This window comes from Photobacterium sp. Hal280, from assembly GCF_037162255.1.
In the GTDB taxonomy this organism is placed as follows: Bacteria; Pseudomonadota; Gammaproteobacteria; order Enterobacterales; family Vibrionaceae; genus Photobacterium.
This window is the reverse complement of sequence record NZ_JARLUO010000005.1, coordinates 575822-633492: the sequence shown is the minus strand read 5'-3', so window position 1 is coordinate 633492 and position 57671 is coordinate 575822. Positions and strand designations below refer to the sequence as shown.

Sequence of the window (57671 nt, the reverse complement as noted above, 5' to 3'; positions counted from 1 at the left end):
GTCGACTTCGGGATTATCTGGCGTTACTTCGGATTTGCGAACCAGACCACGGCTGTCATGATGCTGTGGACAGCGTCCGCTTACCTGCTGCGCCACAACAAGCTGCATTGGGTCACCACAGTACCGGCGATTTTCATGACTACAGTTGTGATCACCTTTATTCTGAACAACAGCACACTGGGCTTCGGTCTGCCTATGATGATCTCGACGGTTATCGGCCTGATTGCAACACTTGGCATCACTGTCTATGTCATTGTGAAATCAAAAGGTAAGGGCGAAATCGACCTGGATGAAGAAGAGAATGAAAGCAAAGGTAAGCTGGAAACGGCTTAATTCCCCGCTCAATCTCTCATAACAACAGCCGCTCACAGAGCGGCTGTTGTGTCCAGTGCCCGACTTCTCTGCTTCAGAAAACCTTTCCGGCTTCAGCTCACTTATAGTGAGCATACATGTCATCCAGAGTTTGAGACAGTCCGTCTTCCTGAACCACCCGCACGTGCCCGCGATTCAGACTGCGGATATTTTTCACCCCGCAAGAATGTGCAATCAGACCAATCCCGTAGTGAATATAGCGGTTGTAATTTGCTACCCGTTGCGTTTTATCGGTAACATCCAGCCCCTGGATTAATTTCGGGTGATGCGTCGTTACACCGGTCGGGCAAGTATTCTTATTACATTGCATCGCCTGAATGCACCCAAGTGCGAACATATGCCCTCGGGCAGAGACAACAAAATCTGCACCAAGCGCTATCGCCCAGGCGACTCTTGATGGCACGATCAATTTGCCCGAGGCTATGATTCGAATTCTCTCCCTGAGACCATGCCTTTCCAGCAGATTCACCAGCTTGGGCAAGCTTTCCTTCAACGGCAGTCCCACCGAATCCATCAAGGGGGAGGCGCTGCCCCTGTGCCCCCATCTGCACCATCAACCGTTATAAAATCAGGTGCGCTCTCTTCTCCGCGTTGATGTATCTCACCGACCAGTTCCTCCAGCCAGTCTGTTTCACCAATCACGGCTTTAAACCCAGTCGGTTTTCCCGTCACCGCTCTGATATGATTCACCATCTCCAGTAAATCTGCCGCTGATTTGATTTCCGGATGGCGATTCGGACTTATAGAGTCAAGTCCCTCGGGGATCCCGCGGATGCCGGCTATCTCAGCGGTGACCTTACATCCGGGTAAAATACCGCCTTTCCCGGGTTTGGCACCCTGGGATAATTTGATTTCAAACATTTTGACCTGATCGTGGGATGCCACTGCCAGCAGCTTTTCATCGCAAAGCCGCCCTTGTTCATCACGGACACCATATTTTGCCGTGCCGATCTGAAAAACAATGTCTGCACCGCCTTCAAGGTGATAAGGGCTCAGCCCGCCTTCACCGGTATTAATCCAGCAGCCGGCAAGCTTCGCTCCCCGGGAAAGCGCCTGAACCGCCCGCTGGGACAGAGAGCCGTAACTCATCCCGGAAATATGAAAGACTGCTTTCGCGGAATAAGGATACCGGCTGTATTGACCAATCAAGATGGGCTCAGGTTCAAGGGCATCCTCGTCCAGTGTCGGAAAGGCACAGTTCATGAATAGAATCGTTCCCGTCGGATCCAGACTCTGTGTCGAACCAAACGCAGCGGTGCGATCCTGATTCTTCGCAGCCTGATACACCCAGCTCCGCTCCGCGCGGTTGAATGGCATTTCCTCTCGATCCATCGCAAAAAAGTATTGACGGAAAAACTTGCCCTGCCGTTCGAAGAAATAGCGAAACCGGCCTATCACCGGGTAATTACGACGTATGGCGTGTTGATGCTGATGAATATCTGCGAAATACAAATAAATAACCACCAAGCCTATGCAGCCAATGGCCAGCAAAAGCAAACTGCTGAGAAAATCGATGGCATGAAAAATAAACTCACTCATCAAAGCCTCCACCTTACCTGAAACGGCCGAAATCGGGCATCTTCTAAAGAATAGACCGGAGACAGAAAAGGCAATGACTTTAAGAACTTTAAGGATGAAGACGCCGCAAACAGCATCTGAAAGCTCAGCGCAGTGGTTCTCTCCCCCTCAGAGAAAGTGTGACCATAAAATGACTTTCAATGCGTATCAACATGACATAAAAAAAGGCCCGCCAAATTGGCGGGCCTCTCAATACGCGTCTTTCGTGTCGCGTTCTTATTTTCTGGTCAGCTTCTCTTTGATACGAGCCGCTTTACCTGAACGCTCACGCAGGTAGTACAACTTGGCACGACGTACTGCACCGCGACGCTTAACAGTAATGCTGTCTACGATTGGAGAGTGAGCCTGGAATGCACGCTCAACACCTTCACCGTTAGAAATCTTACGAACAGTGAAAGCTGAGTGCAGACCACGGTTACGCTTGGCGATAACAACACCTTCGAACGCCTGCAGACGCTCACGGTCACCCTCTTTTACCTTAACCTGAACAACAACAGTGTCACCTGGTGCGAATTCAGGCAGGTCATTTTTCATTTGCTCTTGCTCAAGAGCTTTGATGATATTACTCATTGGTATATACCCTAGAATAAACTGATACTAAATTAACTCATGGCTTGCCGATGTTCACGGATAAACTCCGCTAGCAAGCTCTCCTGATCGTCAGTCAGAGCTAGGTTTTCCAGGAGCTCTGGTCTTCTCAGCCAGGTACGGCCCAGCGATTGTTTCAATCGCCAGCGGCGAATGTCCTTATGGTTACCCGACAAGAGTACCGGAGGTACGGCTTGTCCATCTAACACTTCAGGACGCGTGTAATGCGGGCAATCCAGCAAGCCATTGGCAAAAGAATCTTCTTCTGCTGACGCAAAGTCGCCCAGTACGCCCGGTACAAACCGCACGACTGCATCGACTAAGGTCATGGCCGGCAGCTCACCACCCGTCAGCACAAAATCCCCGATAGACCATTCTTCGTCTACCTCTTGTTGGATAATGCGCTCATCGACCCCTTCATACCGGCCACAGATCAGAATCAGATTCTCGTTCTGCGCCAGTTCCTCAACACCCGTCTGATCGAGCTTACGGCCCTGAGGAGAGAGGTAAATCACTTTCGCCTGGCCCTCGGCAGACGCTTTGGCAGCATGAATGGCATCGCGCAAAGGCTGCACCATCATCAACATACCGGGTCCGCCACCATAAGGTCGGTCATCGACCGTACGGTGCTTATCGTGAGTAAAGTCGCGGGGATTCCACGTCTCTACAGTCACTAGGCCTTTTTTTACCGCCTGACCTGTTACCCCAAACTCAGTAATAGCCCGGAACATTTCAGGGAATAGGCTAATTATTCCTACCCGCATGGTTCTTTACGCTCTTACTGATGGGTTAAAATCCAGGATCCCAGTCAACTTCGATCCGTTGAGCAGTGCGATCAATCGACTTGATGACCTGCTCATCGAGGAACGGAATTAAGCGTTCCTTCTGTCCAAAAGCATCTTTCAGGTTGGCTTTAACCACTAAGACGTCATTAGAACCGGTTTCCAGGATGTCCGTTACTTTACCCAGGTCGTAACCTTGGGTTGTCACAACAGCCATGCCCATCAGTTCGCGCCAGTAGAATTCTTCATCTGACAGCGCCGGTAATTGTTCAGCAGGTACGTTGATCTCCGCGTTGGTCATGACCTGAGCATCCTCTCGGATATCCAGACCCTGCAACTTGGCAACTAACCCCTGACCATGACGTTTCCATGCTTCCACATGGAAGGTCTGCCATTCACCTTTCATCTTAATCAGCCATGGCTGATAAGCGAAAATGCTCTCGGCTTGTTCTGTGTAGGAAAAAACTTTGAGCCACCCCTTGATACCGTAAGTGGCACCGATTTTACCGACAACAACTTGGTCTTGGTTGTGTGAACTCATCGCTTCTCTGCTACCCATTAACCAATCTTAAGCAGCTGCTTTAGCAGCGTCTTTGATCAGTTTAGCTGCGCGGTCAGATACAGTTGCACCTTGACCAACCCAGTGATTTACACGGTCCAGGTCCAGACGCAGACGCTCTTCCTGACCAGTAGCTAGTGGGTTAAAGAAACCTACACGCTCGATGTTACGACCGTCGCGCGCAGCGCGGCTGTCAGCAACAACGATGTGATAAAATGGACGCTTTTTCGCGCCGTGACGTGCCAAACGAATGGTTACCATATCGTCCTCTTTGCATTACTGTAAATAAAAGTGGCCCCGCCATAAAAAACGGGGCCCGTGCCAAATAAAGCCTCGGAATTTTACTCTTTCAACCCGCGAATGCAACTGCTTTAGCTACTTTTTCACCAGTAAAATCACCAGCCGAGACCAAAAAACAAGCAATTGAAGCAATTAGCGCCCAGGGAACATGCCGCCACCCGGCATCATGCCTTTCATATTGCGCATCATGTTCTTCATACCGCCCTTCTGCATTTTCTTCATCATCTTCTGCATTTGGGTAAATTGCTTGAGCAAACGGTTGACGTCCTGAACCTGAGTCCCGGAACCGGCAGCAATACGTTTCTTGCGCGAGCCTTTAATCAACTCCGGGCGCTCACGCTCTTTCGAGGTCATGGAGTTAATAATCGCTTCCATCTGGACAAAGATTTTATCATCGACCTGGTCTTTGATATTGCCGGGCAGCTGGGACATGCCGGGCAGCTTATCCATCATGCCCATCATACCGCCCATGTTCTTCATCTGCTGAAGCTGTCCACGGAAGTCTTCTAAATCAAAGCCTTTCTTCTCTTTGAATTTCTTCGCGAGCTGCTCGGCTTTTTCCTTATCAACGTTACGTTCCAGATCTTCAATCAGCGACAGGACATCGCCCATCCCCAGAATACGGGACGCCACACGATCAGGGTGGAAAGGCTCCAGCGCATCAGTCTTCTCACCGACACCCAGGAACTTGATAGGCTTACCAGTAATATGACGCACCGACAGCGCAGCACCACCACGGGCATCACCGTCGACCTTGGTCAGAATCACACCGGTCAGCGGTAACGCCTCGTTAAAGGCTTTGGCGGTATTGGCCGCATCCTGGCCCGTCATGGCATCGACCACAAACAGGGTTTCTACCGGATTCGCGATTTTATGAACGGCCTTGATTTCGTCCATCATGGCTTCATCGACGTGCAGACGGCCTGCGGTATCGACAATCACTACATCATAAAATTTGCGCTTGCCGTGCTCGATAGCCGCCTGGGCAATCGCCACCGGTTTTTGATCCGGGCTGGACGGAAAGAAATCAATCCCGATATCAGAAGCCAGAGTCTCCAGCTGCTTAATCGCCGCAGGACGGTATACGTCGGCGGAAACAACCAGTACCTTCTTTTTATTACGCTCTTTGAGCAGTTTACCCAGCTTACCCACACTGGTGGTTTTACCGGCACCCTGCAAACCCGCCATCAGGATGACTGCAGGTGGCTGACTGGCTAAGTCCAACGCTTCGTTGGTGTCGCCCATGACGGCTTCTAATTCCGCCTGAACGATTTTGATAAATTCCTGGCCTGGCGTCAGGCTCTTAGAGACTTCAGTTCCGACAGCGCGTTCTTTCACCCGCTTGACGAAATCACGGACAACCGGCAGCGCGACATCCGCCTCAAGCAATGCCATGCGCACTTCACGCAGGGTATCTTTAATATTGTCTTCAGTCAGACGGCCACGGCCGCTGATATTTTTCAGCGTTGACGACAAACGCTCGGTTAAATTGTCAAACATGTGTGACTCGCTCGTTACGCACTCATTTCGTGCCAGTATACCGCAATCAGTGACCCGGTTTCATGCCATACGTGCAGCCTGTGACAGAATTCTTGTCATTTCTGCCGCGCAACGCCAACAGAGATTCCTGCTGAAATCGCTGAAACAGACCGCAAAGTGCGCTCTGTCCCACACGATTGTGCCCTTTGTATCATTGTCGTGCTATCCGTTCACAAGGTATACTCACCAGTTCGAGTTCACGATCTTTACAGGTGTTATGGACATATTGATTGCCTTTACTGCTGCTGGTTTCTATCTGCTTGCGCTGGCATTTATCGTGCCTGGGCTCAGCCATAATAATGGTATAAAAGCCCGGCCAGTGCTGATCAGTGCCACAGTGGCGATCATCTTGCATGTGGTGTTTCTGAAAGATCTGATTCTGGGGGGTCGGCCAGAACCTGAGTATCTTAAATGTCGCCTCGCTCATCAGTCTGATTATCGCCGTCATCACCACCCTGGCCATGGTCAAAATGCGGATATGGTTTCTGCTGCCTGTCATATATAGCTTTGCCGCAATTAATCTTGCCGCGGCGGCTGTGCTCCCCGGTGGTTTTATTACGCACCTGGAGGCGCATCCTCAAATCCTGTTACATATTTCTCTGGCGCTATTTGCCTACTCGACCCTGATGATCGCTACACTGTACGCGATTCAGCTCGCGTGGCTGGACTATAAGCTCAAACACAAAAAGCTGGCTTTTAATCCGAATCTGCCGCCCTTAATGCTGGTTGAGCGACAGTTGTTTAAAATCATTCTGGTCGGTCACATACTGCTGACGGTCACGCTCATCACTGGCTTTATTTTTCTGCAGGATATGTTTGCTCAGGGCAAAACACACAAAGCGGTACTCTCTATTCTGGCCTGGGGGTCTACAGTGTGCTGCTCTGGGGCCATTACCGGATGGGCTGGCGGGGTAAAAAAGTCGTCTGGTTCAGCCTGATTGGCGCGTTTCTGCTGACCCTGGCCTACTTCGGCAGCCGTTTTGTCAAAGAAATCATCATTGGCAGCTAATGACAATTGAATAAACACTATCCATGCTTAAGCATGATTCATCCTGACCGGGCCGTCAGCGTCTTCACGACCCAGTCTTGACACCTTTACTCATATTCAGTACAGAGTACACATCCACAGCGATACAAGGAACTGACTTTTTGGACGATATATCCACGGGAGCTTTATTCTCCCTTCTGGTATTACTACTCCTGATCTCCGGATACTTCTCCGGCTCTGAAACCGGCATGATGTCGATAAACCGCTACAAACTGCGCCACCTGGCCAGCCAGGGCCACCGTGGGGCTAAGCGGGTTGAAAAACTACTCGACCGGCCTGATCGCCTGATCGGCCTGATTCTGATCGGCAACAACCTGGTGAACATCCTTGCTTCTGCCATCGCAACGATTTTAGGTATGCGCCTGTATGGCGATCTGGGTGTGGCTATCGCCACCGGCGCGCTGACTATGGCCGTCCTGGTGTTTGCTGAAGTCACGCCGAAAACCCTGGCCGCGCTGTACCCTGAAAAAGTGGCCTATTCCAGCAGCATCCTGTTACGGATACTGATGAAACTCCTGTATCCGCTGGTCTGGTTTGTCAACGGCATCACCAACAGTTTCCTGCGGTTGCTCGGCATGCGTATTGATAACATGAACGATGCCACCCTGAGTTCGGAAGAATTGCGTACTGTGGTCAATGAAGCGGGCAGCCTGATCCCGCGTCGCCACCAGGACATGCTGTTATCGATTCTGGATCTGGAAAACGTCACCGTGGAAGATTTGATGGTGCCGCGTAATGAAATTGTCGGCATCAATATCAATGACGACTGGAAGTCCATTGTCCGCCAGCTCAGCCATGCCGCTCACGGCCGTATCGTCCTGTACCGGGACAACATCGATGAAGTCGTTGGTATGCTGCGCGTCAGAGAAGCTTACCGCCTGATGATGGATAAAAACGATTTCAGCAAAGAAAATCTGCTGCGTGCCGCCGACAAAGTGTATTTCATCCCGGAAGGCACGCCGCTGAATATCCAGCTGTTGAAGTTCCAGCGCCGCAAAGAACGCATCGGCCTGATTGTTGATGAGTACGGCGATATTCAGGGTCTGATCACCCTGGAAGACATTCTGGAAGAGATTGTCGGTGAGTTCACCACCTCCATCTCTCCGACCTTAGCCGAAGAGATCACCCCGCAAAGTGACGGCAGTTTGCTGATAGAAGGCACCGCCAATATCCGGGAGCTGAACAAGAGCCTGAACTGGGATTTGCCGACAGACGGTCCGCGAACCCTGAATGGTTTGATTCTGGAGCATCTGGAAGACATTCCGGACAGTATCCTCAGTGTCTCGGTGGCCGGCTATCAGATGGAGATCGTTGAAATCTCCGATAACATGATCAAGCTGGTTAAAATCCTGCCGGCCCAGCTGCAAAAAACCGGTTAACCCTGGGTCCTAAATCAGCTCCGCCACTGGCGGTGATTTAGAGATGACAAAAAACCACCGCTACAAGCGGTGGTTTTTTTCTCTCGATGCAACGTCAGTCAAGCCTTACTTTACTTTCAATTCCTGCAACATACTGTCTGGCAGCGCCAGCTCATCGTTTTTATTCACATCAATGCCGCGATCCAAAATATCCTGCGCGATCTGTTTGGCTTCGTCGAGTGAATGCATGCTGTAAGTCCCACACTGGTATTCGTTCAGTTCAGGAATTTGCGCCTGAGAAGCCACTTTGAGCACATCTTCCATCGCGGCACGCCAGCTGTCTGCCACTTGCTGCTCGCTCGGTTCACCAATCAGACTCATGTAAAAACCGGTACGACACCCCATAGGGGACAGGTCGATGATTTCCACATCTCCTGAATTCAGGTGGGATCGCATGAAACCGGCAAACAAATGCTCCAGGGTGTGAATACCGCGCTCGGAGAGGATTTCCTGATTGGGGCGACAAAAACGCAGATCGAACACGGTAATCGTATCGCCCTTGGGGGTCTGCATCGTTTTGGCAACACGCACAGCCGGTGCATGCATCTTGGTGTGGTCGACGGTAAAACTATCTAATAATGGCATGGTGTCCTTCTCCTTTGCCTGTCGTGTCGTAGCCTGGCAGTCCCTTCCGCTCAGAACGGCCACCAGCTGCGGTTATCTTCCAATTCCTGCCGGCATTGCTTCAATTGCCAGCCATAAGATTTCGCCTGCTGATCCACTTTACGGGACACTTGCAGCAGAGTTGGCTTCTGACGATAAGTTCCGCGGCGATAGCCACCTCGCCCTTCATGATAGGCCAAATACTGGTTGTAAGCATCCCACTTGGATATGCCCAGCTGTCGCTGTGTTTCATCGGTATACCAGCCGATAAACATCAGCGCATCGTCAAAGCTGGTCCGTGAACTCCAGCTGCCAGTCGCACGCTGGTAATCTTCCCAGGCAGGATCTTGTGCCTGCGCATAGCCATAGGCGCTGCTGCTGCGAAACCAGGGGATAAAGCCCCACACATAGGGGCGGGGAGGACGGGCATCGTGACGGAAAGCACTTTCCTGGCGCACAAAGGCCATCGCGACCTGAATCGGGGTTCCCCAGCGCTTTTCCATGTCGACTGCATCCTGATACCAGTCGGGGTTTTCACGGAAAATGTCGCATACGTTTGATTGATTTTTCGGCGGAGGTGTTGCGCAACCGGTTGTTATTGAAGCCAACAATATCAGTGCCAACCTTTTCGTTGTTGCCAAAAGCATTTTTCACTCCCTGAATTGGAACCAAAGTGAAAACGGCAGGTCTGATATTATGACTGGCAGTGCAAACTGTCGTCATCCCTGCGAAATTGTAATTTTATTGGGCAGCAAGGTCGCTGCCCGTTTTTTTGCTGTTCTGTTACGCTGTCTTAAACGGATTTTGTTGCAGATCCGCAAAGTAATCAGCCAGAAACGCTTCAAAAGAAACCTCATCAGCCTGCTCGATTTGCTGCTGCTTCATCACAGAGGCTGCCGCTTCCGACTCAAAATCAGACTGAGAATACCGGCTGTAATTTTGCTTGTTCAACCACTCGGCATGTTTCGCCGCTAATTCCAGACCAAACTTACCAATGCCTTCGTTGGCTTCAATCTGGCGCAAGACTTGTGCGGACAAGGTCAGTTCAGGATCCTTGACCCACCCGGTCAGAGTTGCCAGCGTTTGCTGGTACTGGTTGCCGCCGTTTGCCTGATCCATGGCCACAGCGACCTGTTCCAGTTCAGAAAAAACACGTAAAGCCCAGTCACGCAGTGGCAGGCGCTCGCCACGGCAACCGATTTGCAGTTGCAGCTCAGGATCCCGCCCCTGCAGCACCACTTTCTTCCAGTTATCACGCCAGCAAGCCAGTTCGGCATCATCCATATCATCAGACGGTGACAAGACCGCCCAGGTCAGGAAGAGATCCAAAAAGCGGACCTGTTCAGAGGTAATGCCTATCGGGCTGAACGGGTTAACATCCAATGAGCGCACTTCAATGTATTCCACCCCGCCCCGCTCCAGGGCTTCAGACGGTTTCTCGCCGCTCTTGGTCACTCGCTTGGGACGAATCGGCGCATAAAGCTCATTTTCAATCTGCAGTACATTGGTATTGAGCTGGCGCAATTGACCATCGACTTTAACCCCGATATCCGCAAACTCTTCAGACGGCGTATGAATCGCTTTCTGTAAACCATCGAGATACTGAGCCAGATGATTGAAACCAATCTTTAGTGCACTCTGGGCATGATTGGTATACCCCAAATCGCTCAGGCGCAGGGCGGTAGACTTCGGCAGGAAATAGGTGCCTTTGCCTGTCTTTTGAAAATCGAGCTTAGCGCCGTCTTTTTTCAGGAATGAGCCACACAGCGCCGGAGAAGCACCGAACAGATAAGGGATCAGCCAGCCAAACCGGTAGTAGTTTCGGATCAAGGCAAAATACGACTCAGACACTGAAGCCTGACGCTCGTCTTCGTCCTGATCACCAAACAACTCTTGCCAGAAACTGTCCGGAAAAGAAAAATTGAAATGCACACCTGAGATGATCTGCATGATGCTGCCGTAGCGGCGCTTCAACCCTTCACGATAGAGGGTTTTCATCCGGCCAATGTTAGAGCTGCCATATTGCGCCAGTTCGATATCCGACTCATCACCGACATAGCACGGCATCGACATAGGCCAGAGCATTTCGCTGCCCAGCTGACTGTAGCTGAATTTATGGATATCGGATAATTGAGATAGCAGCTCATCGACATCTCTTGATACCGGGGTAATAAATTCCAGCAGAGACTCAGCAAAGTCCGTGGTGACCCACTGATTGGTCAGGGCCGAACCCAGGCCGACAGGGTGCGGTTGAGTGGATAACTTCCCTTGCGGGGTTATTCGTAACGCTTCCCTTTCCAGGCCACGACCGAATTGTGTCAGCGCTTGCGGATTGGCCGACACCCTCTCTAACCTTTGTGAAAAATCCATCAGGCTGTTCTCAATCATCACTATCACAGGGGAGCTAGGGTAATCATAATTCTTGCTGATTACCATGATTATTGTTGATTTAGCAAAGGGTTTCCTGCCAGAGGTAACGGCAGCCATAAAAAAAGCCGATACACTGGGTATCGGCTGAGATCTTAAGCTGAATCCGAGCTTAATCAGCCGGTCATTATGCTGATCTTATTGCACGGGTTTTAAAGGGCGTACAGGCATATTCAGTGTTTTTAATTGCGGCAATAATGACTGCGCATCCCCCACCACAATAATCTGGTAATCCTTGGGATTAAACCATTTTTTCGCCAGCTCATTGAGCCTGTTTTTACTGATAGAAGCCGTGATCGCATTCCGCTGCGACACAAAATCATCATCAAGCTGGTAGGTCATGATCTGTCGCAGTAAATCCGCTTTATCACTCGGCGTTTCATAGCTCAGTGCCTCTTGCTGACCGACTGCCAGACGCATAAAGGCCAGTTCATCATCCGTCAGGCCGTTGCTGCTGTAGTTCGCCAGCTCTTTCACCATTTCCTTGATCGCCGGTAAGGTCACATCCGCGCGCACTTCGGCATAGAACACAGACAGCCCGGCTTCTTTATTGCCGCTCTGATAGCCACCGGCGCCGTAGGTGTAAGCCTTGTCTTCACGCAGATTGAGATTAATCCGGCTGTTAAAATTGCCGGCCAGATTAAAGTTCGCCAACTGGAGCTCGAACTGTTCACCCGTGGCATCATACGGCAGGCCATTCCGCACTAAGCGCACCGTGCTTTGCGGTGCCCCCGGCTTATCGACCAGCCAGATTGCTGGCTTAGACTGAGCGGGCAGCACAGGGGTGACGTAAGTAGGTGCCGGCGCCCCCTGCCAGCTTGACAGAAATGACAGCTGTGATGTCAGCTCTGCAGGCTGTACCTCACCAACGACAGCCAGTTGCGCACCATTGGGGGTATAAAAACGCTGATAAAAAGCTTTGACATCGTCCAGTGTCATCGACTGAACTGACGCCAGCGTGCCGTCCGAAGGGCGGCCAAACACTGTATTGCCGTACAGCACCTCACGGGTGGCCTGACTGACCAGCCAGCTCGGACGCTGATGATCATACACCAGGCCTTCCAGCGCCTGCTGTTTCACCCGGGTAAAATCCTCTTCCTTGAAGGCAGGTTCAAACAAACGCTCCTGCATGATAGCCAGCGTTTCATCGAGGTGCTTCTTCAAGGTCGTGACAGAAACAACAGTCCCGTACATACCCGATGAAAAGGTCACTGTACTGCCCAGCGTATCAAGACGGGACACCAGATCTTCCGATGAATGGCGCTGGCTGTCTTCTGCCAGCATCGCAGCCGTGAGCTCGGCCAGCCCCTCTTTGCCAACAGGCTCATAGCGGCGTCCCGCCGGTAACACCAATTGCAATTCCACGGTCGGGGTTTCATCGTACTGGGTGCCCAGCACTTCAATCCCGTTTGCCAGTTTGAAGCGGTATAACTCAGGCACCTGAGCCGTCACCGGCTCTGAGGGCTGTGGCATGACTGAGCGGTCAAACCCTTCGTGTTGCGGCTCACGCAGGTTCAGCTCATTGTCCTGAACGGATTTGTGCTCGGGAATAAGGCGATCGGCCGGACGGTAGTTGGCTTTGGCTGCAGCCATCTCTGTTCGCCCGTTGGGCACAGTACTGAGCACTACTTTGGGCTGGTTCTCCACATAGCGCCGATAGACCGCCTCTACATCAGCGGGTTTTACATTACGCAAATTGGTCAACTCGGTGCCCAAGCGGTTTGGATCACTGTAAAAGGTCTGGTAAGCCGCCAGTTGCGCCACTTTGCCATGCACACTTTGCAGGCCAAAAATGGCAGAGGCTTCGGCCATGCCTTTCATTTCATCGAGTTCTTGCTGGTTGACGCCGCGCTGAGCCAGGCTGCTAAGCACTGTGCTGACTTGGTCATAAATGCGATCCAGTTGTCCCTGCTCACCACTCTGACCGATGGCATAGACATACAGAGTACAGGCCAGCTCACCACAATCATGATAAGCGCCGGCATCGACCACTTTCCCTGTCTTTACCAAGGCCTGGTACAAGATGCTGTTCTGACCGCCACCGATAACTTTCGCCAGCATATCCAGCGACGCATCATCCGGCGCCCCTTTATAGGAGGTCGGCCATGCCATCATCAGCATCGGCTGCTGGATGTTGTCTTCCAGGGTCAGGTAGCGATCAGCATCCAGCGTCACAGGTGCTTTCGCTGGATTATCGACTTTCGGCCCACGCGGAATATCACCGAAGTACTTCTGTACCCATGCCAGTGTTTCCGCTTGATCAATATCGCCACCAATGGTCAGCGTGGCGTTATTCGGTCCGTACCAGCGCAGAAAGAAGGCTTTCAAATCATTCACATCAACCCGGTCCAGATCATCGACATAACCAATAGGCTGCCACGAATAAGGGTGGGTGCGCGGGAACAGCGCCTCGCCTATACGCTCATTCACCATGCCGTAAGGACGGTTTTCATAGCGTTGCGCACGCTCATTCTTCACCGTAGCACGCTGAATCTCAAATTTGTGCTGGGATACCGCACTCAGCAAGAAGCCCATCCGGTCTGATTCCAGCCAGAGCACTTTTTCCAGCTGATTGGACGGCACAGTTTCAAAGTAATTGGTACGGTCACGGTTGGTTGTGCCATTCATTGTCCCGCCGGCTTCCGTGATCAGGCGAAAGTGCTCCTGATCGCCGACATGCTTGGAGCCCTGGAACATCATGTGTTCGAAAAAGTGGGCAAAACCCGATTTACCTAATTGCTCGCGGGCTGAACCCACATGATAAGTCACATCCACATGCACGATAGGATCTGAATTATCTTCGTGCAGGATCACCGTCAGGCCATTATCCAGCACATATTTGCTGTAAGGAATCACGACTTCAGCGCTGGTGTCCGATACACGTTCGACAAAATGCACACCATCAGGCAATGATTGTGCCTGATCGGGGGCGTCTGACTGCTGCATCCGCTCAGGACCAGCAACACAAGGCTCAGAATCCGCTTTTGCACGTTCGCCTTCCTTCTATTAATTTCAAAATGAAAAATCAAAACAGCAGTACCAGTATGACGTACCGCACGGCTTTGCCGATGAGAATCAACAAGGCACAGAGTCCTGCCTGCATCCGCAGCCAGCCTGCAGCCAGACAAAGCGGATCGCCCACAACAGGCACCCAACTGAGCAACAGGCTCCAGTAACCGTATTTTTTTATCCAGGCAACCGCTTTAGTATGACTCTGATTTTCTTCAGAAGTTTTATCGGGTAGGCAACGTCCCAGATAAAAACTCACCATGCCCCCGATAGTATTGCCCGCTGTGACAACGCTAACCAGCAGCCATACCGGCTGTGACTGAGCACTGAGTGCCGCCAGAAGGCCGGCTTCCGAGCCTCCCGGCAGCAAGGTCGCGCTGAGTAAGCCAGTGAAAAACAGCCCCCACAACAGGGCCTCGCCAGACCAACTCCAGTCCATTGTCAGTCTTTCATGACCAGAACTATTTTGCCGCGGGTACGGCCGGTTTCTATCTGACGGTGTGCCTGTGCGCCCTGCACAAGCGGGAATTGCTCTGTGATCACCACGGTCAGTTCCCCTTTTGCCATCATAGCCAGCATCTGATCATTTTGCGCCACCGACGGGGATACCAGCATGCCCTGAGCATGCAAGCCCGTGACTTTTGCCGCCGCTGTCACACTCTCTGCCGTGATGGTCGGGACAGTCACCACACGACCGCCCGGCTTGACACAAGACAGTGCCGCCACGCCTATTTCGCCCCCAACCAGATCGATCAGCACATCAACAGCCTGCAGCTGAGCTGCCAGCTCCCCTTTTTGATAATCCACCGCTTGTGCGCCCAGTGAGGAGACAAACGCCAGATTTTCTGCCGAGCAACTGGCCACAACCTCAGCTCCTTTGCGGCATGCCAGCTGTACCGCCAGATGACCGACACCGCCAGCACCGGCTAAGATCAATACGCGCTCACCGGCCTGCACTGAGGCTTTTTCCAGTGCTTGCCAGGCCGTTTGCCCCGCCAGAGGTAACGCCGCAGCTTCTGCTAAGGGAACGTCATCCGGCACCAGACTCAGGCTGTCTGCCTCTGCCAGAACCTGCTCGCTGTATCCACCGCCTTGCAAAGGAAATCCGATAAAACCGCACACGCTCTGTCCTGCGCGCCATTCCGTCACGTCCTCGCCAACGGCGGCGATGACACCGGCAATATCATAACCCGGCACCCAAGGCAGCTTGTCCCGGTTTTGCTGCGCAGCCCAACCCAAACCGGCCCGGGTTTTAGCATCAATAGGGTTGACGCCTGAGTAAGCCACATCGATCAGCACCTGTCGCCCTTCCGGCGCGGCAATCTCGGCCGATTGCAGCTGAAGACAATGGACATCGCCAAAGGCAGTAATAGCAAGCTGTTGAGTTGTCATGGTTATTTTCCTTCTCAATCCGGTGGAATCCTTAGCCCTATCATCGTAAGGCAAGCCAAAACTACCCCTTTCCATACAGAAATACCAGAGGTTGCAGGATGTGTTGAGCGGAGAATGAGGAAAACAGAAAATGAAGGCAATAAAAAACCCAGCCGGGGCTGGGTTTGTAAGGATGGCGCGTCCGGGAGGATTCGAACCTCCGACCGCCTGGTTCGTAGCCAGGTACTCTATCCAGCTGAGCTACGGACGCGCAGAGCAGATGCGTGAAAAATCACGACTTGAAATGATGGCGCGCTCGGGAGGATTCGAACCTCCGACCGCCTGGTTCGTAGCCAGGTACTCTATCCAGCTGAGCTACGAGCGCGCAGAATTGGTTTTAGCCGTTACAATCCATTGAAACTTGAAAATAATGGCGCGTCCGGGAGGATTCGAACCTCCGACCGCCTGGTTCGTAGCCAGGTACTCTATCCAGCTGAGCTACGGACGCGCAGAATTTTCTGCGTGAAAAATCACGACTTGAGATGATGGCGCGCTCGGGAGGATTCGAACCTCCGACCGCCTGGTTCGTAGCCAGGTACTCTATCCAGCTGAGCTACGAGCGCGCAGAATCAGTTTTTGAAGTAGCAGTCCATTGATACTTGATCAAATATGGCGCGTCCGGGAGGATTCGAACCTCCGACCGCCTGGTTCGTAGCCAGGTACTCTATCCAGCTGAGCTACGGACGCGCAGGGTCTTACACAATATCTAAAGGGACTCTAGCTATTGGGAAGAATGGCGGTGAAGGAGGGATTCGAACCCTCGATACGGGATAAACCGTATACTCCCTTAGCAGGGGAGCGCCTTCAGCCTCTCGGCCACCTCACCACACAAATAATGGCGCGCTCGGGAGGATTCGAACCTCCGACCGCCTGGTTCGTAGCCAGGTACTCTATCCAGCTGAGCTACGAGCGCGCAGAAACTTGCGTTTTCACAATGTCTGACACTGACATTGCGATTTAAAAAATGGCGCGTCCGGGAGGATTCGAACCTCCGACCGCCTGGTTCGTAGCCAGGTACTCTATCCAGCTGAGCTACGGACGCGCAGGCTTTACTTCTTACACTCAGTGATACCACTGAAGAAAGAATGGCGGTGAAGGAGGGATTCGAACCCTCGATACGGGATAAACCGTATACTCCCTTAGCAGGGGAGCGCCTTCAGCCTCTCGGCCACCTCACCACACTGTATAATGGCGCGCTCGGGAGGATTCGAACCTCCGACCGCCTGGTTCGTAGCCAGGTACTCTATCCAGCTGAGCTACGAGCGCGCAGAAACAGTTATTCAGCAGAACTCTTGAGTCCTGCTTCTAAAATATGGCGCGTCCGGGAGGATTCGAACCTCCGACCGCCTGGTTCGTAGCCAGGTACTCTATCCAGCTGAGCTACGGACGCGCAGATTGCAAATACCACGACTTTCAAACTCTTGAAAGGAATGGCGGTGAAGGAGGGATTCGAACCCTCGATACGGGATAAACCGTATACTCCCTTAGCAGGGGAGCGCCTTCAGCCTCTCGGCCACCTCACCGTCTTGCGGTCGCTCATATTACTGTCAGGCAAAAATAAGTCAAACACTTTATTGAGAAAAAGCCCCTTTCCATTGCTGGCTGAACACTTAATCACCAAACCGCTATCAAAAGCTTCCTGAGTGCTGACTTCACCCTAATTTTCACTGACCTGGCGGATTGTCAGCGTGCAGAAACAAAAAAGGCCAGCTCATAAGCCGACCTCTTTATCAAACAGGAATTAGTAGTTACCCGAACCTTGTGTTCCGGTATCTTTTTCTGCCTGTATACGCATGTAGATCTCTTCACGGTGAACAGACACTTCTTTCGGCGCATTAACACCGATGCGAACCTGATTTCCCTTTACGCCAAGTACGGTCACGGTTACTTCGTCACCGATCATTAGCGTCTCACCTACACGACGAGTCAAAATTAGCATTCGATTGCTCCTTGAGTAATCTTACTTGTAATTAGTGTTTATAAAGCTTTTTTACACAAAAAAGCCCATAGAGTTCATGGTCACTGCTCAAGAAACAGCGAGAAGTGGGCGATTATCCAGACTTTAACAATCAACCACAAACATTTTCTGCATCTGGCGGACCACTCAGATCAGACCCAAAAACTGTACTCGACCACTCGCCATTGCATCCTCTGTCAGGTTCAACGACTCAATTGACTGTAATTGTAGCACTTTTTTAATGATTGATGTCGACTGTACCACAGTCGACATCAACACTTAAGTCGCCGTTTTCAATCAGAGAGCTTCGTTACAGGCGCTCGGTCAACCAAGGCGACACACTGTCCAGTGCGGCGGGTAACGCGCCGGCATCTGTCCCGCCTGCCTGAGCCATATCAGGACGACCGCCGCCTTTGCCGCCAACCTGCTGAGCCACCATATTCACCAGATCGCCAGCTTTGACTTTCGCGATCACATCTTTGGTGACACCTGCGATCAGGCCAACCTTGCCGTCACTCACATTCCCCAAGACAACAACGCCGCTTCCCAGCTTGTTTTTCAGCTCATCTACCATACCACGCAGTGCTTTGTTATCTGCACCGTCCAGCTTAGCAATCAAGACCTTAGTACCATTAATTTCTTGCACCTGATGAATCAGATCCGCGCTTTCCTGGGCGGCCAGCTTATCTTTCAGTTGCTGGATTTCTTTCTCCAGCTGCTTACTGTGGGCAACCAGAGCATTCACTTTGATGGCGACAGAGGCTGAATCCGATTTCACCAGGCTGGCCGTTTCGGCCAACAGGCTGTCCTGCTCATGCAGCAGTGCAATAGCGCCTTCGCCTGTTACCGCTTCGATACGGCGGATACCTGCGGCAATCCCCCCTTCAGAGACGATCTTGAACAGGCCGATATCACCGGTCTGGCGGGCATGAATACCACCGCACAGCTCAGTGGAGAAATCACCCATGCTGAGTACGCGCACCTCGTCATCGTACTTCTCGCCAAACAGCGCCATCGCGCCTTTGGATTTTGCGGATTCAATGTCCATGACATTGGTTTCAATCACATGGTTCAGACGGATCTGTTCGTTAACTATGCGCTCAATCTTGCGTAATTGCTCAGGTTTCACGGACTCCAGGTGCGAAAAGTCAAAACGCAGGCCATCAGGTTTCACCAGTGAGCCTTTCTGAGTCACGTGCTCCCCCAGTTCCTGACGCAGTGCCGCATGCAACAGGTGCGTGGCAGAGTGGTTCAGGCTAATGGCCGCACGGCGCTTAGCGTCAACCTGGGCATTCACACGATCACCCACAGCCAAAGCACCTTCGCTCAGGGTGCCCTGATGACCAATTGCGTCACCAAACTTCTGCGTGTCTTCCACGGTGAAAACCACACCCTGGGCGGAAAGCACGCCCGTGTCGCCACACTGACCACCAGATTCCGCATAAAACGGTGTGTGGTCCAGAATGATCAGCGCTTTTTCGCCAGCAGCCACAGTGTCCACCGCTTCACCGTCACGGAAAAGCGCGACAATCTGACCTTCGCCCTGAGTGCCGTCGTAGCCGCAAAACTCAGTTTCCGCATCCACTTTCACGCTGTCGTTATAATCCACACCGAACTGACCAGCTTCACGGGCACGCTGACGCTGTGCTTCCATGGCATTGTTGAAGCCTTCTTCATCAATGCTGAAACCACGCTCACGCGCAACATCGTTGGTCAGATCCGCAGGGAAACCATAGGTATCGTATAGTTTAAAGACAGTTTCACCGTCCAGCACTTTGCCATCCAGTGCATCAATCGCTTCATTGAGGATAGACATACCGCGATCCAGTGTGCGACCAAAGTTTTCTTCTTCGATCTTCAACACTTTCTCAACCATGGCCTGTTGCTGTTTCAGTGTCTCGCCAGCGCTGCCCATGACCTCCGCCAGAGGACCAACAAGCTTGTGGAAGAAAGCACCGGTTGCACCCAGTTTGTTACCGTGGCGTACCGCACGACGAATGATACGGCGCAGCACATAACCGCGGCCTTCGTTAGACGGCATCACACCATCCACAATCAGGAAAGCACAGGAACGGATATGGTCAGCAACCACCCGCAGCGACTGGTTAGTCAGATCGTCATAACCAATCACAGAGGCCGCTTCTTTGATCAGCGCCTGGAAGATATCGATTTCATAGTTTGAGTGAACGTTTTGCATGATGGCCGCCAAACGCTCGATCCCCATGCCTGTATCCACCGAAGGCTTAGGCAGTGAATCCATCTGGCCGTCAGCCTGACGGTTAAACTGCATGAAAACGATGTTCCAGATCTCAATGAAGCGATCGCCGTCTTCTTCCGGCGAACCCGGAGGACCACCCCAGATATGATCACCGTGATCGTAGAAAATTTCAGTGCAAGGTCCGCACGGGCCGGTATCACCCATCTGCCAGAAGTTGTCCGACTCGAAAGCCTTGCCGCCGGTTTTATCGCCAATACGAATAATACGGTCTTCCGGCAAACCAATCACTTTATGCCAGATGTTAAAGGCCTCATCGTCCGTCTGGTATACGGTGACCAGCAAACGCTCTTTCGGCAATTTCAGCACACCGGTCAGAAACTCCCAGCCATATTGAATCGCTTCTTCTTTGAAGTAGTCACCAAAGCTGAAATTACCCAGCATTTCAAAGAAGGTATGATGACGGGCAGTAAAGCCGACATTCTCCAGGTCATTGTGTTTACCACCAGCACGTACACAGCGCTGCGCCGTGGTCGCTCGGGAGTAATTACGCTTTTCCAGACCCAGAAAAGTATCTTTAAACTGGTTCATACCTGCGTTTGTAAACAGCAGGGTCGGGTCGTTGGCGGGAACCAGCGACGAACTTTCGACTATCTGGTGGCCTTTGCTTTCAAAAAACGTAAGAAACGCACGGCGAATCTCATCAGTGCTCATGTACATTTGACAATCCTGAATAATGCTGTGTTAATTCCCCTGCCTGCAACTGCGCCCCAGTTGCCTGCTGCCGAACAACCAAGTTCAGCGAACATGCAGGTTTAATCAATCTAAGATAAAAGGTTTACCGGCTATTGTAAAACAACGCGGGTTTGACGGGAAATGTTCTGTTAACACAATGGCGGAATCAGCCTCAGTATTCATCTTCAACCGCTAAGGCATAACGAATCTGGTCAAAATCAAAACCCCTTGATTGCATAAAACGTAATCGGCGGGCTTTTTCTTTCGGTGTGTCCATCTGGGTGTCACCAAACTTGCGTTGTGCCACCGCTCTGGCCTGTTCGAACCAATCCACGCCGGCCTCTTCCAGTGCCTGCTTGATACACAAATCATGCACCCCTTTCATCTTCATTTCCTGCTTGATGCGCAGCATGCCCCAGCCTTTTGAGACCCCGTTTCGCACCGCCATGGCCGCATAACGGGCATCATCCAGCCAGTTGTAATCCTGGCAATAGGCGACCGCGTCACTGATCTCCTGTTCGCTGTAACCGCGCTGCTTGAGCTTTTGCTGCAATTCGCGCTTGGCATGGTCTCTCCGTGACAGATAACCTACGGCCGCTTCTTTGGCCGAGATTTTAGGTGCTTGCCTTCTCACCTAGATACCTCCCCGATTGGCGTATACCCAAGTAAAATAAATGACGGGTTATTCCATGCCCCTTAAACGACTCAGGTCCATCGATTGTAAATACAAAACGGGCACTGGCATGGGTGATTTCACCTCTGCACAGCGCCCGTTAAAGAATGACTGCTCCGGCTAACCAGCCGTGACATCATGCGTCGTGATTAAAAAGCTTCATCCTGAGCATCGACTTTATCAGTCTCTGCATTCACAAGCTCAGCATCGGCTTCTGAAACATTGGCAGGGTTCAGCAGCAACTCACGCAGCTTCTTATCAAGCTCTTCAGCAATTTCTGGATGCTCACCAAGGTACTTACAAACATTGGCCTTACCCTGACCAATCTTATCGCCTTTATAGCTATACCAAGCGCCTGCTTTGTCTACTAGTTTGTTCTTCACACCAAGATCAACCAGCTCACCTAAACGGTTGAAGCCCTGACCATAAAGTATTTGGGTTTCAGCTTGCTTGAACGGTGCGGCAATCTTGTTCTTGACCACTTTAATGCGGGTTTCGTTCCCCACCACTTCATCGCCTTCTTTGATCGCGCCGGTACGGCGGATATCCAGACGAACAGAAGCATAAAATTTCAGCGCGTTACCACCTGTGGTGGTTTCCGGGTTACCGAACATCACACCGATCTTCATACGGATCTGGTTGATGAAGATACACATACAGTTCGACTGTTTCAGGTTACCCGTCAGCTTACGCATGGCCTGAGACAGCATACGCGCCTGCAAGCCCATGTGCGAATCGCCCATTTCGCCTTCAATTTCGGCTTTTGGTGTCAGCGCGGCAACGGAGTCGACCACGATCATATCGACTGCGCCGGAACGGGCCAGTGCATCACAGATTTCCAGCGCCTGCTCGCCGGTATCCGGCTGTGACACCAGCAACTGATCAATATCCACACCCAGCTTCTTGGCATAAATCGGATCCAGCGCATGCTCGGCATCGATAAAGGCACAGGTTTTGCCCTTGCGCTGTGCGGCGGCAATGGTTTCCAGCGTCAGGGTTGTTTTACCTGATGATTCCGGACCATAAATTTCGACGATACGACCCATTGGCAGGCCGCCGGCACCCAGTGCAATATCCAGAGACAGTGAACCGGTTGAGATGGTCTCAATGTCCATCGTACGGTTGTCACCCAGCTTCATAATGGAGCCTTTACCGAACTGCTTTTCGATCTGACCCAGGGCAGCGGCAAGAGCCTTCTGTTTGTTGTCGTCCATTCGACTCTCCAACGGATGCTAATTCAATATTCAAATTACTGGTTAGTATACTGTCTATTCATACAGTGTCTAGCACTGTATGGCATTTTTTCCTGACCGGCTGCCGGGCCGGGCCAGACTGTGATCTTCACTGCAGAGTGTTCAGGCGATCAAGTAAGCCTTGCAATGCGCGCTCGACAGCCTGCGCACGGACGGCCTGCCGGTCTCCGCTAAAATGGCAGGTTTCGGCACCCAGCCAGCCTGTGGTATCTGCCCAGGCAAAACACACAGTGCCGACCGGTTTATCCGGCGTGCCGCCATCAGGTCCGGCAATACCGCTGACAGCCACGCTGATAGAGGCCAGAGAATGTGCCAGCGCACCTGTCGCCATCTCCTGCACCACAGGCTCACTCACCGCACCGTACTGAGCCAGGGTTTCAGGTTTAACGCCCAGCATCTCCTGCTTGGCGTCATTGCTATAGGTAATAAATGCCCGGTCAAACCAGGCAGAGCTGCCCGCAATATCCGTGATCGCAGCAGAGACTCCGCCACCGGTACAGGATTCTGCGGTCGTGGCGAGCCACTGCTGGATTTTCAGTGCCTGACCAAGCTGCGCTGACAAAGATGTCGTCACCATCGGCTTTCCTCCGTACACAGTCAATGCCGACACCTTACTAGGATGGTATGGGCGCTTCAAGCATTAGTCGCGACATGAAATTGCGCTTCCCCCTTTGCCACTATTCCGCTTTCACGTATCCTAGACGGCCTGATTTTTCTCGGTTTGATGCGGGCAACAGCGTGACAATAAAAGGTTTAGAAACACACACACCCATGATGCAGCAATATTTGAGGCTGAAAGCTGAAAACCCTGATGTGCTGATGTTTTACCGCATGGGGGATTTCTATGAACTCTTCTTTGATGATGCCAAGCAAGCTTCTCAACTGCTGGATATTTCGCTCACCAAGCGAGGTTCAAGCAACGGCCAGCCCATACCTATGGCTGGCGTGCCTTACCATGCCGTTGAAGGTTATCTCGCCAAGCTGGTTCAGTTAGGCGTTTCCGTCGCGATATGCGAGCAGATTGGCGATCCTGCCACCAGCAAAGGGCCGGTTGAACGCCAGGTTGTGCGTATTGTCACACCCGGAACCGTCAGCGATGAGGCGCTGCTTCAGGAAAGACGCGATAACCTGATTGCGGCGATTTTCTGTCAGAATGGCCGCTTCGGCTATGCCACATTGGACATCACCTCCGGCCGTTTCATGCTGATTGAGCCCGAGACCGAAGAAGCCATGCAGGCCGAGCTGCAGCGTACCAGTCCGGTCGAGTTGCTGTATCCGGAAGATTTTCCTCTGCCTGGCCTTTTCAGCCATATGAAAGGGGCACGCCGACGCCCGGTGTGGGAGTTTGATCTGGACACCGCCCGTCAGCAGCTGACGCTGCAATTCGGCACCCGCGATCTGGTGGGTTTTGGCGTTGAAAACGATGAGTTCGGCCTGTGTGCGGCCGGCTGCCTTCTGCAATATGTGAAAGATACGCAACGCACCGCGCTGCCTCACATTCGAGCCATCACCCGGGATACCCAGGAACAATCAGTGATCCTGGACGCCGCGACCCGCCGTAATCTGGAACTGACCCAGAATCTGGCCGGCGGCACCGACAATACGCTGGCTTCGGTACTGGACCACACGGCCACCCCCATGGGCAGCCGCCTGCTCAAACGCTGGCTGCATCAGCCCGTCAGAAATCGTCAGCAGCTGAATCTGCGTCTGGATGCCATCGGCAACCTGAAAGACAGCGGCATGTTCGCCGAGCTGGCCGGCGTGCTTCGTCACATGGGCGATCTGGAAAGAATTCTGGCCCGGCTGGCATTGCGCTCGGCCCGGCCGCGGGATCTTGCCCGCATGCGGACAGCACTGCAGCACCTGCCCGCCCTGGCTGAGCTGCTGGCCGAGTTAAACAGCCAATCACTGCGCCAGCTGGCTGAACAAAGCCAGCCGATGGACGAGATTTGCAGCCTGCTGGAACACGCTATTATTGAAAACCCGCCTGTCATTATCCGTGACGGTGGCGTGCTGGCACCTGGCTACAATGCCGAGCTGGACGAGTGGCGCGATCTGGCTGATGGTGCCACCAAATTCCTGGCTGAGCTGGAAGCACGCGAACGTGAGCGCCATGACATCGACAGCCTGAAAGTCGGTTTTAATCAGGTGCATGGCTTTTATATTCAGATCAGCCGTGGTCAGAGCCACAAAGTCCCGAGCCATTATGTTCGCCGTCAGACACTGAAAAATGCGGAACGTTACATTATCCCTGAGCTGAAAGAGCACGAAGATAAGGTGCTTAACTCCAAGTCCAAAGCACTGGCACTGGAAAAACAGCTCTGGGAAGCCCTGTTTGACAGCCTGCTGCCGCATCTGGCTCAGTTGCAGCAGACCGCGGCCGCGCTGTCGGAACTGGATGTGCTGGCCAACCTGGCTGAACGTGCAGATACGCTGAATTACTGCCGCCCGACACTGAGCGATAAACCTGGTCTTGATATCAATGCTGGCCGTCACCCGGTCGTCGAGCAGGTGCTGGATGCGCCTTTCATTGCCAACCCGATCTCGTTACATCAGGATCGCCGCATGCTGATCATCACAGGGCCGAACATGGGCGGTAAATCCACCTATATGCGGCAGACGGCCCTGATCGCGCTGATGGCACATGTCGGCTCTTATGTACCGGCAGATTCCGCCACGATTGGGCCTCTGGATCGCATTTTCACCCGGATCGGTGCCTCGGACGATCTGGCCTCAGGCCGCTCCACCTTCATGGTGGAAATGACAGAAACCGCTAATATTCTTCATAACGCGACGGAAAACAGCCTGGTGCTGATGGATGAAATCGGCCGTGGTACCAGTACCTATGACGGGCTTTCTCTTGCCTGGGCCAGTGCCGAATGGCTGGCAGAAAAAATTGCGGCCATGACGCTGTTTGCCACTCACTATTTCGAACTGACCGAGTTGCCGTCGCTGATAACCGGGCTGGCCAATGTCCACCTGGATGCCATTGAGCACGGGGATGAAATTGCCTTTATGCACGCCGTGCAGGAAGGGGCGGCCAGCAAGTCTTTCGGTCTGGCGGTTGCCAGCCTGGCGGGTGTTCCTAAATCGGTGATCAAGCGAGCCAAGCAGAAGCTGCAACAACTGGAGACCACGGGTCACCAGCACGCCATGGAACAGCCGCAGACGCAACGCGCAGACAATCAGCAGCTCTCGCTGATCCCTGAGCCCAGCGAAGTCGAAGAAGCGCTGGCGCGTCTGAATCCGGATGAGCTGACGCCAAGGCAAGCTCTGGATGAGCTTTACCGTTTAAAAGCGTTGTTATAGCGGATCCCAGGTAATGGAGCCGGCACGATCAAGAAAGGACGCCGAAGCGTCCTTTCTTTTCCCTTTTTATCTTGTTTCGTATTATTCGCTTCTTGTTGTTGGTTCTTGTGTCTTTCTCGTTATGTCAGCATGCTCTGAACAAATACGCTTGCCTCAAATTTCCTGATTGAACAGGGATTCAATGTTCAGGCCCTGATGTGTCAGCATGTCACGCAGGCGGCGCAGGCCTTCGACCTGGATCTGACGCACACGCTCGCGGGTCAGGCCAATCTCGCGACCGACATCTTCAAGGGTGGAAGCTTCATAGCCCAGCAGACCAAAACGGCGGGCCAGCACTTCACGCTGTTTGGGGTTCAGTTCCTGCAGCCAGGTGACAATAGAGGTTTTCATATCGTCATCTTGCGTGGAGGTTTCCGGGCCGCCGCAGCGTTCATCCGGGATGATATCCAGCAGGGCTTTTTCCGTATCACCGCCAATCGGGTTATCGACCGAGCCGACACGTTCATTGAGGCGCAGCATGCGGTTCACATCATCCACTGACTTATCCAGCTGCAGGGCAATATCTTCGGCTGTGGGTTCATGATCCAGCTTCTGGGCCAGCTCACGAGCCGTACGCAGGTAGACATTCAGCTCTTTCACCACATGAATCGGTAAGCGAATGGTCCGGGTCTGGTTCATGATAGCCCGTTCAATGGTCTGACGGATCCACCAGGTTGCATAGGTAGAGAAACGGAAACCGCGTTCAGGATCGAATTTTTCCACCGCGCGGATCAGGCCCAGGTTACCCTCTTCGACCAGATCCAGCAGGGCAAGACCACGGTTACTGTAACGGCGGGAGATCTTCACCACTAAACGCAGGTTACTTTCGATCATGCGTTTACGGGCGACTTCATCACCCCGCAGCGCACGGCGGGCATAGAGAACTTCTTCTTCGGCGGTTAAAAGTGGGGAAAAGCCGATTTCGCCGAGATAAAGCTGAGTGGCATCCAGTGCTTTCTGAGTGACACTGTAGGACGAGATATCCAAATCTTCGTCGGTGTCATCAACCTCTGAGTCTGCTTTTGCTGAAACGTCGGCTTCCTGCTCTTCAACATCAAGCTCCATCTCATCTTCAAACTCTTCGTAGTTTTCGATATCAGTAGCTGCATTACTTCTGCTCATAGCGCCTCCCAGATAGCGTTTTGCAAATCCGGTTCACCACGCCCGAGCAGTCTGTCAGTTTGGCAGGTACTTGAGCGGATTCACTGACTTGCCTTTATAACGGATCTCAAAGTGCAGTCGGACATTGTTCGTTCCCGAGCTGCCCATCAAAGCAATTTTTTGCCCTGCGGTTACCGTATCTTGCTCCCTGACGAGTACTCTGTCGTTATGTGCATATGCACTTAAGTAGTCGTCATTGTGCTTTATAATGACAAGGTTGCCATAACCCCGTAATGCATTGCCGGCATACACCACTTTCCCTGCAGCTGTTGCGTTGACGTTCTGGCCTCTCTGGCCTGCAATATCAATGCCTTTATTGCCATTATCACTGCTGGAAAAGCCGGAAATGACTCTTCCCTTTGCCGGCCACACCCAGGTATCAATCTTGTCAGCGACAGGTGCTGGCGTCTTGCCTGCCTTGTCACTTGTGTTAACCTTGTTTGTAACAACTTTGTTAACTTTTGAGTCTTGAGAGTACTCTTTTGTGGGAGCGCGATCAACATCTTTATTGACGCTTTTTTGCACGGTTTTTGCAGGTGTTGTAACCGGATTGGCTTTGGTCGGAGGCGCTGTTTTAGCCGGTTTACCCGGGGGGTTGATTTTACTGATGGTTTAGCAACCACCACAGCCGTTGAAGCAGCCGCAGTACCTGAAGCAACAGCAGCAGCGGTCGATACTGGACCGACCACAACTGCAGGCTGATAAGGCACAGCTTCCCGCTTGGGTGGCGCTGGCGGTTTTTTATTGATGACTGGCACAGGCTGAGCAGCCACTTTGTGACCGAACTGAGGGGCGACGTATTTGGACTTCCACAGAAACAATTTCTGGCCGGGGTATATGGTATAAGGGGGCGTCAGCTGATTCAGTGCAATCAAGTCGTTGACATCACGACCTGAAAGGTAAGAGATAAAATAAAGGGTGTCACCTTTTTGCACTTCATAGTAACTGCCGCGGTAGCTGCCTGGCCGGGTGTTGTCATAGTTCGCGCCATCAGGCGGATAAGTGGCACAGGCCGACAGCAACAAACAGGCTGCCAGTACCATCGGGACTTTGTGCTTTTTTCCGCTAAAACCTTTCATGCGCTACGCCAGCTCCCCTGCCACCAGAGGCACAAAACGGACCGGCGCAATTTCATCTGTCACATAGTGACCATCCAGTAAGCGGATGCGTTTCAGCATCTGGTGCTGCTCACCAACAGGGATCACCAGGCGTCCCCCTTCGGACAACTGCGCCAGCAACGCCGGCGGGACGACCTCCGCAGCAGCGGTCACTATAATGGCATCGAATGGCCCTTTACTTGACCATCCCTGCCAGCCATCACCATGCTTGGTCGAGATATTATGTAAGTCCAGCTGTTTGAAACGGCGTTTGGCCTGCCACTGCAAAGCCTTAATGCGTTCAACCGAGTAAACATGCTCCACCATACGAGACAGAATCGCGGTCTGATAGCCAGAGCCGGTGCCAATCTCCAGCACTCGCGTGCCGGGTTGCAAGGCAAGCAACTCTGTCATTCTGGCCACAATATAAGGCTGTGAGATAGTCTGCCCACGCCCGATGGGCAGGGCATTATTCTCGTAAGCCTTGTGCGACAAGGCTTCATCAATAAAATGCTCACGGGGAACCGTATCCATGACCCGCAATACCCTACGGTCTGCTATCCCCTGCTGAGACAAATATTCCATCAGGCTATGGCGTTGTTCCGCATAGCGCATTATCAGTTGCTCTCCACTTGTTTCATCCACTGTGCCAAGTCGTCCAGCGCATCGTGTGCTGTCAGATCAACCTGAAGCGGTGTAATTGACACTTGCTTGTGTTCTATTGCATAAAAGTCTGTACCTGGCCCGGCATCCTGACAACTGCCGGGAGGACCAAGCCAGTAAATCGTTTTGCCGCGAGGATCGACATCCCTGACCATTTTTTCCGCGCGATGACGGGCACCCAAGCGCGTCACCTGCCATTCGCCCAGTTCAGACAAAGGCACATCCGGCACATTGATATTGAGAATTTTATTCCTCGGCAGCGGCTGAGCCATCAAACGCCCCACCACTTCTTTGACGACCTGAGCGGCCGTCGCAAAATGTTCTCGCCCGACTAAAGACACGGCAATGGCCGGTACGCCGAGAAAATGCCCTTCCGTCGCGGCAGCCACTGTGCCTGAATACAGCACATCATCACCCAGGTTGGCGCCGTGATTAATCCCGGCCACCACAATATCCGGTTTATCGGTCAACCACTCGTTCAGCGCGAAGTGTACACAGTCCGTTGGCGTGCCTTCCACCGACATACGCCGGATGCCTTCTTCACGGACACGCAAAGGCGTTTCCAGTGTCAGTGAGTTGGAGGCACCGCTGCGATTACGATCCGGTGCCACCACATACACCTCACCCAGTTCTTTAAGGGTATCGGCCAGTGTGTTGATTCCTTCAGCAAAGATGCCATCATCATTACTGATCAAAATTCGCATATCTGCCATCCTTCTGCTCAGGCTCATCAATCAGTTCCCTCAATACTGCCGTGGCGAAACACCCTGCCGGTAAAGAGAACCGTACTTCCAGCTGATCAGCATGCAACTGCCAGCTCATGTCTGCCGGACGCAGCATCAGGGGACGACGTTCGTGTCGCATCCTGTTATCGCGGATCAATTTCAGCAGCAATGGCTCTTGCTCAATCACCGCCATTTCAAACGCTGCTGCCTCACCCTGGCTGGGCAGCGCATTGTCGCCGGTCATAGGCGCGGTGATCAGCCACTCGCCCGCCGCAACCTGGTCCTGCCATTCAGGCGTGACCTGCTCAACCAGCTGCCAGTCTTCGCTGCCCTGTTGCTGAACACAGTCACCCGCTAACAAGGTATCAGCCTTGCCATCGGCAATACGCTGGGATAGCACCATGTTAAACAACCAGGAGCGGGCGGCTGACAGATAGAAGCTGCGCTTGCTCTTGTCGCGAACACGAAACTCATCATTGCCCCATGCTCTGGCTTTGACCACGTTATTGCCGTCATGACCGAAGCGCTGCGCACCAAAGTAATTCGGCACGCCCTGTTGTTGAATTTTCACCAGACGCGCGTCGAGATCCTGCGGGTTATCCAGCTCGCTCAGACGCAACTCAAAATGATTGCCAGCCAGATCGCCGGGACGCAGTTTTTTGTCGTGACGATCAGTCGCCAGCACTTCGACACCGGGATGCTCGGCGACAAATGGCATCAAATCCGGATCAGGTTTACCCGGCAGATGCACGCTCAGCCACTGTTCGGTCACCGCGTGCCTGTCTTTCAGGCCAGCCCAGCTGACATCGCGGGATTTCACGCCGCACGCTTTCGCCAGCTCGTTGACAACATATTTGGTGTTCTCGCCGGTTTTACGGATCTTCACCATGAAATGCTCACCGCTGCCGGTGAAGTCAAAGCCCAGTTGCTCTTTGACGATAAAATCTTCCGGGCGAACTTTGCTTCGTCCCTGGCAGACAGGCTTACCATTCAGCCAGCTCAGGCTGTCCATATCAATTGTCATATTCTTTCCGTTATACAGGAAGGGGCGGCGTCAGAGCGAGCGCAGCAAAACGACCGCTTCGCAGGCGATGCCTTCTTTGCGGCCCGTAAAACCCAAACGTTCAGTCGTTGTGGCCTTTACATTAATATTATCGACCGTGGTGTCGAGATCGTCGGCAATGGTTTGGCACATTTGTTCAATATAAGGCGCCATTTTCGGTGCCTGCGCAATAATTGTGACATCCAGATTGCCCAGGCGATAGCCTTTCGCTTTCACCTTGGCGTACACGTCACGCAGCAGCATGCGGCTGTCTGCCCCCGCCCACGCCGCATCGGTATCCGGGAAATGACGGCCGATATCACCCGCACCTATCGCGCCCAGCAGCGCATCACACACAGCATGCAGAGCAACATCACCATCGGAGTGAGCAATCAGACCCTGTTCATAAGGCACTGCTACCCCGCCGATGATCACTGGGCCATCACCGCCAAACTTGTGTACGTCAAAACCGTGTCCAATTCGCATTATGCCTGCTCCTTTTGTCGTTGCTGCAGGTAAAATTCAGCCAGGGCCAGATCTTCAGGCTGAGTGACTTTCAGGTTATCAGCCCGACCGGGCACCAGCCGTGGCGACAAGCCGCAATATTCCAGCGCCGATGCTTCATCTGTGAGCACTGCCCCTTCCGCCAGCGATTTGACCATGGCATCTCTGAGCTGTCTGACCCGAAACATCTGGGGAGTCAGCGCATGCCAGAGATCGGTGCGATCCACCGTTGTCGCAATAGTTTGCCGGCCGTTGCCACGTTTCATCGTATCGCGCACCGGCGCGGCCAGAATGGCACCAAAGGCATGCTGTTGTGCCTGTTCAATCAGACGGGACAAATCATCCTGATGCAGACAGGGACGAGCAGCATCGTGCACCAACACCCAGTCATCATCTGCCAGTGTGGCCAGACCGGAAAACACCGAATCGGCACGTTCGCGACCGCCAGACACCACAACGATGTCCGCGCGATTGGCCAGAGGCAACTGATAAAAATAAGGATCGCCGTCACTGATCGCAATCACTACCCGGCCAATCGCGGGGTGTTGTAACAAGCTGTCCACCGTATGTTCCAGTATCGTTTTGCCTGCGATCACCAGATACTGCTTCGGCCTGTCGGCCTGCATACGACTGCCGACACCTGCAGCTGGCACAACTGCCGTTAAGGTTTGAGTCATGATGGGTTTACTGCCAAGTTAACGCTGAGTGGCCACTCCTAGAGAGAATGGTCACCGACTATGCGAAAAAAGTTTCTCCGGGCTTGATCATCCCCAGCTCATGCCGGGCCCGCTCTTCTACCGCTTCCAAGCCCTGATGCAAATCATTGATTTCGGCGTACATCTGCTGGTTACGCTGAACCAGTTCGGCATTCGCTTTTTGCTGTAGCGCCACATTGTTTTTAAGCGCCATATAATCAGACATGCCATTCTTGCCGGACCAGAATTCGTACTGCAGCCAGGATAATACCAGCAGTAACACTGCACTGAATACACGCATGCAAGCCTCATTCTTGGGTGATTAACACAAGTTGACAGGCTATCTCATCAGCCTCTAAGGCGGTAATAATCCCATAAAGCGCCGTATGTGACCAGTTCCGGACCCGCCATTCGGACAGAAAAAAGCCGCTCTGTTGAGCGGCTTATCATCCGGGGTCACTCAAAGTGACAAAAGTGAAGCTTCAGACTTATGCCTGACCTTTCACTTCTTTCAGACCGTTATACGGTGCTTTCTCGCCCAGCGCTTCTTCGATACGGATCAGCTGGTTGTACTTAGCAACACGGTCAGAGCGGCTCATAGAACCGGTCTTGATTTGACCTGCGGCTGTACCAACGGCCAGATCAGCAATCGTTGCATCTTCCGTTTCACCTGAACGGTGAGAGATAACAGCGGTGTAACCGGCATCTTTCGCCATCTTGATAGCCGCCAGCGTTTCAGTCAGAGAACCGATCTGGTTGAACTTGATCAGGATAGAGTTCGCGATACCTTTATCGATACCTTCTTTCAGGATCTTAGTGTTAGTCACGAACAGATCGTCACCCACCAGTTGCAGTTTATCGCCCAGCAGTTCTGTCTGGTGCTTGAAACCATCCCAGTCAGACTCGTCCAGACCGTCTTCAATCGACACGATTGGGTACTGGTTCGCCAGATCCTGCAGGTAGAAGTTAAACTCTTCAGACGTGAAGATTTTGCCTTCGCCTTTCATGTTGTAGTTGCCTGCTTCTTTGTCGTAGAACTCAGAAGCTGCACAGTCCATCGCCAGCGTGACGTCTTTACCCAGGACATAACCTGCCGCTTCAACTGCTTCTTTGATTGCAGCCAGTGCCGCAGCGTTAGATTCCAGGTTTGGTGCGAAACCGCCTTCATCACCGACAGCTGTGCTCAGACCTTTGGCTTTCAGTACTTTTGCCAGGTTGTGGAACACTTCAGCACCGATACGCAGACCTTCTTTCAGTGTTTTTGCACCGACTGGCTGGATCATGAATTCCTGGATGTCGACGTTGTTATCCGCGTGCTCACCGCCGTTGATGATGTTCATCATTGGCAGAGGCATAGAGAACTGGCCTGGAGTGCCGTTCAGTTCAGCAATGTGCTCGTACAGAGGCATGCCTTTTGCAGCCGCGGCCGCTTTTGCGTTCGCCAGAGAGACAGCCAGGATAGCGTTAGCACCAAACTTAGATTTGTTTTCAGTGCCGTCCAGGTCGATCATGATTTGGTCGATGTCCGCTTGGCTTTTCGCGTCTTTACCAACCAGTGCCTGAGCAATAGGACCGTTAACCGCTTCAACGGCTTTCAATACACCTTTGCCAAGGAAACGAGATTTGTCGCCGTCACGCAGCTCCAGAGCTTCGCGGGAACCCGTTGATGCACCAGAAGGTGCCGCAGCCATACCAACAAAACCACCTTCCAGGTGGACTTCAGCTTCCACTGTCGGGTTACCGCGTGAGTCGATGATTTCACGACCCAAAACTTTAACGATCTTAGACATAGTGTTTCCTCTTGCTTTATTTTGATTTAAAAAAGCGAAAAAAAGCTGCCGCACTCCATGTGCAACAGCTGTTTGTAACTTATTTCTCTTCGAACTCACCGCGCTGGTGCTGACCAGCCGCTTTGACGAATCCTTCAAACAAAGGATGGCCATCGCGAGGTGTTGAGGTGAACTCAGGGTGGAACTGAGCCGCTACAAACCAAGGGTGATTCGGCACTTCGATAATCTCTACCAGCTTCTTGTCAGCAGACAGGCCGGAGATTTTCAGGCCCGCTTCTTTCAGCTGAGGCAACAGATTATTGTTCACTTCGTAACGGTGACGGTGGCGCTCGTGAATGGTTGCACTGCCGTACATTTCACGGGCTTTGCTGCCCTCTTCCAGATGGCACAGCTGAGAACCCAGACGCATAGTTCCGCCCAGATCCGACTCTTCCGTGCGCTCTTCCACGTTACCTTCGCTGTCGACCCATTCAGTGATCAGGCCCACCACAGGATACGGTGATTTGGCGTCAAATTCCGTCGAGTGAGCACCGCTCATGCCCGCCACATTACGGGCGAACTCGATCAGCGCCACCTGCATACCCAGGCAGATGCCCAGATAAGGGATGTTGTTTTCACGCGCATATTGCGCTGTCATGATCTTGCCTTCAACACCACGACCACCAAAACCGCCCGGTACCAGAATCGCATCCAGACCTGCCAGCATTTCTACGCCTTTTGATTCAACATCCTGCGAATCGACGTATTTGATGGTCACAGACAAGCGGTTTTTCAGGCCCGCATGCTTCAGTGCTTCATTCACTGATTTATAGGCATCCGGCAGTTCGGTGTATTTACCCACCATGCCAATCGTCACTTCACCGGTCGGGTTGGCGTCTTCATAAATCACGCGCTCCCACTCACTCAGATCGGCTTCCGGCGCTGTAATACCAAAGCGCTGACACACCAGCTCATCCAGACCCTGCGACTTGATCAGCTGAGGGATCTTGTAGATGGAGTCAACGTCTTTCATGGAGATAACGGCTTTTTCCGGCACGTTACAGAACAAGGCAATCTTGGCTCGCTCATTGGCCGGAATCATCCGGTCAGAACGGCAGATCAGCACATCCGGCTGAATACCGATAGACAGCAGTTCTTTCACTGAGTGCTGAGTAGGCTTGGTTTTCACTTCACCGGCCGCGGCCAGGTAAGGCACCAGAGTCAGGTGCATAAACATTGCACGCTCACGGCCCAGCTGCACGCCCAGTTGGCGAATCGCTTCCATAAATGGCAGGGACTCGATATCACCGACCGTACCGCCCACTTCGACAATCGCGACGTCGTGGCCTTCTGCACCGGCAATCACACGCTCTTTGATAGCGTTCGTAATATGAGGGATGACCTGAATGGTCGCACCCAGATAGTCACCGCGACGCTCTTTACGCAGCACGTCTTCATAGACACGGCCAGCAGTAAAGTTGTTGCGCTTGGTCATCTTGGTACGGATAAAACGCTCATAGTGACCAAGGTCAAGGTCGGTCTCTGCACCGTCTTCCGTAACGAATACTTCACCGTGTTGAATCGGGCTCATCGTGCCTGGATCAACGTTAATGTAAGGGTCTAGCTTCATCATGGTCACTTTCAGACCACGGGCCTCTAAGATGGCCGCCAGTGAGGCTGCAGCAATACCTTTACCTAGGGAGGATACAACACCGCCCGTCACAAAAATGTAATTCGTTGTCATGTTTAACCTGGAAGATTGGTGTAGAGGATAAAAAGTATCTGGACGGGAAATTAGTATACCAGACACATTTTATTGCCACAACGTGAAAACTATCACAGTAAACCCAGACGCTTTTTGTTCCAAATCAAGCCCGGTATCCTTGACGGAAAGTCTGCTTACGGGTTAGTGCTTACTTTGTTGCTGAAACAGACTTTTCCTTGCGCTTAACATTTTCCCACTCGGCATCCAGCTCATCCAGTGAGCAAGCGTCAATCGACTTGCCCTGTTCCAGCACACAGCGTTCCACTGCGCGAAACCGGCGTTCGAACTTACGGTTGGCTTTGTGCAAGGCCATTTCCGGTTTCACTTTCAGGTGACGGCTCAGGTTCACCACAGCAAACAGCAGATCGCCGACCTCCTCTTCGATGCGTTCCTGATCAGGCACCGCCTGATGGGCTTCTTCCATCACTTCGTCGATTTCTTCCTGCACTTTGTCAACCACCGGTCCCAGTGTTGGCCAGTCAAAACCCAACCGGGCGCAACGTTTCTGGATTTTATCGGCCCGGTTCAGCGCAGGCATCGCCTTAGGGATATTAGCCAGAATACTGTCATCCTGCCCTTTTTCTGCACGCTCTTTGGCCTTTTCCGCTTCCCAATTTGCATGGATCGCAGCTTCATCGGCGAAATTCTTGTCTGCAAAAACATGAGGATGGCGACGAATGAGTTTGTCATTGATCGCACCGACCACATCATCAAAATCAAATAACCTTTGTTCTTTCGCCAGCTGGCTGTAGAAGATCACCTGAAATAACAGATCGCCCAGCTCTTCCTTCACTTCATCCCAGTTCTCTGCGGCAATGGCCTCTGCCACTTCATAGGCTTCCTCCAGCGTGTGCGGCACAATCGAGGCAAAGTCCTGTTTGAGATCCCAGGGCACCCCCGCTGCGGGTCGCGCAGCTGCGTCATGATGGAAAGTAAGGTGCTGATGGGCTTATCGCTCATGATGGTTTTCCTGTGCTCTGTGTCGGGTTGTTATTTCGCACAAAACGGGCCGGGGCCTGTTCTGTCGATAGTATGTGATCAGTGCAGTCGTCTGGCTTCAAAGACATCTTTCACCTGCTCCAGGCGGAGGATCAGTCTGCCCAGACTGTCGAGATCGGTCAGTTCAATATCAAAATCCATGATCGCCATCTGCTTTTTGAAATCGATCCGGCTTTTCACCCCGGCCACTTTGACCTTTTCATTGTGCATGGTGTTGGTCAGATCTTTAATCAGGCCGTTACGCTCAGAAGCGGTTACCCTGACGGTCAGCGTGTAGCGTCCGGCAAAGCTGCCGCCCCAGACGGTATGAATGATCCGCTGCGGCGCAACATGACGCAGCTCTTCCAGCTGTTCACAGTCGCTGCGGTGCACAGAGATCCCCCGCCCCTGGGTCACAAAGCCGACTATGTCATCGCCGGGAATGGGCTGACAACAACGCGCCAGGTGGGTCATCAGGTTATCCACCCCTTCCACCACCACAGCATCGCGCTGCGGTTTTTTCTGGCTGGCCTTGCTGCCCGCCTCGGTTAAACGCTCCAACAGCTGCTGATCTTCTTCTTCAGCCGTCGGCTTGTTAACCAGCGCATTGATGTGGTTAATGACCTGGTTGATGCGCAGGTCGCCGCTGCCGATCCCGGCAAACAGCTCATCGGTCGAGTTCACGTTAAAGCGCTTCAGGGCGTAGGACTCGGCATCTTTCATGGTGGCGCCGATTTTCTGCAGTTCCTGCTCCAGAATCTCCCGGCCGGCCGTGATGTTTTTATCTCTGTCCTGCTTGCGGAACCAGGCATGTACTTTAGCGCGTGCCCGGCTGGAATTGACAAAGCCCAGGTTCGGATTCAGCCAGTCACGCGACGGATTCGGCTCTTTCTGGGTGATGATTTCGACCTGATCACCCATTTGCAGGTGATAGGTGAAAGGGACAATTCGCCCTTCCACTTTGGCCCCGATACAACGGTGACCCACTTCAGAGTGAATGTGATAGGCGAAATCGAGCGGCGTGGCATTCAAGGGCAGATCAACCACATCCCCTTTCGGGGTGAAGGCATAGACCCTGTCGTCGAAGACCTGACTGCGCAGCTCCTCGAGCATTTCGCCAGAGTCGGACATTTCCTCCTGCCAGGCCAGCAGCTTACGCAGCCAGTTGATTTTCTCATCATAGGCAGAATGGGCGCCGGCGGAGGTGCCGGATTCTTTGTATTTCCAGTGTGCGGCCACGCCCAGCTCAGACTCTTCGTGCATCTGCTTGGTGCGGATCTGGATCTCAATGGTTTTGCCTTCCGGGCCGATCACCACAGTGTGAATCGACTGATACCCATTGGGTTTGGGATTGGCCACATAGTCATCGAATTCTTTGGGCAGATGCCGGTATTTGGTATGCACCACCCCCAGTGCCGCATAACAGTCCTGCAGCTGGTCCGCGATAATACGCACCGCACGCACATCGAACAGCTCATCAAAGGCCAGATTCTTTTTCTGCATTTTGCGCCAGATGCTGTAGATATGCTTCGGGCGTCCATGCACCTCAGCCTTGATATTCGAGGCTTTCATCGACTCATCCAGATCCTTCACGAAATGATCGATGTAGTGTTCCCGGTCGATACGACGCTCAGACAACTGTTTGGCGATCTGCTTGTAAGTCTCCGGGTGCTTGTAGCGAAACGCGTAGTCTTCGATTTCCCACTTCAGCTGACCGATCCCCAAACGGTTGGCCAGCGGAGCATAAATATTGGAACACTCCCGCGCGGCGGCACGGCGAACATTATCCGGCTCGTCCTTCACCTCGCGCAGATTACAAATGCGTTCGGCCAGTTTGATCACCACGCAGCGGAAGTCGTCCACCATAGAAAGCAGCATGCGGCGAATATTATCGACCTGTGCCGATTGTGCCGCGCCTTCTTTGATGGCATTCAGCTGGCTGATTGCCGCCATCTGCTTGACACCCTTGACCATTTGCAGAATGGTTTGGCCGTATTCCTCTTTGATGTCATCGCTCTTGTAGAAGCCACCTTCAACAAGCGGGAACAGCAGGGCCGCCACCAGAGTGTCAGTATCCATACTGAGCATCACCAGGATTTCAACCATTTCCCGGCCACGCCACAATAACTGACCGGCCGCTTCCTTGTTGTCCAGATGCGCTTCACAGCGCTGATAAGTTTGGATCAGACGGTCCGAGGTTTTAGCATCCTGCAGCAGACTCTCTACCCAGGGTACCAACTCAAATTTAGCGTTTTCCTTTAAATGCGCACCGCGAACTGCGACCATGATTCTGTCCTGTATAGCGTGATTACGGATGGCTTTTCTGTTACTCCCGGCGGCCTTCGCAGGCTCAGCCTGGCATCAGGTCCGGATAAACAGTGCCATAGATTCTAAATGCCCCGTGTGGGGAAACATATCCAGCATACCCAGCCGTTGCAACTGATAGCCCTGTTGCAGCAGTACCTGACTGTCCCGCGCCAGCGTCGACGGGTTGCAGGACACATATAAAATCCGGCTGGGCGATAAGGCGGCCACTTCTTTCATTACCCCGGCAGCACCAGCGCGTGCCGGATCCAGCAACACTTTGTCGAAACCGTTTGTGGCCCAGCTGAACGACTCAATCCCCTGCTCAAGATTACCCTGATAAAAAGCCGTATTCGCCAGCTGATTCAGCGCCGCATTGGCACTGGCGCGCTGCACCATCTCATCCACACCTTCGACACCGACAACGTGTTGTGCTTTCTGCGCCAGCGGTAAACTGAAATTACCCAGTCCGCAGAAAAGATCCAGTACTCTGTCCTGCGGCTGAATATCCAGCCAGTCCAGTGCCTGCGCGATCATCCGGGCATTCACCGTCCGGTTGACCTGAATGAAATCTTTCGGTGAGAACTGCAATGTCAAACCATTCACGACATAGCAAGGCGTGTCACCTGCCAGCTGAGTCACTTCATCCGGTCCCGGAGCGAGGAAAAGCATAACATGATGACTGTCAGCAAATTGCTGAATGCTCGTCATATCCGGGTCAGAAAATGGCTTGAGATGTCGGATCAGCACCACAGGACCATTATCGGCTTCGACCAGCTCGACGTGCCCCAGGTTCCGGCGACCCTGCAATTGCGCCAGCAAATCACGCAAAGGCGGCAGCAGCGCATTCAGCGAAGCCGCCAGTACAGGGCAATGTTCAATATCAACGATGGCTTTGCTCTGCTCCTGGCGAAAACCGAAACACAGCCCTTTGCCGGATTCAAACCTAAGGCTGAAACGCGCGCTCCGTCTGTACTGCCATGTCTCTCCGGTCACAGGTTCGTCCTGCACAAATGCCGTCGCCGTCTCGTTTTCTCCCCCAAGGCAAACTTCGCCATCAACTCCCCCAGAGCCTGACGCTTGGCCGATACCTGGGCAGAATGAGAGAGATGTTGCAAGTTACACCCGCCACACTGGTCATAGACAGGACACTGAGGTGTAATGCGCTCAGGACTGTCAGTCAGCCGTTTGATGACTTTGGCCCGGGCATAGTGTTTTTTATTGTCGGTGAGCTGGACCAGCGCACGTTCGCCTGGCAGCAATCCCGGAATAAAAACCGGTTTGCGCTCAAGATGAGCGATGCCTGAGCCCAGATGGTCGAGACGAGAAACCGTCACTTCTTTGTGTTTGGTGTCGCTGACAATTCGTTTAGTCGGCTTAAAAAAGCGTGCCATAATGTTGTAACTCACGGTGTTCTGTCGCCTTTTCAAGGCAACGCCGAATCGACTTCAATTGTCGCTACGGTAAAGATTCATTAAGCTAAGGGCTGGAACATGCTTGCGTGACCAGCATAGACAGCAATTCTCCCACAGAATCGAATTCTTGTAACCATGACCAAATACGGACTTCGCGCCCGGGTTTTCACCCTGACATTAGCACCAACCCTGATCATTGGCCTGCTATTGAGCGCATTTTTCACATTGAGCCGCTACCGTGATCTGGAGCATCAGCTGATTGAAACCGGCACCAGCATCATCGAGCCGCTGGCGATTGCCACCGAATACGGTATGGCAGATCATAATCGTGAAGCGGTCAGACGCATCATCAGCTATGCCCATCGCAAGCATTCCGATATTGTACGCAGTATTGCGGTTTTTGACGGTAATAATGAGCTGTTTGTGACCTCAAATTTCCACCGGAATTTTGAGGCGCTGATGTTCCCCGATGATCAGCCGATCCCCTTCCTGCCTGACATCATCATCAATGACAGCACCATGATCATGCGGGCGCCGATACTGACAGAAGCCCAGCAGAGTAACCTGTCGGCACCGGGGTTTCAGGCCAGAGCACTGGGTTACATTGCCATTGAAATGGATATGAGCCCGCTGCGGCTGCAGCAATATCAGGAAGTCTTTACGGCGCTGATGGTCTTGCTGCTGGGCCTGATCCTGTCGGGGTTGTTTGCCTATCGGCTGATGCGGGATGTCACCCGCCCGATCTCACACATGATCAGTGTGGTAGACAGAATCCGCCGCGGGCATCTCGATATCCGGATTGAAGGCGAGTTACTGGGCGAGCTGGATAACCTGAAAAACGGTATCAATGCCATGGCCATTTCGCTGTCGGACTACCACATCGAAATGCAGCAAAGCATCGATCAGGCCACCTCCGATCTGCGTGAAACCCTTGAGCAGCTGGAAATCCAGAACGTCGAGCTGGATATTGCCAAAAAACGTGCTCAGGAAGCCGCCCGGGTCAAATCCGAATTTCTGGCCAATATGTCTCACGAGTTGCGGACACCGCTGAATGGCGTCATCGGCTTTACCCGCCAGATGCTCAAAACCCGGCTCAGTGCCAGTCAGCACGATTACCTGCTGACGATAGAGAAATCCGCCAACAACCTGCTGACCATCATCAATGACATTCTGGACTTTTCCAAACTGGAAGCCGGGAAACTGCTACTGGAAAATATTCCGTTCGACTTCACCGACTCGCTGGATGAAGTCATGCGCCTGCTGGCCCCCAGCGCCCATGAGAAAGGCCTGGAACTGACCCTACGGGTTGATCAGCGTATTCCAACCGGCCTGATTGGCGATCCACTGCGAATTCAGCAAGTGCTGACCAATTTGATCGGTAACTCAGTGAAATTTACCGAGCGCGGCAACATCGATATTGCCGTTGAACTCAAAGCCGATCGCGATGAAAGCCTCGAATTGCAATTCATGGTCCGCGATACCGGGATCGGGATTTCAGAGCGCCAGCAAGCACAGCTGTTTCAGGCATTCAGCCAGGCCGATGCCAGCATTTCACGCCGCTATGGCGGCACTGGGCTGGGGCTGGTGATCACCCAGAAACTGGTCACTCAGATGGGGGGCGAGATCAGCCTGACCAGTCGCCTGCACCAGGGTTCCACCTTCTGGTTCACCCTCAAACTGACCAAAACGGATCTGCCGGTATCTCAGCCAATCGATACCAGCGAGCTGAAAAACCGCCACCTGCTGCTGATCGAACCCAACCTGCAGGCGGCCAACGTGCTGCAGCAACGCCTGCTGCAAGCAGGATTGGATGTAACCTACCGGGCCGACATGCCGGAGGACGATGTCGAACATCACGACTTTGCCCTGCTCTGCCTGTCACCGGGCGAACAGCCGCCGCTGGCCACCATTCTGGACAGAGTCTTTAAAGCCGAGCAACTGGCCGACAAAGTCTTGGTGTGCCTGCCCACCACAGAGCTGGCCTTGTCGGAACGCTTGCTCAGTGCCGGTGTGACGGCTTGTCTGGGTAAACCGCTGGCCCGACGCAAACTGTTTGATGCCTTAATTGGCCAGACTGATCAGCAGGATGAGCCTGAACCGCTGCCACTGGCTGCCGCGAACGATGCCCTGCTGCCGCTCACCGTGATGGCGGTCGATGACAATCCGGCCAACCTGAAACTGATTGCCGCCCTGCTCAGTGAACGGGTAGAAACCGTGATTACCGCCACCGGCGGTCGTAAAGCCGTGGAATACGCGCAGCAGAAAGCCTTTGATTTGATCTTCATGGATATTCAGATGCCTGAGATGGACGGCGTCAGAGCCTGTGAGGCGATTCATGAAACGACGCTGAACAGCCATACGCCCGTGATCGCAGTCACTGCCCATGCCATGGCCGGCGAACGTGAACGCTTGCTTCGAGCCGGGATGGACGATTACCTGACCAAGCCGATTGAAGAACAGATATTGCAGCAGATGCTGGCCAAATGGATTCCGCAGCCCCAGAACAACAGTTCAGCGCCTGCGGTGGCTGCCTCAGCGCCATCCGTTAAGCCGGATACAGAGAACAATAACGTCAGCTGGGACTGGGATCTGGCACTGAAACAGGCCGCCGGCAAAGAAGGCCTGGCCCGGGACATGCTGCAAATGCTGCTCGATTTTATGCCCGAAGTGGAAATGCTGGTCAATGAAGTGCTGGACGGCAAAGACATAGACCTGTGGCCATCCATCCACAAGCTGCATGGCAGCTGCGCCTACAGTGGCGTGCCGAGGCTGAAAAACCTCTGCTACACCCTGGAAACCCAGCTCAAAGCCGGAAGTTCAGCCACAGATCTGGAACCGGAACTGTTCGAACTAATCGACGAAATGAACAATGTCGTCAGGGCGTCACAAGCCTACCGGCAGTAATCCCCATCAGGCAGAAAGGGGGATCCTTTCTGCTTTGTTTTGTGCTTTTGGTTTTGTGCTTTTGGCTGCTTGGCAGGTCCGTGATCTGCCAGTCCCCCCATGATTGGGCACTGACGTCAAATCTGGCCCGTGCCATCCCGTTTATTTCATGACAAAAAAAGGGAAACCAACGTTTCCCTTTCTTTATCTCTGGCGGACGGATTGCGCGTTCAGCCCGTTTCTAAAATGACGGTTGCGACGGCATAGTGTTTTTCATCGGCTATAGTCAGATGAATATGGCGGACCGCCATCTGCGCGGCCAGTTCGGCAGCTTTGCCAGCCAGCGCTAATTCTGGCTTACCGCGTTCGTTATTGGTGACGGTAAAATCCTGAAACGAGACACCGCAGGCGATGCCTGTTCCCAGCGCTTTGGCAGCCGCTTCTTTGACCGCAAAACGCTTGGCCAGATAGCGGCCTGCCTGCTTATGCTGACTGAAAATAGTGAGCTCTTCAGGTGTCAGTACCCGCCGGGCAAACGTCTCACCGGCACGGGCGAGCACATGTTCGACACGGGCAATTTCAGCAATGTCTGTCCCCAGACCGACGATGGCCATGTTACCAGCGCGCTTCCAGCATCACTGCTTTCATGTCTGCCACGGCTTTATGCAGGCCGTCAAACACGGCGCGACCAATGATGGCATGACCAATATTGAGCTCGTAAATCTCCGGCAGGGCGGCAATCGGTTTGACATTGTGATAAGTCAGACCATGGCCGGCATTGACCTTAATGCCCTGATCATGGGCGTAGCTGGCAGCGGCAGCAATTTTCTTCAGCTCGGCCTGTTGCTCTGTGTCCGATGCCGCATCGGCGTAATGGCCGGTATGCAGCTCAATATAAGGTGCGCCACAGGCCACTGCGGCATCAATTTGCGCGCGATCCGCATCAATGAACAGAGACACAAGAATACCAGCCGCGGTCAGCTTTTCGGTTGCCGCTTTCACTTTGTCCAGTTGACCCACCACATCCAGGCCGCCTTCTGTGGTCAGCTCTTCACGCTTTTCCGGCACCAGGCAGACGAACTCAGGTTGGGTGTCCAGCGCGATCTGCACCATCTCATCGGTCACGGCCATTTCCAGATTCATACGCGTCTGAATGGTGTCGCGCAGAATACGGACATCGCGGTCAGTAATATGACGACGGTCTTCGCGTAAATGAATGGTAATACCATCAGCGCCTGCGCGTTCTGCCACTTCTGCCGCATGCACCGGATCCGGGTACCGGGTGCCGCGGGCATTGCGTAAAGTCGCAACGTGGTCGATATTGACGCCGAGCAGTATATTCTTCATGTAGCGGTACTCCTTCCTCTAGGGATAAACAATTCCCTGCTTTTTAATGGTTTGCTGCCAAGATACGGTTTCAGGGCCATACGTGTAAAGCGCTTTGCTGCCCTGAGCTGATCCTGGGATTCAAAATGCCGGGCGGCAATGGCTTTCAGTTGCCGTCCGGTAAACGTCAGCTGGCCGGCAACCAGAGAAGCAATAAAACCTCTTTGCTCCCGGTAGTTATACGTCATTTCATCGTCAACCGGCAGCCCGCTGCCGGCACAATGAAGAAAGTCCACCCCGTAACCCAAGTGATCCAGCAGCGCCAGTTCAAAGCGGCGCAATGCAGGTTCAGGGTTGTCCGCCTGAGCAAGCTCTCTCAGCACGTTGAGATAATCAAGAAACAAGGCAGGATAAGGGGTCTGAACTTCCAGTACCCGAGCCAAAATCTCGTTCACATACAAGGCGGAATACAGGATATAGCTGCGCATGGGCAGCCCGATACTGATCGGCTCGGCATGGGTCAGAACCGGCATACTGCCTCGGCCAGTCCATTTCATGAATAGGGGGTAAATGGCTGAAGCGCTCCTTTGAGATTGGAGCGCTTGCGGCGGGCACCTTTAGCCATCAGGGTGATCCGACCGGACTCTTCACTGAAGACGTCCAGGATCAGGCTCGTCTCACTGTAGTGACGAGAGTGCAGAACAAAACAGCGCTGCAACCCTTCCATCGCTGTCCTTAAAGATCGTCGATATAGCCAAGACTACGCAGGGCGCGTTCGTCATCTGCCCAACCGGATTTCACTTTCACCCACAGCTCAAGGTACACCTTGCGCTCGAACAGATCTTCCATGTCGAGGCGGGCTTCACGGCCAATGGTTTTGATTTTCTCGCCACCCTTGCCGATCACCATCTTTTTCTGACCTTTACGCTCAACCAGAATCAGGCCGTTGATATCAAAGCCATCGGTTTCCGGATTATAATCAAAACGTTCGATGTCAACCGTCACAGAATACGGCAGTTCTTCGCCGGTAAACCGCATCAGCTTTTCACGGATAATTTCGGAAGCCATAAAGCGCTGCGAGCGATCGGTCACGTACTCTTCCGGGAAGTAATACTCCCCTTCCGGCAAGCAACCACGGACTATCTTTTCAACATCCTCAATTCCGGTACCGTGCTTGGCGGCGATTGGGACGATAGCCTTGAAGTCCATTTTTTTCGCCAGCTCCTGCATATGCGGGAACAGATCGTACTTCATTTTGACGTTATCGACTTTATTGACCAGCAGCACCACAGGCAGACCGCTTTTCGCCAGCTTGTTGAGCACCATTTCATCGTCCGGTGTCCACATGGTGCCGTCCACCAGAAACAGCACCAGCTCAACATCGGTCAGCGAGCTGCTGGCCGCACGGTTCATCAGGCGGTTGATGGTGCGCTTTTCCTCGATATGCAGCCCGGGGGTATCTACGTACACCGCCTGATAGCCGTCTCGGGTATCCACGCCCATAATCCGGTGGCGGGTGGTCTGCGGTTTACGCGAGGTGATCGACAACTTCTGCCCGACCAGACGGTTCAGCAGTGTTGATTTACCGACATTCGGACGGCCAACGATGGCAATAAAGCCACAATGTGTTTTATCTGTCATGATTCTAACTGCTTCAATGCCAGTTCTGCCGCAGCCTGCTCAGCCTTGCGCCGACTACCGCCTTTACCAACCACAGGGTTATCCAGCCCCGAGACGTCGCACTGTACAGTGAATTCCTGATTGTGTGCTTCACCCTGTACCTTAGTTACAGTATATGCCGGAAGCGGCAAACGACGCCCCTGAAGGCATTCCTGCAGACGGGTTTTCGGGTCTTTCTGGTTGATACCGGGTTGTATGGTGTCCAGACGGCTCTGGTACCAGCTTAAAACAATCTGGCGGACACATTCGATATCACTGTCGAGGTAAATTGCCCCAATAATGGCTTCGACACAGTCAGCCAGAATGGAATCGCGGCGATAACCGCCGCTTTTCAGTTCGCCCGGCCCCAGCAACAGATGGTCACCCAGCTCGAATTCGCGGCCTAATTCAGCCAGCGTTTTGCCCCGAACCAAAGTGGCGCGCATCCGGCTCATGTCGCCTTCGTCGACTTTAGGGAAGCGATGGTACAGCTCATCGGCAATCACAAAGCTCAGGATAGAGTCACCCAGGAACTCCAGACGCTCGTTGTGCGTCCCGTTGGCGCTTCTGTGTGTCAGCGCCAGGGTCAGTAATTCGCTGTTCTTAAATTCGTGTCCCAGCTTACGCTGGAGTCTTTGTACAGGAGATGTCATTTTTTCCCGATCAGTCTATGCCTCCGATGCGGCTGAAGCGCACACCGGTAGGAATCCAAGAGGGAAGTACACTATCGGCACTTCGTTCAAATTCAAAGCTGATCCAGATCCCGACCGCCTTGCCAACCAGATTTGCTTCCGGCACGAATCCCCAGTAGCGGCTGTCCGCACTGTTATCACGATTGTCACCCATCACAAAGTAGTGACCTTCAGGCACCACCCACTCAGCAAGACCAGGACGCGGTTGATAATCAAACGTCTGATTCGGTCTTAACGGATGGATCAGAATGTCATGTTTCGCCTCACCAAGCTGTTCAGTAAACTGGATCAGCCGGGTTCTGTTCTGAACAAAGTCACTGTCGTGCATCTGGCTCATCATGACAGGTTTACATTCTGTTGTGCCTTTGGGTGCAATACAGATCTGCTTATTGTCACTATAGCGAACTAAATCGCCCGGCAATCCCACAACGCGTTTAATGTAATCCACGTTAGGATTGACCGGATATTTGAAGACAACAATGTCTCCGCGTTCAGGTTCACTTGTTTCCACCAGTTTATGACGGAAAACAGGATCACGCAGACCATAAGCAAATTTTTCAACCAGAATGAAATCGCCAACCAGCAAAGTTGGCATCATCGATCCGGATGGGATCTGGAACGGCTCATATATAAACGAGCGAAATACCATGATAATTGCTATCACAGGAAACATAGAGCTGGTGGATTCGACCCAGCCAGGCTGAGGCGCAACGGCTTCTAAGGTTTTAGCATCCACCTGACCACCGGCATTGGCCGCCGCCGCGTCGATTTTCAACTGACGCTTAGGTGCCCAGAGGAACCGATCCAGCGCCCAGATAATCCCGGTCACTATGGTTGCCAGCACTAAAATTAACGAAAACAGATTTGCCATTGCTGTTCCTAATGTCCCTATGATGAATTTTTCATGGTCTCTCAGGGTCTGATGACCCTAACCATTCCGCCGCATAATGCGGCGGAAGGCGGACTCGAATTATTTGTCTTTACCTACATGCAGTATGGCAAGGAAGGCTTCCTGCGGCAGTTCGACATTGCCGATCTGCTTCATTCGCTTTTTACCTTCTTTCTGCTTCTGCAGCAGTTTTTTCTTACGGCTCACGTCACCACCGTAACACTTGGCGATCACGTTTTTGCGTAACTGTTTCACGGTTGAGCGGGCAATAATATGGTTACCGATCGCGGCCTGAATGGCGATGTCAAACATCTGGCGGGGAATGAACTCCCTCATTTTCTCAACCACATCACGACCACGCGATTGCGCATGGTCTTTATGGGTAATAATCGCCAGTGCATCAACACGATCGCCGTTTAGCAGGATATCAACCCGAACCATGTCGGATTCCTGATAACGCTGAAAGCCATAATCCAGAGATGCATAACCGCGCGATGTCGACTTCAGTCGGTCGAAGAAATCCAGGACCACTTCTGACATCGGAATGTCATACGTCAGCGCAACCTGATTGCCGTGGTAAACCATGTCGACCTGAGAGCCGCGTTTTTCCACACACAGTGTGATCACGTTCCCCAGGTATTCGCTTGGCACCAGAATGTTACAGCGGGCAATTGGCTCACCAATGACTTCAATATCATTGATAGGCGGCAGTTTGGCCGGGCTGTCAACATACAGCATGTCGCCGTTGCTCTTTTTCACCTCATACACCACAGTCGGTGCTGTGGTGATCAGATCCAGATCGTATTCACGCTCCAGACGCTCCTGAATGATTTCCATGTGCAACATGCCAAGGAAACCACAACGGAAGCCAAAGCCCAGCGCAGCAGAGCTTTCCGGTTCGTAGAACAGTGACGCATCATTCAGGCTCAGTTTGCCCAGTGCATCACGGAAGTTCTCATAATCGTCAGACGATACCGGGAACAGGCCTGCATACACCTGAGGTTTCACTTTCTTAAAGCCTGGCAACGCCTTTTCACAGCCGTTCTTGGCCAGTGTCAGGGTATCGCCCACCGGCGCACCCAGGATATCTTTAATACCGCAGACCACCCAGCCCACTTCGCCCGTTCTCAGGATGTCTTTATCCACCTGTTTCGGGGTAAAGATACCGATACGGTCCACGTTCCAGGTCTGTCCTGTGCTCATGACCTTGATCTTATCGTTCTTCTTCAGGGCGCCGTTTTTAATGCGGACCAGAGAAACAACACCAAGGTAGTTATCGAACCAGGAGTCGATGATCAGCGCCTGTGGCGGCGCATCCGGATCACCTTCCGGCGCAGGAATCGAACGCACGATATTTTCCAGCACCTCGTCAACGCCCAGGCCAGTTTTGGCTGAGCAACGGGTGGCTTCTATCGCGTCGATACCGACGATTTCTTCAATTTCTTCCGCGACACGCTCAGGATCAGCCGCCGGCAGATCGATTTTGTTCAGGATCGGCACAACTTCCAGATCCATTTCAATCGCGGTATAGCAGTTAGCCAGTGTCTGGGCTTCCACACCCTGACCGGCATCGACCACCAGCAGCGCACCTTCACAGGCCGCCAGCGAACGGGAAACTTCATAGGAAAAGTCGACGTGTCCCGGTGTGTCGATAAAGTTCAGTTGATAGGTTTCACCATCTTTTGCCGTGTAATTGAGCGTCACGCTCTGGGCCTTGATGGTGATGCCACGTTCACGCTCCAGATCCATTGAATCAAGCACTTGCGCAGCCATTTCACGATCGGAAAGGCCACCGCAGACTTGAATCAAGCGGTCAGATAACGTCGACTTACCGTGGTCGATATGTGCAATAATCGAAAAGTTACGAATGTGCTTCATGAATTGGCGTGACTAACTCGTGATTAAAAAATGAATGGGATCTTACGATCAAGTTGGCAGATTCTACCGAATTTCAACGGCTGCTGCTATCTTTCGATAGCGCATTTGTTTCCAGCCCCTCCGCGACAGGCTTTCCGAGCACCCGAATCAGGTTGGGTTGATAATCTCCCAGGGCTGATAATCTTCTGGCGCGATATCGCGCAATCAGCAGCCCTGTCGCGCCACCGGCAAGGGCACAGGCAATCACGCCCCCTTCGCCCCCGCCAGCCAGCTCAACAAACCACCACTGGCCGAGCAAGGTCCCCAACAGCAGGCACACTAGCGGCAGCACGTAAACCAGCAGCGCAGATTGCAGCACGCTGCGTTCAGATAAACCGATTTCGACCAGCTGCCCGATGTGGATAGGATCATGAATATGGGTCGTCGATAACGTCAGTTGATGCTGGCGACCAGGCAGAACTTTGCTGACCACGCCTGTACCACAGCTGTTTTGCGAGGCACAGGATCCGCAGCTGGTTTGCTGCTGACAATTGACGGTGATCTGCTTTTTATCAACGGCCACCACTGTAGCCAGTGAATGCATCATGGCTGGCTGGCTCCCTGAAAAGAGACCGACTCAGCCACCCGGCGCGCCGTTGCCGGCGGTATGTCACCGACAACAGTGATCTCTTTGTCTTTCAATAACTGGCTGTGCAGCGTACGGCGTCCCTGGCGAACCAGTTGTTCCCGCACACTGAAGCCATCGGCTGCCGAGACATAAATAGAGAAACTGAACAGGCCGTCCGTATACATCTGGCTTTCCACCGGGCGCTCGGTCAGCATCAGGCGGTGCCGGTTATGTGAAATACTTTCAAAGCCCATCGGCAGCCAGTCGACCTGCCAGGACAAGTCCACCTGGGGCTGTGGCGGTAACTGAACCACTTCCGGCAATTTCACTGATTTCAGGCTTTCCAGAATATCGGCCACTTTGTCATTCACCACAAAAGACACTGCGCGGTATTGTTCTAAAGGCTCACCATCCCGATCCAGTAAATCTGCCCGCAAGACTAAATGAGAACGGGTGTCCATCCACAACAGGTAGGAATAGCGGGCACCGTCTTTGGGCGCGATACGTACCACATCACAGGCGGTTCCCGCTTCACGGGATCGTCCCATAGGGATGAAATCATAAAACTGGGCCAGCTCTGCGACATTGGTACGCATAATCGGCGGCAAAGGGGCCACCATACGATTACTGTCGATAGTAAACGGGTCTAGCCCGGGTTCAAAGTAACTGACTTCTTTGCCACGCTGAATCACCTCACGCGGCGGGCCGCTGAGGTACACCAGATGTGCGAATGTCTCCCCATCTTCTTCTACCGCATGACGATAACGTAAGGGTTCAATACTGTTTTTCTTGATGAGGATGTAAGACACCTCATAGCTCAACTGCCTGGTTGCCTGATCCATTTGATGCAACAAAGCCTCTGCAGAAGTCATCGCGTCTTCTTCCGCAGAGGCTTGCCAAGGCATAGCCAAGCTGACCAGTGTCAGAGCACCGACCAGAATTTTCTTCATATCACCGCCACGAATCAGTGTGATTCCAACAGGGTTCTATCCAGACTGCCGTCTTCCGCATTCAGGCGCAGTTGCAACTCATAGTCCTGCAACATCGCATTAATACGACGTCTTTGTTCCATCAGTTGTGCTTCGCTTGGCGATTCAGTCCGGGTACGAACAGAATCCCGCGTCAGGCTGACTGGTTCAGCAGTTCCGGCAAAAGGAATGGTCTGTAAAACAGGCACCTGAGTATTCGCATCACTCGCTAACCCAGCCTCTTCACCACCGTTATATTGTTGTACGCCGACAATCACTGCCAAAGAAACACAGGCAGCTAATGCCACCTGACCAAATTGTGTCAGCCAGGCTGGCATCGTGCGACGTGCCAGATGGGGCGTTGGTTGCTCCACATGCGGCAGAGACACCACATTCGCCGACGCTGCGACACTGTCTGCAAGGCTGTGCGCGGGTTCATTGTCGAGCGCTATCGCCACGTTTCCGGCGATATCCCACTTGGGGTGCCCCGGCGCTTCACCGTGCATCACATCGCTCATCAATTGATAAGCTTGCCAGCTTTGCTTTGCATGATCATCCACCAGAAGCTGGTTTATGATACTTTGATCAACGTCTTCGCCATCAAGCAAAGCCGAAATCTTTTCTTTATCAGCCATCTTTGTCACCGTTTGGCCCAAATATTAGCGCTGCATTAGGGGGCAATACGTTTTTCTACCGCCTCCCGAGCCCGGAAAATACGGGAACGTACCGTACCCACCGGACAGCCCATGACTTCCGCAATTTCCTCGTAACTCAATCCTTCAAGTTCGCGAAGCGTAATTGCGGTTTTCAAATCATCCGGGAGGCTTTCTATGGTACTGAATACCACCCGCTTCAATTCATCTGACAACATTTGGTTCTCAGGGTTCGAAATTTCTTTTAATGCACTGCCATTTTCATAGTATTCGGCATCTTCCGCATCAACGTCTGTCGCAGGCGGACGGCGCCCCTGAGCCACCAAGTAATTTTTTGCCGTGTTCACGGCGATACGATACAGCCAAGTATAAAATGCACTTTCCCCACGAAAAGACGGTAGCGCACGGTAAGCTTTAATAAAGGCTTCCTGCGCCACATCCGGCACATCACCGGAATTGCCAACATAGCGGGCAATCAGGTTGCAAACCTTATTCTGGTACTTGACGACCAGTAAATTAAAGGCTTGCTTGTCCCCTCGTTGTACTCGCTCAATCAGTGCCTGGTCAGTTAACTGCTCGCTCATTCGAGCGTGTACTCCTCTGTCTGTGACAAGGTCATCTCTGCTCTGAACCGTACCGGATGCAGTCATTTTACCCATCCTGTGTTCAGAACTATTTATATTCTATGGACATAGAAGCCTAAAGAATTACTGACCCCAAAAAAAGCGCAAAGTTCCCGCACACCTTACTGGCACATTCGCCCGGGTGCAACTGCCATTCATTCTGGCAGATGTACACCGCCGGAGGCAATTTGCATTACCTAGTTTTACAGATCAAAAAAGCCCCACATAAAGGGATTTTTGGTAATATGGCGAGCTTACCACAGGGATATGAGATCAATATGAACGAGAACCGAGAACACAGTTGTGACGTCCTGGTCATCGGTAGCGGCGCAGCAGGCCTCTCTCTGGCCTTACGTCTGGCTCCGATGTGTAAAGTGCTCGTCCTGAGTAAAGGCCCGCGGAGTGAAGGGGCGACTTACTATGCTCAGGGCGGTATCGCTGCTGTTTTTGATGAAACAGACAGTGTGGACTCTCATGTTGAAGATACTCAGATTGCCGGTGCCCACCTTTGTGATGAAGAAGTGGTTCGCTTCATTGCTGAAAATGCCCGCGATTGCGTGCAATGGCTGATAGACGCCGGGGTGCCCTTTGATCAGGAAGACAACAGCACCGACGATCATCCTCGCTACCACCTGACCCGCGAAGGTGGCCACAGTCACCGCCGGATTCTGCACGCGGCAGATGCCACGGGCATGGCGATGCAAATGTCGCTGCAGGACAATGTTCACAACCACCCGAATATTGAAGTGCTGGAGCGCCATAATGCGCTGGATTTGATCACCAGTCATAAAATCGGTGAGACCGATGTGCCCAACCGGGTGCTCGGCGCTTATATCTGGAACCGCCAGCGTGAGTCCGTCGAAACCGTGCGCGCCAAATTCGTAGTGCTGGCCACCGGTGGTGCTTCTAAGGTCTATCAGTATACCTCGAATCCGGATGTGTCATCCGGTGATGGCATCGCCATGGCCTGGCGGGCAGGCTGCCGTGTTGCTAATCTGGAATTCAATCAGTTTCATCCCACCTGCCTTTTCCATCCAGAAGCGCGCAATTTCCTGCTGACCGAAGCCCTGCGCGGCGAAGGGGCGTATCTGCGCCGTCCGGACGGCTCCCGCTTTATGCAGGAGTTTGACGAGCGTGCCGAGCTGGCCCCGCGGGACGTCGTTGCCCGTGCGATCGACTTCGAGATGAAACGATTGGGTGCAGACTGCATGTATCTGGATATCAGCCATAAACCCGCTGATTTTGTCACCAAGCATTTTCCGACTATCTACGAGAAACTGCTCGGTTACGGTATCGACATTACCAAAGATGCGATTCCCGTCGTGCCGGCCGCCCACTACACCTGTGGCGGCGTTATGGTCGACAAGCAGGGGCAAACAGACCTGAGCGGCTTATATGCCATTGGCGAAGTCAGCTATACCGGCCTGCACGGCGCCAACCGCATGGCTTCCAACTCACTGCTGGAGTGTGTGGTGTATGCCTGGTCAGCGGCAAATCACATCAGTCAACACCTGAATGAAGTGACCTTACCGTCATCCATTCCGCAGTGGGATGAGAGTAAAGTCTCCAATTCAGATGAGGAAGTGGTCATTCAGCACAACTGGCATGAATTACGTCTGTTCATGTGGGACTATGTCGGCATCGTGCGCACCACCAAACGTCTGGAGCGGGCCATGCGCCGGATCCAGCTGCTGAAGCAGGAAATTGATGAGTACTACAGTAACTTCAGGGTATCCAACAATCTGCTGGAGCTGCGCAATCTGCTACAGGTCGCCGAACTGATGGTGCGCTGTGCGCTGGAGCGAAAAGAAAGCCGGGGACTGCATTACACCTTAGATTATCCGGATATGCTGGAGACGCTGTCACCCACCATACTGGATCCGCGTCATCCACAATAAAAACAATAGCAACGGGAGCCGCACAGGCTCCCGTTCGTTAGATTATCCTCTCTCAGCAAACCGCTCACACTGAGTAGGCTTTGATTGCCTGCAATAATGGGAGTGCCTGACTTGAACCATGACCACTTATCTCTCTGAACTGGCTGTATTCACAGAGCCGCAGTGACTCCGCGACACCATCCCCAGCCCTCAGCAGGTACGGCAGAAAAGGCTCAGCAGACGAAAATCTTTGTCAGAACAGGCATCACGGCTGACGGCAAGCCAGTAATGCTGGTGGGCTTGTTGCAGCTCAATCACCAGTAACCGGGAGGTCAGCACACGGGTATGAAGTAATTGCCAGCGGCAGTGCTGCCATTCAATGTGCCGGTCATCAAATAACCTCAGCGCGCCATGCAGGGAAGCGAGCTGGATTCTGGCGCAAAGATACTCGCCCCACAGCCATTCACACAACAGCCACCATAACGGTAAGGGCAGAACATCAGCAAGCATCAGGAAAGACAACAGGCTTGCCACGGCCAGATATGCTCCGGTTAAAGCGGCAAGCAAGAGAGAAGAAGGGTAAAGCGTCAGGTTAGCGAAGCTTGCTCTTGTTGTGGGCAACAATCTTGTCCACCATTGCAGCATGGGCAGGGTTCGTGCTGCGTCCGTGCTCCATCAGCCAGTTGAACAGGTCCGGGTCATCGCATGTCAGTAACGACACAAAATCCTGGCGATCCTGCGGGTTTAAATCATCAAAGCACTCTTCAAAGAACGGCATGATAATGACGTCCAGCTCCAGCATGCCACGACGGCAGGCCCATCTAATTCGTGCTTTATCGTCTGCACCTATCATTTCCAACCTCAACTCCTGGTGGTGTTCATTCTGTGGCAATACTACCAGCCCGCTTTCCTGCCGACTATCGGCAGTCACATATGGCACAACAAAATGAGAGCTGGTCGTGATAATACCTGACACAAAAACTCAGGTACTTTAGCTTGCTGGCTGACAAAGCTCAGCCAGAGCGATAACATAGCGCTTATTCGAAGCTTTTCTGAAAGCTGAAGCCAGCTTTCCTTACCAACGACGGATTCGACTATGAGCACCTGGTCAGATACTTTGCAATTCGACACACTTTCACTTTCCGCTGACGCTCCTCTGCCATCACTGGCCCTGGTAAATCTTACCCATTGGGGACTGGTGACTCTGGTTGGTCAGGACAGCATTTCCTATCTGCAGGGACAAGTCACCTGCGATGTGGTGTCTCTGGATGCCAAGCAGTCCACCCTTGGTGCACACTGTGACGCCAAAGGGAAGATGCGCACCATCTTCCGTCTTTTTCATCACAGAGACGGTCTGGGCTGGCTGCAGCGTAAAAGCGTCATGGACACCCAGTTACCGGAGCTGAAGAAGTACGCCATCTTTTCAAAAACCACCATAGAAGCCAGTACAGACGTCTTACTGGGCCTGACGGGTGAACAGGCACAAGCCACGATAGACAGTGTGCTGGGTGGCGAAGGAGAGGTGCGGGCATTCGACAAAGGTACCGCGGTGAAAATTGATGCGCAGCGCTGGCTCCTGGCAGTGGATAGCACCGCGGCCGGCGAGATCGCCGAAAAAATTGCCACCCAGGCCGTGCTGTCTGATGACTCGCTCTGGGATCTGTACGATATTCGCCAGGCCCTGCCCCGTATCGATACCGAAACCGAGCTGGAATTCATTCCGCAATCCATGAATTTGCAGGCGCTTAACGGTATCAGCTTTAAAAAAGGCTGCTATACCGGCCAGGAAACGGTCGCCAGGGCCAAATGGCGCGGCATCAACAAACGCGCCATGTACATTGTCTCGGGTCTGGCCGAACACTGCCCGAAAGCCGGGGATGTCCTGGAGCGCAGTGTCGGTGACAACTGGCGCAAAGGCGGTACAATCATTGCCGGCTATCAGTTCAGTGATCAACAGTCTCTGGCCTTGGTCGTCCTGCCCAATGATCTGGAGGAAAACACCGCTTTTCGTCTGGCCGCCGAACCTGAAAACCTGTGGCAACAGCTGCCACTGCCGTATTCACTGGATGACGAGGCGTAATGCTGGATACTCCCATCACGCGCTATCTGCAGCAGGAAGGGGTAAACTTCCTGCTGCTCCCTCATCACAAGCCTGCCCGCACCATACAAGAAGCCGCTGAAGCGCGAGGCGTGGAACCCCATCGGATGGTCAAATCGATTTTGCTGCGGGATATGGGCGGCATGCACGTTCTGGCCTGTGTGCCCGGCACCAGGCAGGTTGATCCTAAAAAAGTCCGTACCTTATTTGGCTGCCGCCGGATGACGTGTGCAGATGCTCAAGACGTTGAAGAAGTCACCGGCCTGACTATCGGTACGGTTGCTCCTGTCGGGCTCAGGCAGCCGCTGCCTGTGGTTTTTGACCTGTCACTCTCTCAGTATCAGACAGTCAATATCAGCAGTGGTGATCGCATGGCGGGCATTGAGCTGGCGATGCAAGATCTTGTTCAGTTGTGCGCCCCCCTGTATGGCGATATCTGCCGCTAGCCAAAAACGGGCCTCGCTTCCATTTTTTGCGTAACCATTCACCCTATTCGCAATTTAACGCACAGATCAGAGCAGTTGCACGGGTTAGCAGAAAATACTTTTTTGCTGTCTTCACCTCACGATTATGTATAAAAAAACACCAATACATTCCTGCTGCAAATACTGTCACTGTTGTTCAGCCAGGACGGGTAAAATAGCCATAAGTTACTGATAAAAAACAACAAAAAACAAACCCCTCTGAGTTTCACGCCCGAAAAAACCGTCCGGTTTTAACTGAGTATTCACACAGCAATTCAGAACAATACTCTGCACAATGGCAAATCTGTAAAAATTAATTACACCAAGCCATCATTTTACATAAACATTATGCTGAGAGTATCACAAATATTTCATAGTCAATTCTCTATAATGGCCGCGAAATAAACACAACAACAATAGAAATAAGGCAAGGTTGCTCATCATTATGCGCATGTTTAAACAGTATTTACCGAAACTGGTCGCCAAACACGTCAGCAGGCTATTCAGTGGCCGCTTGTACATTGACGGTCGTGGCGGGTATGAATTTGACAATGGGCTGCTCAAAGTGCCCGTAAAAGCAGAACAGCGTCATTTCAAAACTGTGAAAGAAGTGAATATGGAAATCCGCCGGCTGAAAGAAGCCGCCTGATAGCCATATGTCAGGCCGGTGAGTCACCGGCCTGATGATGATGCTTGGCCGATATCAGTCTTCTTCAGTGGTAAACTCCTGGTACCCTTCGGCATCCAGCAATTCATCCAGCTCACCTTCATCATCGGCTTTTATCTGAATCAGCCAGCCATCTCCGTACGGATCGTTATTCACCAACTCAGGGGACAATTCGAGGTCTTCATTGATCGCCACCACAACCCCGGATATGGGGGCATACACATCTGACGCCGCTTTCACTGATTCCGCCACCGCAAACTCTTCGCCGGCCTCAGTGACTCTCTCCAGTTCCGGTAAATCAACAAAGACCATATCCCCCAGCATTTGCTGTGCGTGATCTGTGATGCCGACAGTATAGATACCATCCCCTTCGGGACGTACCCATTCATGAGTAGCAGTGAATTTCAATTCAGAAGGAATATGAGCCATAAGTA

At 52.7% G+C, this 57671-nt stretch carries 47 protein-coding genes, 12 tRNA genes and 7 pseudogenes (1 of these 66 cut by a window edge); 9 read left to right on the top strand and 57 right to left on the bottom strand.

Annotated elements, in window-relative coordinates:
• Positions 1-333, top strand: the end of a protein-coding gene (locus P4S53_RS12215) for a carbon starvation CstA family protein (RefSeq protein ID WP_027253531.1). Its footprint begins 1155 nt before the window's first position; 333 of the gene's 1488 nt are visible here — the last part of the coding sequence; its start codon lies beyond the left edge, outside the window; the stop codon is at positions 331-333.
• 97 nt (positions 334-430) lie between these two features.
• On the opposite strand, the pseudogene P4S53_RS12210 reads toward P4S53_RS12215, so the two are convergent.
• From P4S53_RS12210 to P4S53_RS12180, 7 genes and pseudogenes are all read right to left on the bottom strand, one after another.
• Positions 431-1461 (bottom strand): annotated as a pseudogene (locus P4S53_RS12210) (glutamate synthase-related protein).
• 705 nt (positions 1462-2166) lie between these two features.
• Positions 2167-2520: a 50S ribosomal protein L19 gene (gene rplS, locus P4S53_RS12205; protein WP_120513257.1), complete on the bottom strand. Its 354-nt coding sequence runs from the start codon at positions 2518-2520 to the stop codon at positions 2167-2169.
• Between the two features lie 32 nt (positions 2521-2552).
• Positions 2553-3302 carry a tRNA (guanosine(37)-N1)-methyltransferase TrmD gene (gene trmD, locus P4S53_RS12200; RefSeq protein ID WP_337112879.1) on the bottom strand — a complete coding sequence of 250 codons (750 nt, stop codon included), beginning with the start codon at positions 3300-3302 and terminating at the stop codon, positions 2553-2555.
• 25 nt (positions 3303-3327) lie between these two features.
• Positions 3328-3861: a ribosome maturation factor RimM gene (rimM, locus tag P4S53_RS12195; RefSeq protein WP_027253535.1), complete on the bottom strand. Its 534-nt coding sequence runs from the start codon at positions 3859-3861 to the stop codon at positions 3328-3330.
• Positions 3862-3888: 27 nt separating this feature from the next.
• Positions 3889-4140, bottom strand: coding sequence for a 30S ribosomal protein S16 (rpsP, locus tag P4S53_RS12190; protein ID WP_027253536.1), 252 nt, complete (start codon positions 4138-4140; stop codon positions 3889-3891).
• Positions 4141-4311: 171 nt separating this feature from the next.
• Complete coding sequence (gene ffh, locus P4S53_RS12185; protein WP_027253537.1) at positions 4312-5679, bottom strand: signal recognition particle protein; 1368 nt, start codon at positions 5677-5679, stop codon at positions 4312-4314.
• 190 nt (positions 5680-5869) lie between these two features.
• A complete protein-coding gene (locus P4S53_RS12180) occupies positions 5870-6073 on the bottom strand; it encodes a hypothetical protein (RefSeq protein ID WP_337114560.1) in 204 nt (67 codons plus the stop codon).
• Here P4S53_RS12180 and P4S53_RS12175 point away from each other — a divergent pair.
• A pseudogene (locus P4S53_RS12175) lies at positions 5996-6727 on the top strand (cytochrome C assembly family protein). The gene P4S53_RS12180 and the pseudogene P4S53_RS12175 sit on opposite strands and share 78 nt — an antisense overlap.
• A 140-nt stretch (positions 6728-6867) precedes the next feature.
• Entirely contained in the window at positions 6868-8145 is a 1278-nt protein-coding gene (locus tag P4S53_RS12170) for an HlyC/CorC family transporter (RefSeq protein WP_120513261.1), read from the top strand.
• A gap of 105 nt (positions 8146-8250) precedes the next feature.
• On the opposite strand, the gene luxS is transcribed toward P4S53_RS12170, so the two are convergent.
• From luxS to pncC, 23 genes and pseudogenes are all read right to left on the bottom strand, one after another.
• Positions 8251-8769 carry an S-ribosylhomocysteine lyase gene (gene luxS / locus P4S53_RS12165; RefSeq protein WP_337112878.1) on the bottom strand — a complete coding sequence of 173 codons (519 nt, stop codon included), beginning with the start codon at positions 8767-8769 and terminating at the stop codon, positions 8251-8253.
• Positions 8770-8819: 50 nt separating this feature from the next.
• Positions 8820-9434 carry a transglycosylase SLT domain-containing protein gene (locus P4S53_RS12160; protein WP_337112877.1) on the bottom strand — a complete coding sequence of 205 codons (615 nt, stop codon included), beginning with the start codon at positions 9432-9434 and terminating at the stop codon, positions 8820-8822.
• Between the two features lie 136 nt (positions 9435-9570).
• Positions 9571-11160, bottom strand: coding sequence for a glutamate--cysteine ligase (gene gshA, locus P4S53_RS12155; protein ID WP_337114472.1), 1590 nt, complete (start codon positions 11158-11160; stop codon positions 9571-9573).
• 192 nt (positions 11161-11352) lie between these two features.
• Positions 11353-14204 (bottom strand): annotated as a pseudogene (locus P4S53_RS12150) (M16 family metallopeptidase).
• Positions 14205-14239: 35 nt separating this feature from the next.
• Entirely contained in the window at positions 14240-14662 is a 423-nt protein-coding gene (locus P4S53_RS12145; RefSeq protein ID WP_337112876.1) for a YqaA family protein, read from the bottom strand.
• 2 nt (positions 14663-14664) lie between these two features.
• Positions 14665-15615 carry an NADP-dependent oxidoreductase gene (locus tag P4S53_RS12140; RefSeq protein WP_337112875.1) on the bottom strand — a complete coding sequence of 317 codons (951 nt, stop codon included), beginning with the start codon at positions 15613-15615 and terminating at the stop codon, positions 14665-14667.
• A 173-nt stretch (positions 15616-15788) separates the two neighbouring features.
• Positions 15789-15865, bottom strand: a tRNA-Arg gene (locus P4S53_RS12135).
• Positions 15866-15902: 37 nt separating this feature from the next.
• Positions 15903-15979 (bottom strand) — tRNA-Arg (locus P4S53_RS12130).
• Positions 15980-16025: 46 nt separating this feature from the next.
• Positions 16026-16102, bottom strand: a tRNA-Arg gene (locus P4S53_RS12125).
• Between the two features lie 38 nt (positions 16103-16140).
• Positions 16141-16217: transfer RNA gene (locus tag P4S53_RS12120), tRNA-Arg, on the bottom strand.
• A gap of 47 nt (positions 16218-16264) precedes the next feature.
• A tRNA-Arg gene (locus P4S53_RS12115) sits at positions 16265-16341 on the bottom strand.
• A gap of 47 nt (positions 16342-16388) precedes the next feature.
• Positions 16389-16480: transfer RNA gene (locus P4S53_RS12110), tRNA-Ser, on the bottom strand.
• Positions 16481-16490: 10 nt separating this feature from the next.
• Positions 16491-16567 (bottom strand) — tRNA-Arg (locus P4S53_RS12105).
• Positions 16568-16619: 52 nt separating this feature from the next.
• Positions 16620-16696, bottom strand: a tRNA-Arg gene (locus tag P4S53_RS12100).
• 44 nt (positions 16697-16740) lie between these two features.
• Positions 16741-16832 (bottom strand) — tRNA-Ser (locus P4S53_RS12095).
• Between the two features lie 11 nt (positions 16833-16843).
• Positions 16844-16920, bottom strand: a tRNA-Arg gene (locus P4S53_RS12090).
• Positions 16921-16967: 47 nt separating this feature from the next.
• Positions 16968-17044, bottom strand: a tRNA-Arg gene (locus P4S53_RS12085).
• A gap of 41 nt (positions 17045-17085) precedes the next feature.
• Positions 17086-17177, bottom strand: a tRNA-Ser gene (locus P4S53_RS12080).
• A gap of 218 nt (positions 17178-17395) precedes the next feature.
• Positions 17396-17593 (bottom strand): carbon storage regulator CsrA, encoded by a 198-nt coding sequence (gene csrA / locus P4S53_RS12075; protein WP_027253546.1) that lies wholly within the window; start codon positions 17591-17593, stop codon positions 17396-17398.
• A 328-nt stretch (positions 17594-17921) separates the two neighbouring features.
• The gene (gene alaS / locus P4S53_RS12070) at positions 17922-20546 is read right to left on the bottom strand and encodes an alanine--tRNA ligase (RefSeq protein ID WP_337112874.1); all 2625 of its coding nucleotides are present in this window, start codon (positions 20544-20546) and stop codon (positions 17922-17924) included.
• 187 nt (positions 20547-20733) lie between these two features.
• A complete protein-coding gene (gene recX, locus P4S53_RS12065; protein WP_337112873.1) occupies positions 20734-21195 on the bottom strand; it encodes a recombination regulator RecX in 462 nt (153 codons plus the stop codon).
• A gap of 188 nt (positions 21196-21383) precedes the next feature.
• Positions 21384-22448: a recombinase RecA gene (gene recA / locus P4S53_RS12060; protein ID WP_337112872.1), complete on the bottom strand. Its 1065-nt coding sequence runs from the start codon at positions 22446-22448 to the stop codon at positions 21384-21386.
• 127 nt (positions 22449-22575) lie between these two features.
• Positions 22576-23064 carry a nicotinamide-nucleotide amidase gene (gene pncC / locus P4S53_RS12055; RefSeq protein WP_337112871.1) on the bottom strand — a complete coding sequence of 163 codons (489 nt, stop codon included), beginning with the start codon at positions 23062-23064 and terminating at the stop codon, positions 22576-22578.
• Positions 23065-23225: 161 nt separating this feature from the next.
• Between pncC and mutS the strand changes: the two genes are divergently transcribed.
• Positions 23226-25796, top strand: a complete 2571-nt coding sequence (mutS, locus tag P4S53_RS12050) for a DNA mismatch repair protein MutS (protein ID WP_337112870.1) — start codon at positions 23226-23228, stop codon at positions 25794-25796.
• Between the two features lie 153 nt (positions 25797-25949).
• Here mutS and rpoS read toward each other — a convergent pair whose 3' ends face one another.
• The 13 genes and pseudogenes from rpoS to rlmD all read right to left on the bottom strand — a co-directional run bounded on the left by rpoS (position 25950) and on the right by rlmD (position 39932).
• Complete coding sequence (gene rpoS, locus P4S53_RS12045) at positions 25950-26957, bottom strand: RNA polymerase sigma factor RpoS (protein ID WP_337112869.1); 1008 nt, start codon at positions 26955-26957, stop codon at positions 25950-25952.
• Between the two features lie 54 nt (positions 26958-27011).
• Positions 27012-28075 (bottom strand): annotated as a pseudogene (locus P4S53_RS12040) (peptidoglycan DD-metalloendopeptidase family protein).
• A 3-nt stretch (positions 28076-28078) separates the two neighbouring features.
• On the bottom strand, positions 28079-28708 hold the full coding sequence (locus P4S53_RS12035) for a protein-L-isoaspartate(D-aspartate) O-methyltransferase (protein WP_337112868.1): 630 nt from the start codon (positions 28706-28708) through the stop codon (positions 28079-28081).
• A gap of 2 nt (positions 28709-28710) precedes the next feature.
• Complete coding sequence (surE, locus tag P4S53_RS12030) at positions 28711-29460, bottom strand: 5'/3'-nucleotidase SurE (protein WP_192015717.1); 750 nt, start codon at positions 29458-29460, stop codon at positions 28711-28713.
• Positions 29441-30505, bottom strand: coding sequence for a tRNA pseudouridine(13) synthase TruD (gene truD, locus P4S53_RS12025; RefSeq protein WP_337112867.1), 1065 nt, complete (start codon positions 30503-30505; stop codon positions 29441-29443). Before truD ends, surE begins: the two co-directional genes overlap by 20 nt.
• A 30-nt stretch (positions 30506-30535) precedes the next feature.
• A complete protein-coding gene (ispF, locus tag P4S53_RS12020; protein ID WP_161446316.1) occupies positions 30536-31009 on the bottom strand; it encodes a 2-C-methyl-D-erythritol 2,4-cyclodiphosphate synthase in 474 nt (157 codons plus the stop codon).
• The gene (ispD, locus tag P4S53_RS12015) at positions 31009-31704 is read right to left on the bottom strand and encodes a 2-C-methyl-D-erythritol 4-phosphate cytidylyltransferase (protein ID WP_337112866.1); all 696 of its coding nucleotides are present in this window, start codon (positions 31702-31704) and stop codon (positions 31009-31011) included. The genes ispF and ispD overlap by 1 nt, the downstream gene beginning before the upstream one ends.
• Before the next feature lie 58 nt (positions 31705-31762).
• Complete coding sequence (gene ftsB / locus P4S53_RS12010; protein WP_337112865.1) at positions 31763-32023, bottom strand: cell division protein FtsB; 261 nt, start codon at positions 32021-32023, stop codon at positions 31763-31765.
• Between the two features lie 187 nt (positions 32024-32210).
• Entirely contained in the window at positions 32211-33512 is a 1302-nt protein-coding gene (gene eno, locus P4S53_RS12005) for a phosphopyruvate hydratase (RefSeq protein WP_027253560.1), read from the bottom strand.
• 79 nt (positions 33513-33591) lie between these two features.
• The gene (locus P4S53_RS12000; RefSeq protein ID WP_027253561.1) at positions 33592-35235 is read right to left on the bottom strand and encodes a CTP synthase; all 1644 of its coding nucleotides are present in this window, start codon (positions 35233-35235) and stop codon (positions 33592-33594) included.
• A gap of 169 nt (positions 35236-35404) precedes the next feature.
• Positions 35405-36216 (bottom strand): annotated as a pseudogene (gene mazG, locus P4S53_RS11995) (nucleoside triphosphate pyrophosphohydrolase).
• A 78-nt stretch (positions 36217-36294) separates the two neighbouring features.
• Positions 36295-38520: a GTP diphosphokinase gene (gene relA / locus P4S53_RS11990; protein WP_337112864.1), complete on the bottom strand. Its 2226-nt coding sequence runs from the start codon at positions 38518-38520 to the stop codon at positions 36295-36297.
• 75 nt (positions 38521-38595) lie between these two features.
• Positions 38596-39932, bottom strand: a pseudogene (rlmD, locus tag P4S53_RS11985) (23S rRNA (uracil(1939)-C(5))-methyltransferase RlmD).
• A 156-nt stretch (positions 39933-40088) separates the two neighbouring features.
• Here rlmD and barA point away from each other — a divergent pair.
• Positions 40089-42857 (top strand): two-component sensor histidine kinase BarA, encoded by a 2769-nt coding sequence (gene barA / locus P4S53_RS11975; RefSeq protein WP_337112861.1) that lies wholly within the window; start codon positions 40089-40091, stop codon positions 42855-42857.
• A gap of 209 nt (positions 42858-43066) precedes the next feature.
• Here the strand turns inward: barA and acpS are convergent, their stop codons facing one another.
• The 11 genes and pseudogenes from acpS to rpoE form a co-directional block, all read right to left on the bottom strand.
• Positions 43067-43450, bottom strand: coding sequence for a holo-ACP synthase (gene acpS / locus P4S53_RS11970; protein WP_337112860.1), 384 nt, complete (start codon positions 43448-43450; stop codon positions 43067-43069).
• 1 nt (position 43451) lies between these two features.
• The gene (gene pdxJ, locus P4S53_RS11965) at positions 43452-44183 is read right to left on the bottom strand and encodes a pyridoxine 5'-phosphate synthase (RefSeq protein WP_337112859.1); all 732 of its coding nucleotides are present in this window, start codon (positions 44181-44183) and stop codon (positions 43452-43454) included.
• Positions 44180-44889: pseudogene (recO, locus tag P4S53_RS11960) on the bottom strand (DNA repair protein RecO). Before recO ends, pdxJ begins: the two are co-directional and overlap by 4 nt.
• An 8-nt stretch (positions 44890-44897) precedes the next feature.
• Positions 44898-45803 (bottom strand): GTPase Era, encoded by a 906-nt coding sequence (era, locus tag P4S53_RS11955; protein ID WP_192015730.1) that lies wholly within the window; start codon positions 45801-45803, stop codon positions 44898-44900.
• Positions 45800-46474, bottom strand: a complete 675-nt coding sequence (gene rnc, locus P4S53_RS11950) for a ribonuclease III (protein ID WP_337112858.1) — start codon at positions 46472-46474, stop codon at positions 45800-45802. Before rnc ends, era begins: the two co-directional genes overlap by 4 nt.
• A gap of 10 nt (positions 46475-46484) precedes the next feature.
• Positions 46485-47384 (bottom strand): signal peptidase I, encoded by a 900-nt coding sequence (gene lepB / locus P4S53_RS11945; RefSeq protein ID WP_337112857.1) that lies wholly within the window; start codon positions 47382-47384, stop codon positions 46485-46487.
• 99 nt (positions 47385-47483) lie between these two features.
• Positions 47484-49280, bottom strand: a complete 1797-nt coding sequence (gene lepA, locus P4S53_RS11940; RefSeq protein ID WP_027253572.1) for a translation elongation factor 4 — start codon at positions 49278-49280, stop codon at positions 47484-47486.
• Positions 49281-49353: 73 nt separating this feature from the next.
• Positions 49354-49866 carry a SoxR reducing system RseC family protein gene (locus P4S53_RS11935; RefSeq protein ID WP_337112856.1) on the bottom strand — a complete coding sequence of 171 codons (513 nt, stop codon included), beginning with the start codon at positions 49864-49866 and terminating at the stop codon, positions 49354-49356.
• Positions 49863-50837 (bottom strand): sigma-E factor regulatory protein RseB, encoded by a 975-nt coding sequence (gene rseB, locus P4S53_RS11930; protein ID WP_337112855.1) that lies wholly within the window; start codon positions 50835-50837, stop codon positions 49863-49865. The genes P4S53_RS11935 and rseB overlap by 4 nt, the downstream gene beginning before the upstream one ends.
• A gap of 14 nt (positions 50838-50851) precedes the next feature.
• Positions 50852-51490, bottom strand: a complete 639-nt coding sequence (locus P4S53_RS11925) for a sigma-E factor negative regulatory protein (RefSeq protein ID WP_337112854.1) — start codon at positions 51488-51490, stop codon at positions 50852-50854.
• Between the two features lie 35 nt (positions 51491-51525).
• Entirely contained in the window at positions 51526-52092 is a 567-nt protein-coding gene (gene rpoE / locus P4S53_RS11920; protein ID WP_337112853.1) for an RNA polymerase sigma factor RpoE, read from the bottom strand.
• A 317-nt stretch (positions 52093-52409) separates the two neighbouring features.
• Here rpoE and nadB point away from each other — a divergent pair, with 317 nt between their 5' ends.
• Positions 52410-54029, top strand: coding sequence for an L-aspartate oxidase (gene nadB, locus P4S53_RS11915; protein WP_337112852.1), 1620 nt, complete (start codon positions 52410-52412; stop codon positions 54027-54029).
• 189 nt (positions 54030-54218) lie between these two features.
• Here nadB and P4S53_RS11910 read toward each other — a convergent pair whose 3' ends face one another.
• Together P4S53_RS11910 and P4S53_RS11905 are read right to left on the bottom strand one after the other, a co-directional pair.
• On the bottom strand, positions 54219-54632 hold the full coding sequence (locus tag P4S53_RS11910; RefSeq protein ID WP_337112851.1) for a protein YgfX: 414 nt from the start codon (positions 54630-54632) through the stop codon (positions 54219-54221).
• Complete coding sequence (locus tag P4S53_RS11905; RefSeq protein ID WP_120513499.1) at positions 54601-54861, bottom strand: FAD assembly factor SdhE; 261 nt, start codon at positions 54859-54861, stop codon at positions 54601-54603. Before P4S53_RS11905 ends, P4S53_RS11910 begins: the two co-directional genes overlap by 32 nt.
• A gap of 243 nt (positions 54862-55104) precedes the next feature.
• Between P4S53_RS11905 and ygfZ the strand changes: the two genes are divergently transcribed.
• From ygfZ to P4S53_RS11890, 3 genes are all read left to right on the top strand, one after another.
• Positions 55105-56088, top strand: coding sequence for a tRNA-modifying protein YgfZ (gene ygfZ / locus P4S53_RS11900; RefSeq protein ID WP_337112850.1), 984 nt, complete (start codon positions 55105-55107; stop codon positions 56086-56088).
• Positions 56088-56552: an aminoacyl-tRNA deacylase gene (locus P4S53_RS11895; RefSeq protein WP_337112849.1), complete on the top strand. Its 465-nt coding sequence runs from the start codon at positions 56088-56090 to the stop codon at positions 56550-56552. The genes ygfZ and P4S53_RS11895 overlap by 1 nt, the downstream gene beginning before the upstream one ends.
• A 463-nt stretch (positions 56553-57015) precedes the next feature.
• Positions 57016-57219 (top strand): DUF1107 domain-containing protein, encoded by a 204-nt coding sequence (locus P4S53_RS11890; RefSeq protein ID WP_120513299.1) that lies wholly within the window; start codon positions 57016-57018, stop codon positions 57217-57219.
• Positions 57220-57273: 54 nt separating this feature from the next.
• Here P4S53_RS11890 and gcvH read toward each other — a convergent pair whose 3' ends face one another.
• Positions 57274-57657 carry a glycine cleavage system protein GcvH gene (gene gcvH, locus P4S53_RS11885; RefSeq protein WP_337114471.1) on the bottom strand — a complete coding sequence of 128 codons (384 nt, stop codon included), beginning with the start codon at positions 57655-57657 and terminating at the stop codon, positions 57274-57276.
• Positions 57658-57671: the final 14 nt, after the last annotated feature.

What these genes read in the sequence shown, in the direction of transcription:
- rplS (WP_120513257.1), bottom strand. Translation starts at nt 2,520, where the DNA reads ATGAGTAATATCATCAAAGCTCTTGAGCAAGAGCAAATGAAAAATGAC.
- trmD (WP_337112879.1), bottom strand. Translation starts at nt 3,302, where the DNA reads ATGCGGGTAGGAATAATTAGCCTATTCCCTGAAATGTTCCGGGCTATT.
- rimM (WP_027253535.1), bottom strand. Translation starts at nt 3,861, where the DNA reads ATGAGTTCACACAACCAAGACCAAGTTGTTGTCGGTAAAATCGGTGCC.
- rpsP (WP_027253536.1), bottom strand. Translation starts at nt 4,140, where the DNA reads ATGGTAACCATTCGTTTGGCACGTCACGGCGCGAAAAAGCGTCCATTT.
- ffh (WP_027253537.1), bottom strand. Translation starts at nt 5,679, where the DNA reads ATGTTTGACAATTTAACCGAGCGTTTGTCGTCAACGCTGAAAAATATC.
- P4S53_RS12180 (WP_337114560.1), bottom strand. Translation starts at nt 6,073, where the DNA reads ATGCAAGATGATCGCCACTGTGGCACTGATCAGCACTGGCCGGGCTTT.
- luxS (WP_337112878.1), bottom strand. Translation starts at nt 8,769, where the DNA reads ATGCCATTATTAGATAGTTTTACCGTCGACCACACCAAGATGCATGCA.
- P4S53_RS12160 (WP_337112877.1), bottom strand. Translation starts at nt 9,434, where the DNA reads ATGCTTTTGGCAACAACGAAAAGGTTGGCACTGATATTGTTGGCTTCA.
- P4S53_RS12145 (WP_337112876.1), bottom strand. Translation starts at nt 14,662, where the DNA reads ATGGACTGGAGTTGGTCTGGCGAGGCCCTGTTGTGGGGGCTGTTTTTC.
- P4S53_RS12140 (WP_337112875.1), bottom strand. Translation starts at nt 15,615, where the DNA reads ATGACAACTCAACAGCTTGCTATTACTGCCTTTGGCGATGTCCATTGT.
- csrA (WP_027253546.1), bottom strand. Translation starts at nt 17,593, where the DNA reads ATGCTAATTTTGACTCGTCGTGTAGGTGAGACGCTAATGATCGGTGAC.
- alaS (WP_337112874.1), bottom strand. Translation starts at nt 20,546, where the DNA reads ATGTACATGAGCACTGATGAGATTCGCCGTGCGTTTCTTACGTTTTTT.
- recA (WP_337112872.1), bottom strand. Translation starts at nt 22,448, where the DNA reads ATGGACGACAACAAACAGAAGGCTCTTGCCGCTGCCCTGGGTCAGATC.
- pncC (WP_337112871.1), bottom strand. Translation starts at nt 23,064, where the DNA reads ATGGTGACGACATCTTTGTCAGCGCAGCTTGGTCAGGCACTGAAAATC.
- rpoS (WP_337112869.1), bottom strand. Translation starts at nt 26,957, where the DNA reads ATGAGCAGAAGTAATGCAGCTACTGATATCGAAAACTACGAAGAGTTT.
- P4S53_RS12035 (WP_337112868.1), bottom strand. Translation starts at nt 28,708, where the DNA reads ATGCGCTATGCGGAACAACGCCATAGCCTGATGGAATATTTGTCTCAG.
- surE (WP_192015717.1), bottom strand. Translation starts at nt 29,460, where the DNA reads ATGCGAATTTTGATCAGTAATGATGATGGCATCTTTGCTGAAGGAATC.
- truD (WP_337112867.1), bottom strand. Translation starts at nt 30,505, where the DNA reads ATGACAATTGATATGGACAGCCTGAGCTGGCTGAATGGTAAGCCTGTC.
- ispF (WP_161446316.1), bottom strand. Translation starts at nt 31,009, where the DNA reads ATGCGAATTGGACACGGTTTTGACGTACACAAGTTTGGCGGTGATGGC.
- ispD (WP_337112866.1), bottom strand. Translation starts at nt 31,704, where the DNA reads ATGACTCAAACCTTAACGGCAGTTGTGCCAGCTGCAGGTGTCGGCAGT.
- ftsB (WP_337112865.1), bottom strand. Translation starts at nt 32,023, where the DNA reads ATGCGTGTATTCAGTGCAGTGTTACTGCTGGTATTATCCTGGCTGCAG.
- eno (WP_027253560.1), bottom strand. Translation starts at nt 33,512, where the DNA reads ATGTCTAAGATCGTTAAAGTTTTGGGTCGTGAAATCATCGACTCACGC.
- P4S53_RS12000 (WP_027253561.1), bottom strand. Translation starts at nt 35,235, where the DNA reads ATGACAACGAATTACATTTTTGTGACGGGCGGTGTTGTATCCTCCCTA.
- relA (WP_337112864.1), bottom strand. Translation starts at nt 38,520, where the DNA reads ATGGTCGCAGTTCGCGGTGCGCATTTAAAGGAAAACGCTAAATTTGAG.
- barA (WP_337112861.1), top strand. Translation starts at nt 40,089, where the DNA reads ATGACCAAATACGGACTTCGCGCCCGGGTTTTCACCCTGACATTAGCA.
- acpS (WP_337112860.1), bottom strand. Translation starts at nt 43,450, where the DNA reads ATGGCCATCGTCGGTCTGGGGACAGACATTGCTGAAATTGCCCGTGTC.
- pdxJ (WP_337112859.1), bottom strand. Translation starts at nt 44,183, where the DNA reads ATGAAGAATATACTGCTCGGCGTCAATATCGACCACGTTGCGACTTTA.
- era (WP_192015730.1), bottom strand. Translation starts at nt 45,803, where the DNA reads ATGACAGATAAAACACATTGTGGCTTTATTGCCATCGTTGGCCGTCCG.
- rnc (WP_337112858.1), bottom strand. Translation starts at nt 46,474, where the DNA reads ATGACATCTCCTGTACAAAGACTCCAGCGTAAGCTGGGACACGAATTT.
- lepB (WP_337112857.1), bottom strand. Translation starts at nt 47,384, where the DNA reads ATGGCAAATCTGTTTTCGTTAATTTTAGTGCTGGCAACCATAGTGACC.
- lepA (WP_027253572.1), bottom strand. Translation starts at nt 49,280, where the DNA reads ATGAAGCACATTCGTAACTTTTCGATTATTGCACATATCGACCACGGT.
- P4S53_RS11935 (WP_337112856.1), bottom strand. Translation starts at nt 49,866, where the DNA reads ATGATGCATTCACTGGCTACAGTGGTGGCCGTTGATAAAAAGCAGATC.
- rseB (WP_337112855.1), bottom strand. Translation starts at nt 50,837, where the DNA reads ATGAAGAAAATTCTGGTCGGTGCTCTGACACTGGTCAGCTTGGCTATG.
- P4S53_RS11925 (WP_337112854.1), bottom strand. Translation starts at nt 51,490, where the DNA reads ATGGCTGATAAAGAAAAGATTTCGGCTTTGCTTGATGGCGAAGACGTT.
- rpoE (WP_337112853.1), bottom strand. Translation starts at nt 52,092, where the DNA reads ATGAGCGAGCAGTTAACTGACCAGGCACTGATTGAGCGAGTACAACGA.
- nadB (WP_337112852.1), top strand. Translation starts at nt 52,410, where the DNA reads ATGAACGAGAACCGAGAACACAGTTGTGACGTCCTGGTCATCGGTAGC.
- P4S53_RS11905 (WP_120513499.1), bottom strand. Translation starts at nt 54,861, where the DNA reads ATGATAGGTGCAGACGATAAAGCACGAATTAGATGGGCCTGCCGTCGT.
- ygfZ (WP_337112850.1), top strand. Translation starts at nt 55,105, where the DNA reads ATGAGCACCTGGTCAGATACTTTGCAATTCGACACACTTTCACTTTCC.
- P4S53_RS11895 (WP_337112849.1), top strand. Translation starts at nt 56,088, where the DNA reads ATGCTGGATACTCCCATCACGCGCTATCTGCAGCAGGAAGGGGTAAAC.
- P4S53_RS11890 (WP_120513299.1), top strand. Translation starts at nt 57,016, where the DNA reads ATGCGCATGTTTAAACAGTATTTACCGAAACTGGTCGCCAAACACGTC.